At 63.7% G+C, this 57,011-nt stretch carries 52 protein-coding genes, 1 other RNA gene and 6 pseudogenes (1 of these 59 running past the window's edge); 35 read left to right on the forward strand and 24 right to left on the reverse strand.

Annotation, left to right across the window (positions count from 1 at the left end):
- The 4 genes from G4G28_RS19925 to G4G28_RS19940 form a co-directional block, all read left to right on the forward strand.
- Nucleotides 1-1,707: the 3' portion of a M3 family metallopeptidase gene (locus tag G4G28_RS19925; protein ID WP_182989609.1), read on the forward strand. The gene continues 381 nt to the left of window position 1, outside the view; only the last 1,707 of its 2,088 coding nucleotides appear in the window; its start codon lies beyond the left edge, outside the window; its stop codon occupies nt 1,705-1,707.
- A 95-nt stretch (nt 1,708-1,802) separates the two neighbouring features.
- On the forward strand, nt 1,803-2,228 hold the full coding sequence (locus G4G28_RS19930) for a DNA polymerase III subunit chi (protein ID WP_182989610.1): 426 nt from the start codon (nt 1,803-1,805) through the stop codon (nt 2,226-2,228).
- Nucleotides 2,225-2,938 (forward strand): hypothetical protein, encoded by a 714-nt coding sequence (locus G4G28_RS19935; protein WP_183107749.1) that lies wholly within the window; start codon nt 2,225-2,227, stop codon nt 2,936-2,938. The genes G4G28_RS19930 and G4G28_RS19935 overlap by 4 nt, the downstream gene beginning before the upstream one ends.
- A gap of 283 nt (nt 2,939-3,221) precedes the next feature.
- On the forward strand, nt 3,222-4,355 hold the full coding sequence (locus G4G28_RS19940) for a branched-chain amino acid ABC transporter substrate-binding protein (protein ID WP_182989612.1): 1,134 nt from the start codon (nt 3,222-3,224) through the stop codon (nt 4,353-4,355).
- A 98-nt stretch (nt 4,356-4,453) separates the two neighbouring features.
- Here G4G28_RS19940 and G4G28_RS19945 read toward each other — a convergent pair whose 3' ends face one another.
- Nucleotides 4,454-4,762, reverse strand: coding sequence for a c-type cytochrome (locus G4G28_RS19945; protein WP_182989613.1), 309 nt, complete (start codon nt 4,760-4,762; stop codon nt 4,454-4,456).
- Nucleotides 4,763-4,936: 174 nt separating this feature from the next.
- Here G4G28_RS19945 and G4G28_RS19950 point away from each other — a divergent pair, with 174 nt between their 5' ends.
- Together G4G28_RS19950 and G4G28_RS19955 are read left to right on the forward strand one after the other, a co-directional pair.
- Nucleotides 4,937-5,173: a TIGR04438 family Trp-rich protein gene (locus tag G4G28_RS19950; RefSeq protein WP_182989614.1), complete on the forward strand. Its 237-nt coding sequence runs from the start codon at nt 4,937-4,939 to the stop codon at nt 5,171-5,173.
- 192 nt (nt 5,174-5,365) lie between these two features.
- Nucleotides 5,366-6,562, forward strand: a complete 1,197-nt coding sequence (locus G4G28_RS19955; protein ID WP_182989615.1) for a PAS domain-containing sensor histidine kinase — start codon at nt 5,366-5,368, stop codon at nt 6,560-6,562.
- A gap of 25 nt (nt 6,563-6,587) precedes the next feature.
- Here G4G28_RS19955 and ilvD read toward each other — a convergent pair whose 3' ends face one another.
- Complete coding sequence (gene ilvD, locus G4G28_RS19960; protein WP_183107750.1) at nt 6,588-8,273, reverse strand: dihydroxy-acid dehydratase; 1,686 nt, start codon at nt 8,271-8,273, stop codon at nt 6,588-6,590.
- Between the two features lie 124 nt (nt 8,274-8,397).
- On the opposite strand from ilvD, the pseudogene G4G28_RS19965 reads away from it, so the two are divergent.
- Both G4G28_RS19965 and lgt read left to right on the forward strand, forming a co-directional pair.
- Nucleotides 8,398-9,284: pseudogene (locus G4G28_RS19965) on the forward strand (LysR family transcriptional regulator).
- Nucleotides 9,285-10,127 carry a prolipoprotein diacylglyceryl transferase gene (gene lgt, locus G4G28_RS19970; RefSeq protein ID WP_182989617.1) on the forward strand — a complete coding sequence of 281 codons (843 nt, stop codon included), beginning with the start codon at nt 9,285-9,287 and terminating at the stop codon, nt 10,125-10,127. It abuts the pseudogene before it with no gap.
- Between the two features lie 176 nt (nt 10,128-10,303).
- Here the strand turns inward: lgt and G4G28_RS19975 are convergent, their stop codons facing one another.
- The 9 genes from G4G28_RS19975 to G4G28_RS20015 form a co-directional block, all read right to left on the reverse strand.
- Nucleotides 10,304-11,104, reverse strand: a complete 801-nt coding sequence (locus G4G28_RS19975) for a sulfite exporter TauE/SafE family protein (protein WP_182989618.1) — start codon at nt 11,102-11,104, stop codon at nt 10,304-10,306.
- A gap of 875 nt (nt 11,105-11,979) precedes the next feature.
- Nucleotides 11,980-12,372 (reverse strand): ankyrin repeat domain-containing protein, encoded by a 393-nt coding sequence (locus G4G28_RS19980; protein WP_182989619.1) that lies wholly within the window; start codon nt 12,370-12,372, stop codon nt 11,980-11,982.
- 21 nt (nt 12,373-12,393) lie between these two features.
- A complete protein-coding gene (locus G4G28_RS19985) occupies nt 12,394-12,732 on the reverse strand; it encodes a rhodanese-like domain-containing protein (protein ID WP_182989620.1) in 339 nt (112 codons plus the stop codon).
- A gap of 10 nt (nt 12,733-12,742) precedes the next feature.
- Nucleotides 12,743-12,889: a hypothetical protein gene (locus tag G4G28_RS19990; RefSeq protein WP_183107751.1), complete on the reverse strand. Its 147-nt coding sequence runs from the start codon at nt 12,887-12,889 to the stop codon at nt 12,743-12,745.
- 249 nt (nt 12,890-13,138) lie between these two features.
- On the reverse strand, nt 13,139-13,453 hold the full coding sequence (locus G4G28_RS19995) for a metalloregulator ArsR/SmtB family transcription factor (protein WP_182989622.1): 315 nt from the start codon (nt 13,451-13,453) through the stop codon (nt 13,139-13,141).
- Between the two features lie 68 nt (nt 13,454-13,521).
- Nucleotides 13,522-13,989 (reverse strand): EVE domain-containing protein, encoded by a 468-nt coding sequence (locus tag G4G28_RS20000; RefSeq protein WP_182989623.1) that lies wholly within the window; start codon nt 13,987-13,989, stop codon nt 13,522-13,524.
- Between the two features lie 115 nt (nt 13,990-14,104).
- Nucleotides 14,105-14,285: non-coding RNA, 6S RNA (gene ssrS, locus G4G28_RS20005), on the reverse strand.
- A gap of 46 nt (nt 14,286-14,331) precedes the next feature.
- Entirely contained in the window at nt 14,332-14,643 is a 312-nt protein-coding gene (locus tag G4G28_RS20010; protein ID WP_182989624.1) for a cell division protein ZapA, read from the reverse strand.
- On the reverse strand, nt 14,640-14,894 hold the full coding sequence (locus G4G28_RS20015) for a hypothetical protein (protein ID WP_182989625.1): 255 nt from the start codon (nt 14,892-14,894) through the stop codon (nt 14,640-14,642). The genes G4G28_RS20010 and G4G28_RS20015 overlap by 4 nt, the downstream gene beginning before the upstream one ends.
- Nucleotides 14,895-15,362: 468 nt before the next feature.
- Here G4G28_RS20015 and G4G28_RS20020 point away from each other — a divergent pair, with 468 nt between their 5' ends.
- From G4G28_RS20020 to G4G28_RS20030, 3 genes are all read left to right on the forward strand, one after another.
- On the forward strand, nt 15,363-15,653 hold the full coding sequence (locus G4G28_RS20020) for a co-chaperone GroES (protein WP_182989626.1): 291 nt from the start codon (nt 15,363-15,365) through the stop codon (nt 15,651-15,653).
- Nucleotides 15,654-15,717: 64 nt separating this feature from the next.
- Nucleotides 15,718-17,364: a chaperonin GroEL gene (gene groL, locus G4G28_RS20025; RefSeq protein ID WP_182989627.1), complete on the forward strand. Its 1,647-nt coding sequence runs from the start codon at nt 15,718-15,720 to the stop codon at nt 17,362-17,364.
- Between the two features lie 98 nt (nt 17,365-17,462).
- Complete coding sequence (locus tag G4G28_RS20030; RefSeq protein ID WP_182989628.1) at nt 17,463-17,879, forward strand: hypothetical protein; 417 nt, start codon at nt 17,463-17,465, stop codon at nt 17,877-17,879.
- Nucleotides 17,880-18,062: 183 nt separating this feature from the next.
- Here the strand turns inward: G4G28_RS20030 and G4G28_RS20035 are convergent, their stop codons facing one another.
- Nucleotides 18,063-18,434: a DUF5329 domain-containing protein gene (locus G4G28_RS20035; RefSeq protein WP_182989629.1), complete on the reverse strand. Its 372-nt coding sequence runs from the start codon at nt 18,432-18,434 to the stop codon at nt 18,063-18,065.
- A gap of 169 nt (nt 18,435-18,603) precedes the next feature.
- Between G4G28_RS20035 and G4G28_RS20040 the strand changes: the two genes are divergently transcribed.
- The 5 genes and pseudogenes from G4G28_RS20040 to creD all read left to right on the forward strand — a co-directional run bounded on the left by G4G28_RS20040 (nt 18,604) and on the right by creD (nt 23,130).
- A complete protein-coding gene (locus G4G28_RS20040) occupies nt 18,604-18,942 on the forward strand; it encodes a hypothetical protein (RefSeq protein ID WP_182989630.1) in 339 nt (112 codons plus the stop codon).
- 58 nt (nt 18,943-19,000) lie between these two features.
- Complete coding sequence (locus G4G28_RS20045) at nt 19,001-19,474, forward strand: hypothetical protein (RefSeq protein WP_183107752.1); 474 nt, start codon at nt 19,001-19,003, stop codon at nt 19,472-19,474.
- An 80-nt stretch (nt 19,475-19,554) separates the two neighbouring features.
- Nucleotides 19,555-20,246, forward strand: a pseudogene (gene creB / locus G4G28_RS20050) (two-component system response regulator CreB).
- Nucleotides 20,243-21,661, forward strand: a complete 1,419-nt coding sequence (creC, locus tag G4G28_RS20055) for a two-component system sensor histidine kinase CreC (RefSeq protein ID WP_182989632.1) — start codon at nt 20,243-20,245, stop codon at nt 21,659-21,661. Before creB ends, creC begins: the two are co-directional and overlap by 4 nt.
- Before the next feature lie 104 nt (nt 21,662-21,765).
- On the forward strand, nt 21,766-23,130 hold the full coding sequence (gene creD, locus G4G28_RS20060) for a cell envelope integrity protein CreD (RefSeq protein WP_182989633.1): 1,365 nt from the start codon (nt 21,766-21,768) through the stop codon (nt 23,128-23,130).
- Nucleotides 23,131-23,206: 76 nt separating this feature from the next.
- On the opposite strand, the gene G4G28_RS20065 is transcribed toward creD, so the two are convergent.
- Entirely contained in the window at nt 23,207-23,911 is a 705-nt protein-coding gene (locus G4G28_RS20065; protein WP_182989634.1) for a hypothetical protein, read from the reverse strand.
- Between the two features lie 37 nt (nt 23,912-23,948).
- Nucleotides 23,949-24,569 carry a hypothetical protein gene (locus tag G4G28_RS20070; protein WP_182989635.1) on the reverse strand — a complete coding sequence of 207 codons (621 nt, stop codon included), beginning with the start codon at nt 24,567-24,569 and terminating at the stop codon, nt 23,949-23,951.
- Nucleotides 24,570-24,639: 70 nt separating this feature from the next.
- On the opposite strand from G4G28_RS20070, the gene G4G28_RS20075 reads away from it, so the two are divergent.
- Nucleotides 24,640-24,822 (forward strand): hypothetical protein, encoded by a 183-nt coding sequence (locus G4G28_RS20075; RefSeq protein WP_182989636.1) that lies wholly within the window; start codon nt 24,640-24,642, stop codon nt 24,820-24,822.
- 159 nt (nt 24,823-24,981) lie between these two features.
- Here G4G28_RS20075 and G4G28_RS20080 read toward each other — a convergent pair whose 3' ends face one another.
- On the reverse strand, nt 24,982-25,191 hold the full coding sequence (locus tag G4G28_RS20080) for a cold-shock protein (RefSeq protein ID WP_182989637.1): 210 nt from the start codon (nt 25,189-25,191) through the stop codon (nt 24,982-24,984).
- 315 nt (nt 25,192-25,506) lie between these two features.
- On the opposite strand from G4G28_RS20080, the gene G4G28_RS20085 reads away from it, so the two are divergent.
- A complete protein-coding gene (locus G4G28_RS20085; protein ID WP_182989638.1) occupies nt 25,507-26,712 on the forward strand; it encodes a sensor histidine kinase in 1,206 nt (401 codons plus the stop codon).
- Nucleotides 26,713-26,716: 4 nt separating this feature from the next.
- A complete protein-coding gene (locus G4G28_RS20090) occupies nt 26,717-27,103 on the forward strand; it encodes a response regulator (protein WP_229507736.1) in 387 nt (128 codons plus the stop codon).
- Between the two features lie 24 nt (nt 27,104-27,127).
- Here G4G28_RS20090 and G4G28_RS27640 read toward each other — a convergent pair.
- A pseudogene (locus G4G28_RS27640) lies at nt 27,128-29,006 on the reverse strand (glucokinase).
- A pseudogene (locus G4G28_RS20100) lies at nt 28,999-30,641 on the reverse strand (alpha-glucosidase family protein). Before G4G28_RS20100 ends, G4G28_RS27640 begins: the two co-directional pseudogenes overlap by 8 nt.
- Nucleotides 30,642-30,935: 294 nt before the next feature.
- On the opposite strand from G4G28_RS20100, the pseudogene G4G28_RS20105 reads away from it, so the two are divergent.
- The 16 genes and pseudogenes from G4G28_RS20105 (at nt 30,936) to G4G28_RS20175 (ending at nt 47,379) form a co-directional block, all read left to right on the forward strand.
- A pseudogene (locus G4G28_RS20105) lies at nt 30,936-32,508 on the forward strand (oligopeptide:H+ symporter).
- A 38-nt stretch (nt 32,509-32,546) separates the two neighbouring features.
- Nucleotides 32,547-32,951 (forward strand): hypothetical protein, encoded by a 405-nt coding sequence (locus tag G4G28_RS20110; protein WP_182989642.1) that lies wholly within the window; start codon nt 32,547-32,549, stop codon nt 32,949-32,951.
- Between the two features lie 33 nt (nt 32,952-32,984).
- Nucleotides 32,985-34,826: a hypothetical protein gene (locus tag G4G28_RS20115; protein ID WP_183107753.1), complete on the forward strand. Its 1,842-nt coding sequence runs from the start codon at nt 32,985-32,987 to the stop codon at nt 34,824-34,826.
- A gap of 64 nt (nt 34,827-34,890) precedes the next feature.
- The gene (locus tag G4G28_RS20120; RefSeq protein ID WP_182989646.1) at nt 34,891-35,076 is read left to right on the forward strand and encodes a hypothetical protein; all 186 of its coding nucleotides are present in this window, start codon (nt 34,891-34,893) and stop codon (nt 35,074-35,076) included.
- Between the two features lie 376 nt (nt 35,077-35,452).
- Nucleotides 35,453-37,996 (forward strand): alpha-1,6-glucosidase domain-containing protein, encoded by a 2,544-nt coding sequence (locus G4G28_RS20125; RefSeq protein WP_229507737.1) that lies wholly within the window; start codon nt 35,453-35,455, stop codon nt 37,994-37,996.
- Between the two features lie 89 nt (nt 37,997-38,085).
- Nucleotides 38,086-38,610: a demethoxyubiquinone hydroxylase family protein gene (locus tag G4G28_RS20130; protein ID WP_229507738.1), complete on the forward strand. Its 525-nt coding sequence runs from the start codon at nt 38,086-38,088 to the stop codon at nt 38,608-38,610.
- A gap of 87 nt (nt 38,611-38,697) precedes the next feature.
- Nucleotides 38,698-39,648, forward strand: a complete 951-nt coding sequence (locus G4G28_RS20135) for a hypothetical protein (RefSeq protein WP_182989648.1) — start codon at nt 38,698-38,700, stop codon at nt 39,646-39,648.
- Between the two features lie 333 nt (nt 39,649-39,981).
- Entirely contained in the window at nt 39,982-40,968 is a 987-nt protein-coding gene (locus G4G28_RS20140; protein WP_182989649.1) for a hypothetical protein, read from the forward strand.
- A complete protein-coding gene (locus tag G4G28_RS20145) occupies nt 40,961-41,563 on the forward strand; it encodes a TMEM175 family protein (RefSeq protein WP_182989650.1) in 603 nt (200 codons plus the stop codon). The genes G4G28_RS20140 and G4G28_RS20145 overlap by 8 nt, the downstream gene beginning before the upstream one ends.
- A gap of 205 nt (nt 41,564-41,768) precedes the next feature.
- A complete protein-coding gene (locus G4G28_RS20150; protein WP_229507739.1) occupies nt 41,769-43,802 on the forward strand; it encodes a sugar nucleotide-binding protein in 2,034 nt (677 codons plus the stop codon).
- Nucleotides 43,802-44,008: a hypothetical protein gene (locus G4G28_RS26830; protein WP_229507740.1), complete on the forward strand. Its 207-nt coding sequence runs from the start codon at nt 43,802-43,804 to the stop codon at nt 44,006-44,008. The genes G4G28_RS20150 and G4G28_RS26830 overlap by 1 nt, the downstream gene beginning before the upstream one ends.
- 194 nt (nt 44,009-44,202) lie before the next feature.
- Nucleotides 44,203-44,796, forward strand: coding sequence for a hypothetical protein (locus G4G28_RS20155; RefSeq protein ID WP_183107754.1), 594 nt, complete (start codon nt 44,203-44,205; stop codon nt 44,794-44,796).
- A 10-nt stretch (nt 44,797-44,806) separates the two neighbouring features.
- Nucleotides 44,807-45,985: a diguanylate cyclase gene (locus G4G28_RS20160; protein WP_183107755.1), complete on the forward strand. Its 1,179-nt coding sequence runs from the start codon at nt 44,807-44,809 to the stop codon at nt 45,983-45,985.
- Nucleotides 45,986-45,996: 11 nt separating this feature from the next.
- Nucleotides 45,997-46,254 carry a hypothetical protein gene (locus G4G28_RS20165; RefSeq protein WP_210283267.1) on the forward strand — a complete coding sequence of 86 codons (258 nt, stop codon included), beginning with the start codon at nt 45,997-45,999 and terminating at the stop codon, nt 46,252-46,254.
- 112 nt (nt 46,255-46,366) lie between these two features.
- Nucleotides 46,367-46,996, forward strand: coding sequence for a membrane protein insertase YidC (gene yidC, locus G4G28_RS20170; protein WP_182989653.1), 630 nt, complete (start codon nt 46,367-46,369; stop codon nt 46,994-46,996).
- Between the two features lie 41 nt (nt 46,997-47,037).
- Nucleotides 47,038-47,379, forward strand: coding sequence for a hypothetical protein (locus G4G28_RS20175; protein ID WP_182989654.1), 342 nt, complete (start codon nt 47,038-47,040; stop codon nt 47,377-47,379).
- 12 nt (nt 47,380-47,391) lie between these two features.
- On the opposite strand, the pseudogene G4G28_RS20180 reads toward G4G28_RS20175, so the two are convergent.
- The 7 genes and pseudogenes from G4G28_RS20180 to G4G28_RS20210 all read right to left on the reverse strand — a co-directional run bounded on the left by G4G28_RS20180 (nt 47,392) and on the right by G4G28_RS20210 (nt 56,858).
- Nucleotides 47,392-49,249, reverse strand: a pseudogene (locus G4G28_RS20180) (glucokinase).
- 81 nt (nt 49,250-49,330) lie between these two features.
- The gene (locus G4G28_RS20185) at nt 49,331-49,816 is read right to left on the reverse strand and encodes a hypothetical protein (RefSeq protein ID WP_182989656.1); all 486 of its coding nucleotides are present in this window, start codon (nt 49,814-49,816) and stop codon (nt 49,331-49,333) included.
- 53 nt (nt 49,817-49,869) lie between these two features.
- Entirely contained in the window at nt 49,870-50,721 is an 852-nt protein-coding gene (locus tag G4G28_RS20190; RefSeq protein ID WP_182989657.1) for a hypothetical protein, read from the reverse strand.
- 88 nt (nt 50,722-50,809) lie between these two features.
- Nucleotides 50,810-51,829 (reverse strand): alpha/beta fold hydrolase, encoded by a 1,020-nt coding sequence (locus G4G28_RS20195; protein WP_182989658.1) that lies wholly within the window; start codon nt 51,827-51,829, stop codon nt 50,810-50,812.
- 281 nt (nt 51,830-52,110) lie between these two features.
- Complete coding sequence (locus G4G28_RS20200; protein WP_182989659.1) at nt 52,111-53,775, reverse strand: alpha-amylase family glycosyl hydrolase; 1,665 nt, start codon at nt 53,773-53,775, stop codon at nt 52,111-52,113.
- A gap of 23 nt (nt 53,776-53,798) precedes the next feature.
- Nucleotides 53,799-55,442 carry an alpha-D-glucose phosphate-specific phosphoglucomutase gene (locus G4G28_RS20205; protein ID WP_182989660.1) on the reverse strand — a complete coding sequence of 548 codons (1,644 nt, stop codon included), beginning with the start codon at nt 55,440-55,442 and terminating at the stop codon, nt 53,799-53,801.
- Between the two features lie 93 nt (nt 55,443-55,535).
- Entirely contained in the window at nt 55,536-56,858 is a 1,323-nt protein-coding gene (locus G4G28_RS20210; RefSeq protein WP_182989661.1) for an MFS transporter, read from the reverse strand.
- Nucleotides 56,859-57,011 lie beyond the last annotated feature (153 nt).

Raw genomic sequence — 57,011 nt, forward strand, 5'->3', positions numbered from 1 at the left:
CCGGCACGCAAGCGCATCGTCGAGAACGCCCTGCGCGACTTCCGCCTGGGCGGCGCCGAGCTGCCGGACGACAAGAAGGAACGCTTCGGCGAAATCCAGGAGCAGCACGCCGCGATTTCCACCCGCTTCTCGCAGAACGTGCTCGACGCCACCAACGACTACAAGCTGGTAGTCGAAGACGAGGCTGACCTGGCCGGCATCCCGGACGACGTGAAAGCCGCCGCGCGCGCCGCCGCCGAGAAGGACGGCAAGACCGGCTACCAGTTCACCCTGCACTTCCCTTCCTACTTCCCGCTGCTGCAGTTCGCCGACAAGCGGTCCTTGCGCGAAACGATCTACCGCGCCAGCGCCACCAAGGCCTCCGAGATGGGCACCGTCTTTTCCGAACTGGAGAAATGGGACAACACGGCGAACATCGCCCAGCTGTTAGCACTGCGCAATGAAGAAGCCCGCCTGCTCGACTACCGCAATTTCGCCGAAGTGTCGCTGGTGCCGAAGATGGCCGAGAGTCCCGAGCATGTGATCGGTTTCCTGGAAGACCTGGCCAAGCGTGCCCGTCCGTTCGCCGAGAAAGACCTGGCGGAATTGCGTGCCTTTGCCAAGGACGAGCTCGGTATCGAGGACATGCAGGCCTGGGATGTCGCCTACGCTTCGGAAAAACTGCGCGAGAAGCGCTATGCCTTCTCGGCCCAGGAAGTGAAGGAATACTTCCCGGAGCACAAGGTGATCGAAGGCCTGTTCAAGGTCGTGCGCTCGCTGTTCTCGGTCGAGATCAAGCCGGACACCGCCCCGGTCTGGCATCCGGACGTGCGCTTTTACCGCATCGAACGCGACGGCGAGCTGGTCGGCCAGTTCTATTTCGACCTGTACGCCCGTGCCGGCAAGAATCAGGGTGCATGGATGGACGATGCGCGCGGACGCCGCCTGACGACCGGCGGCATCCTGCAAACCCCGATCGCCTACCTCACCTGCAATTTCACGCCGCCGGCATTGAAGGATGGGCAATTGCAGCCATCGCTGTTCACCCACGACGAAGTGACGACCCTGTTCCACGAGTTCGGCCACGGCCTGCACCACATGCTGACCGAAGTCGAGGAATTGTCGGTCTCGGGCATCTCGGGCGTGGAATGGGATGCGGTCGAGCTGCCGTCCCAGTTCATGGAAAACTTCTGCTGGGAATGGGACGTGCTGCAGGGCATGACGGCGCACGTGAAGACGGGCGAGCCGCTGCCGCGCGCGCTGTACGACAAGATGCTGGCGGCGAAAAACTTCCAGTCGGGCATGCAGACGCTGCGCCAGGTCGAGTTTTCCCTGATCGACATGCACCTGCATTACGATTTCGACCCGCAAGGCGACAAGACCGTGCAGGAGGTGATCGACGATGTGCGCAGCAAGTTCTCGGTGATGATCCCGCCGGCTTTCAACCGCTTCCAGCATTCCTTCGGCCACATCTTTGCTGGCGGCTATGCGGCCGGCTACTACAGCTACAAGTGGGCCGAGGTGCTGTCGGCGGACGCGTATGCGGCCTTCGAGGAAGCCCTGGAGGCCGGCGGCGGCGAGCACACGCTCGAGACCGGGCGCCGCTTCCAGCGCGAGATTTTGGCGGTGGGCGGCTCGCGTCCGGCGCTGGAATCCTTCAAAGCCTTCCGTGGCCGCGAACCGTCGATCGACGCCCTGCTGCGCCATAACGGGATGAACGCAGCCTGAGTCCTGGCGGGTGAACCATGGCGCCGGCGGAAAGTTCGCCGGCGCGTATCGATGCAGGTTGACCGGATGGCGGCGCGCCGTCGTACAATCTCGTCATGACCCGAGTCGACTTCCACACCAATATCCCCGACAAGCTGCAATACGCCTGCCGCCTGGCACGCAAGGCCTATGCGGCGCGCGCCAAGGTCGTGCTGCTGGCGGAAAACGCGGCCCAGGCCGCGGCGCTGAACGAGGCGCTCTGGACCCTGTCCGACACCGACTTCCTGCCGCACGTGCTGGCGAGCGACCCGCTGGCCGCGGAAACACCGATCGTCATCACCGACAACGAAGACGTGCCGCTGCCCCACCACGACATGCTGGTGAACCTCACCCAGCGTACCCCAAGCACCTTCGCCCAGTTCGCGCGCGTGTTCGAAATCATCTCCAGCGACGAGCAGGACGCCGCCGCCGGCCGCCAGCGCTACGTCGCCTACAAAAAGGGAGCCTATCCCCTGACCCACTTCGTCGCAGGACAATCATGAGCCAGAAGCCAGCCTTCGATAGCAGCATTCCCGTGTTGACTCAAGTTGTGCTGGAACCCCTCGACCCGGTGCCGGTCCTCGATGAGCGGATCGATCCCGTGCCTGTCCTCGACGACCGGATCGACCTTGCATCCTTGATGGCGCCCGCTGTCCCGGCAAGCACGGCGCCGGCTGCCGTGCCCACGGTGGAAGCGCCAGTGGAGCTGCTGGCGGAGCCGCTGGTAGAGCCCGTAGTGGAGCCGATAGTGGAGCCGATAGTGGAGCCGATAGTGGAGCCGCTGGTGGAGCCGCTGGTGGAGCCGGTAGTGGAGCGACTGGTAGAACCGGTAGTGGAGCCGCTGGGAGAGCAGCTGGCGGAGCCGCACATGGTATCCGTGGCGGATCCGGCAATCGCACCCGCGCCGGACTCGGGAACGCTGGCAGAGCTGTCCATGCCCCTGCCTGCGCCTCTACCCGAACCTGCGGCTGAGCTGCCTCAGGCGTCGCCGCCGGCGGCGCCGGCAGCCACCACTCAGCCCACCGACGCCGACTGGGATGCCATCGAAGAACGCATCGTCGCGCGCGTGGTGGCACAGCTGCAGCCCCAGCTCGATGCCGTCGTGCGCGGTGCGCTGGTCTCGGCTGCCGACCAGATCCATATCGGCTTGCGCCAGGCCGTCGAGCAGGTGGTGGCGCAGCAGGTGGCCGCCAACCAGTTCGGGCAAAAATAGCCGGAACAGGCGGCGCGCAGCCGTCCGCATCACGCATCGGCGGGCGCACCGGAAGGCCGCCGCGACTGCACTGCCCCTGCGTGCCTGGCTGCGCGCGCGGCAGTTTGCCATGCATGCCGCGTCGCCGCCGCGCACGAGCGGCCAGGCTGTGTCCCGCTGCCGACATCCGCATTTTTCTGCTTCTCCCCCTCCCTGATTTGTTGTACCTTTTGCTCTGCATAAATGACAGCAAGCGCTCGCTGGTGTGTTGTTGGGCGCTCCCCATCCCATTCCTGGAGAATGTATGCGCACCAAGCTGATTTCCCTCGCGCTCGCGATGCTGTTCGCGGCCCATGCCAGCGCCCAGCAAGTCGTCCGGATCGGCCATGTCGGCCCGGTCTCCGGCCCGAATTCGCACCTCGGCAAGGACAACGAGAACGCGGCCCGCATGGCCATCGACGAGCTCAATGCGAAAGGCTTCGCCATCAACGGCCAGAAGCTGACGCTGCAATTGCTCGCCGAGGACGACGGCTCCGATCCGAAACAGGGCACGGCAGTGGCGCAAAAGCTGGTCGACGCCAGGGTCAAGGGCATCGTCGGCCACCTCAATTCCGGCACTACTGTCCCGGCCTCGAAGATTTACCACGACGCAGGCATCGTGCAGATTTCGCCGGCGACCACCGCTACCCAGTACACCAAGCAGCGTTTCCCGGGGGCCTTCCGCGTGGTGGCGAATGATGCCAAGCTCGGCGGTACGCTGGGCAAGTATGCGATCGATACCCTGAAGGTGAAGAACATCGCCGTCATCGACGACCGCACCACCTACGGCCAGGGCGTCGCCACGGAATTCCTGAAGGGGGCCAAGGGCCAGGGCGTGCGCATCGTCGGCAAGGAATTCACCAGCGCCACCGCTTCCGACTTCACGGCGATCCTGACCTCGCTCCGCGCGAAAAAGCCGGACCTGATCTTCTTTGGCGGCATGGATTCCGTGGCCGGCCCGATGCTCAAGCAAATGAAGGCGCTCGGCATCGATACCCTGTTCATGGGCGGCGACGGCATCTGTACCGAAGCGCTGGGACGCCTGGCCGGTCCGGCGCTGGGAGAAGGCAAGGTCATCTGCGCCGAAGCGGGCGGTGTGAAAGGGGCAGAGCAGGAAAAGACGATGAGCGACTTCCGCGCCCGCTTCAAGCAAAAGACCGGGCAGGACGTGCAACTGTACGCGCCCTATGTGTACGACGCGGTGATGGTAATGGCGGCAGCGATGCAGGCGGCCAATTCTGCCGATCCGGCCAAGTATCTGCCGGAGCTGAAGAAGATCAAGTACCGCGGTGTGACCGGCGACATCCAGTTCGACGCGAATGGCGACATCAATAACGGCGCCCTCACCCTGTTCACCTTCCGGGGCGGCAAGCGCACCAGGATCGACGTGATTCGTTGAGACCCCGGTAGCCCGGCCGGTATGCGCGGCCGGCAAACAAAAAGCGCGCCTGGCTGACGCCGGCGCGCTTCTTCATGCGAGCGGTGCTTGCGTGCCGCTTATTTGGTCGCCAGCACCCATTTCACCAGGCTGCGCGCTTCGGCTTCGTTCACCTGCGAATTGGCCGGCATCGGGACCGGGCCCCAGGTACCGACGCCGCCTTTCATGACTTTCTGGACCAGCTTGTCTTCCGCGCCCTTCTGGCCGGCATACTTGGCAGCGACGTCCTTGTAGGCGGGACCGACCAACTTGTTCGCTACGGCGTGGCAAGCCATGCAATTCTTCGCCTTTGCCAGGTCGGCTTGCGCGAATGCGCTCGAGGATGCCAGGACCGACAACACAGCACACAAGATCAGGGACCGTTTCATCTAACTCTCCAGTAGTAATGATCCCATTCTACCCCGTTTCCGGGCGCTGACTGCCCACCGTCACACTCTGTAACGTCGCTTACGATTTGGTGTCGCGCCGTTTCCACCAAGTACAGGAATTTTTCCACGCAGAACTAAATTCTTTTGTAAGATGGCCGATTCTGGAGAAAACCCATGCCCCTGATCCTGTTGATTGCCGCCCTGGTCGCGCTGCGCTTCTTTGAAGTCTGGAAATTCGCCGAACTCTCCTGGTGGTGGATCGTCGGCCTGATGGTCTTTGCCTTCGTCTGGTTCGAATACATCGAACCCATGCTCGGCCTGGACAAGAAAAAAGACCATGACGAGGACGCCGCCCGGCGCAAGGCCCGCCTGGCCGAGACCTTCGGCGACAAGACCAGGAAGCGCAAATAGGCGCAGGCCTGGCGGCGCCTCCCATGCCGCCATTGCGTTCTTCCAGCAAAGAAATCAGCCACCGTTCAAACGGAAGCCGCCGCCTGGCGAATGCCGATATGATATCGACATCGAAAGCCAGGCCGGCGCATCCCGCCCTCCGTGCAGACCTGACTCGTCATCCATGCAAGGCGCAGGCGCGCGAGGACGGATATGAGCACCGGATCGACCACCCACTGGACCGACGACCAGGCAGCCGCGTTCTCGACGCTGATGCTGCGGGAGACGCGCCAGCATGGGGTCCTGTTCTACGACGACGACCTGCGCATCACCGGCTGGAATGCCGGCGCCCACCTCATTACCGGCTGGTGTGCCGCTGAGCTGATCGGCCAGTCGATCGGGATGCTGTTCGTTCCCGAAGACCGCGAGCGCAAGCTGCACGAGCACGAGGCAAACACCACGCGCACGGTCGGCGTCGCCGAAAACGAGCGCTGGCACATCCGCAAGGACGGGTCGCGTTTCTGGTCGAGCGGCATTTCGGTGCCGATGGCGCTGGAGGACGGTACCTCCGGCTTCGTCAAGGTATTCCGCGATGCCACCCACCTGCGCGCCCGCATGAAGTACCTCGAGAACGTGCTGCAGGAACACGCTGTCCAGCGCCACGAAAACAATGTCTTCATCGGCACCATCGCCCATGAGATGCGCAATCCGCTGTCGCCGCTGAAGACGGCGCTCGAGCTGATGAAGCGGCTGCCCGACGAAGACACCCGCTATGCGCAGCCGATCCGCATCATGGACCGGCAGGTCAATTTCCTCGAACGGCTGGTGGAAGACCTGGTCGACCTGACCCGCGTCCAGGCCGGCAAGATGAACATGCGCTACGAATGGGTGCGGCTGCAGGACTGCGTGCAGGAAGCCATCGACAGCTGCCGCCAGGCTGCCCTGCTCAAGGGAATGAAGCTGCACCAGGTGCTGCCGTCGGTGGCGATCGATATCGAGGTCGACCCCAGGCGCCTGCTGCAGGTGGTGGTCAACCTCCTCAACAACGCGATCAAGTACACCCCGCAAGGCGGCGATATCTGGGTCAGCGCCAATGCCGACCAGACCCACTTCCTGTGCTACGTGAAGGACAACGGCCAGGGCATCGCGCCCGACCTGCTGCCGCGCATCTTCGAGGTCTTCACCCAGGCCGACAACACGCGCGCCGAGCGCGGTACCGGGCTCGGCATCGGCCTGGCGGTGGTGCGCGAAATCGTCGCGCTGCACCAGGGCACGATCGAAGTGCGCAGCGAGGGCATAGGCAAGGGCAGCGAGTTCATCGTGCGTATCCCGCTGCACCAGCCGCATGGTTCGGAAAGCGAGCCGCTGCCCGCGCCTGGCGAGGCGGTGCCGGTACCGCCCCACCCTTGAGGCTGGACGCGGCCGGCGGTTCCGGTCAGCCCGTCACGGCGCCGCGGCTCGCACTCGAGGTCAGCGCCGCGAACTTCGCCAGCACCCCGCGCGTGTAGCGCGGCGCCGGCCGCGTCCAGGCGGCCCGGCGGCGCGCGATTTCTTCATCCGGCACGTTCAGCTGGATCAGCAAGGCATTCGCATCGATCGTCACCGAATCGCCCTCCTCCACCAGCGCGATCGTCCCGCCCTCGAAGGCTTCGGGCGACACGTGCCCGACCACCATGCCCCAGGTACCGCCCGAGAAACGCCCGTCGGTGATCAGGCCGACCGATTCGCCCAGGCCCTTGCCGATCAGGGCGCCCGTCGGTGCCAGCATTTCCGGCATGCCGGGCCCGCCCTTCGGGCCGAGGTAGCGCAGCACCAGCACGTCGCCGGCCTGGATGCGGTTGCCCAGGATGGCATCCATCGCCGTGTATTCGTCGTCGAAGACGCGCGCCGGGCCGGTGATGGCCGGGTTCTTCAGGCCGGTGATTTTCGCTACCGCGCCTTCTGGCGACAGGTTCCCTTTCAGGATGGCCAGGTGGCCCTGGGCGTACAGGGCGCGGTCGATGCTGCGGATGACGTCCTGGCCGGCGGGGGGGACGCTTGGCACGCCTTCCAGTTCCTCGGCCAGCGTGCGGCCGGTGATGGTGATGCAGTCGCCATGCAGGAGGCCTGCATCGAGCAGCAGCTTCATCACCTGCGGCACGCCGCCGGCCTTGTGCAGGTCGGTCGCGACATACTGGCCGGACGGTTTGAGGTTGCAGATCACGGGAACCTTGCGGCGCACGCGTTCGAAGTCTTCCAGCGTCCATTCGACGTCGGCGGCATGGGCAATGGCGAGATAGTGCAGCACGGCGTTGGTCGAGCCGCCGGTGGCCATGATCAGGGACACCGCGTTCTCGATCGATTCACGGGTGATGATGTCGCGCGGTTTGAGGTCGCGTTTGACGGCTTCCACCAGCACGCGCGCGGACTCGGCACACGAGCCCACCTTCTCGTCGTCCGGGTTGGCCATCGTCGACGAATACATCAGCGACATCCCGAGCGCCTCGAAAGACGAGGACATGGTGTTGGCCGTGTACATGCCGCCGCAGGACCCGGACGAGGGACAGGCGTTGCGCTCGATGCCGTCGAAGTCCTCCTGGCTCATGCGCCCGGCCGTGAATTCGCCGACCGCTTCGAAGGACGAGACGATGGTGAGGTCCTTGCCTTTCCAGTGGCCCGGCTTGATCGTGCCGCCGTACACGTAGATGCCCGGCACGTTCGCGCGCGCCAGCGCGATCATCCCGCCGGGCATGTTCTTGTCGCAGCCGCCGATGACGACCACGCCGTCCATCCATTGGCCATTCACGCAGGTCTCGATGCAGTCGGCGATGACTTCGCGCGAGATCAGCGAAAACTTCATGCCCTCGGTACCCATCGACATGCCGTCGGAAATGGTGGGCGTGCCGAACACCTGGGGATTGGCGCCGGCCTCCTTGACGGTAGCCACCGCGATGTCGGCCAGCTTCTGCAGGCCGGAATTGCAGGGCGTGATGGTCGAGTGGCCGTTGGCGACGCCGATCATCGGCTTGTCGAAGTCTTCCTTCTGGTAGCCCATCGCGTAGTACATCGAGCGGTTCGGGCTGCGGGCGACGCCCTCGGTGATGTTGCGCGATCGGCGGTTGTAGCGCGGCTGGTCGGCCATGGCGGACTCCTTATCAAGACGTTCCAGAATAGGTTGCGCGATTCGGTGCGTCAAATATAAGATTGGCACTGCTGTGATATGCACCGCATATCAATGAGCTCGATAACCAAGGAATCCCATATCGATGAACGTCGAATTGCGCCAGCTGCGCTATTTCGTCGCCGTCGCCGAAGAACTCCACTTCGGCCGTGCCGCGGCGCGCCTGCACATGACCCAGCCGCCGCTGTCGCAGGCGATTGCCCTGCTCGAGGAGCAGCTGGGCGCGCCGCTGTTCCTGCGCACGCGCCGGCAGGTGGAACTGACGCCGGCGGGAGCCGCCCTGCTGCCGGAAGCGCGCCGCCTGCTGGCCGGCGCGGCGGAACTCCGGAACTCGTGCGCCGCGCCGCCAGCGGCGAATCGGGCCGCCTGGCCCTCTCCTTCGTCACCCCGGCCGACTACAGCGTGCTGCCGCCGCTGCTGCGCGACTACCGCGCCGCCTTCCCCGGCGTACAGCTGGTGCTGCAGGAAGCGACCACCGACGTGCAGGTCGATGAACTGCTCCACGGACGCATCGACGCGGGCCTCGTGATCGCGCCCCTGCCTGAACCCGCACTGGCCGTGCTCGACACCCTGACGCTGCTGGAGGAACCGCTGGTGCTATGCGCACCGTCCGGCCTGCTGCCGGCAGGGAGCATCGCCGATCTGCGCGCCCTGCCGGCGCTACCCCTGGTGATTTTCCCGCGCAAGAGCGCCCCAGGCCTCTACGACGCCATCATCGAATGCTTCCATGCCGCCGGCATCACGCCCGTCATCGGCCAGGAAGCGATCCAGATGCAGACCATCGTCAGCCTGGTGTCGGGTAGCATGGGCTTGGCACTTGTGCCACAATCCGTGTCTAACCTGAAACGCCCTGGCGTCGACTACCACCCGCTCGCGAACCCGACGCCGCTCGTCGCCCTGGGCGTGTGCTGGCGCCGCGACAACGACTCTCCCGTCCTGCGCGGCTTTCTGGACTTACTGAGGAAAAGATAAATGCTGGTACACCCGAACCCGAACCCGATCGCGTTTTCCATCGGCCCCGTGGACATCCACTGGTACGGCCTGATGTACGTGGTCGCGTTCGCGCTGTTCCTGATGCTGGGACGCGTGCGCATCAAGCAGCCGCACATCGCCGCGCAGGGCTGGAAGGCGCAGGACCTGGACGACATGCTGTTCTACGGGATGCTCGGGGTCGTGATCGGCGGGCGCCTGGGCGAAGTGCTGTTCTACCAGCCCGCGCACTTCCTGGCCAATCCGCTCGAAATCTTCCAGACCTGGAAGGGCGGCATGTCCTTCCATGGCGGCTTCCTCGGCGTGATGATCGCGATGGCGCTGTGGGCAAGGAAGGCCAAGCGCAACCTGTTCGACGTGTACGACTTCATCGCGCCGATGGTCCCGCTCGGCTACGCCGCCGGCCGCCTGGGCAATTTCATCAACCACGAACTGCCGGGCCGCGTTGCCGACCCGAGCCTGCCCTGGGCCATGCTCTGGCCCGACGGCTCCGGCACGAGCTGGCTCGACGGCCTGCGCCACCCCTCGCCGCTGTACCAGATGATCGTCGACGGCATCCTGGTCTTCCTGATCCTGTGGCCCTTCGCCCGCAAGGCGCGCCCGCGCCTGGCCGTCGGCGCCCTGTTCACGCTGCTCTACGGCTGCGCGCGCACCTTCACCGAATTCTTCCGCGTGCCGGACTGGGAACGCGTGATTGCCGGCGTGCCGATCACCTCGGGCCAGGCGCTGTCGCTGCCGATGATCCTGGCGGGACTGGCGATGCTGGCCTGGGCGTATTCGCGTGAAAACCGTAGGGTGGGCGGCTCCACCGTCACGCAGGAATGACCTGCGGACTCGGGGCCGCCCACGCGTTCAACCAGCGTAAGCGCAGCCGCAGACCGCAGTTTCAAGCGGCGCCGACAAGCGGCGCCGACAAGCGGCGCGGTTCGGCGAGTGTGGATTGAACGCGTAGGCGGCGCATACGTCGCGCCGGTGCATACGCCACGGTCGAGCCGCCTACCCTACGCCGCTTTCCAGAACATATATGCCGCCAAGGCATACAGGATCACCGCAAACACCTTCTGCAACTGCCGCACCGGCATCCGGTGCGCTGTCCTTGCCCCCAGCGGCGCGAGCGTCACGCTGGCCGCGACGATGATCAACAAGGCCGGCACATAGATATAGCCCAGCGAATACTGCGGCAAGCCTGGCTCGCCCCAGCCATAGAACACGTTCGCCAGCGTTCCGGCCAGCGCGATCGGAAAGCCGAGTGCGGCGCTCGTGGCCACGGCATTGTGGATGCGCACGTTACACCAGGTCATGAAGGGCACGGAAATGAAGCCGCCGCCCGCCCCCACCAGCCCTGACAGGATGCCGATGACGCCGCCCATGGCGAACATGCCGGGCGCCGCAGGCAGTTCGCGCGCGGCCGCCGGCTTTTTACCGATCAGCATCTGCGTCGCCGAAAAAGCGACGAAGGCGCCAAAGAAGAAGGCGAGTACGGAAGTCGGCATCTGCTTGCCGATCCACGGCCCGACCGTCGAGCCGAGCACGATGCCGGGAGCGAGGAGGCGCACGACCGGCCACAGGACGGCGCCGTGCTTGTGGTGGGCGCGGACCGAGGACAGCGAGGTGAACATGATGGTGCCGAGCGAGGTGGCGATCGCCATGTGGACGACCAGTTCATCGGGGAAACCGCGCGCCGTGAAGATCATCGTGATGAAGGGCACCAGCACCATGCCGCCGCCGATGCCGAGCAGGCCCGCGGCGAAGCCACCGAAGCAGCCCATCGCCAGCAGGGCCAGGATCAGGAGCGGGTCCATGCGGCCTCCGCGCAAGCCAGCCTCGCACGCGCTCGCCTTGCGCAGGAACCCATGTCAGCGGCACGTGCCGCAGCAGACCTCCTTGAATCAGAAACCATTGCCGCCGTTACCTCGTAACAAAAACGGCAGGATACCAGACGGTGGCTGCCCAGCAGCCTGCTTGTGCTGTTCAAGCGTAGTCCGTCGGCTGACCTGAAAGCGACTAACAAACTTCTTGCTTGCCTTTGCAGCAACATCGTACACTGATCCATTCAGAGCGTCTGCTTTCGGCCTATTGTGTTGAAAAAGTCGGATGGCAACCTTTAAAGCGGATTTTCGGTAGTGTCGACAGTCCGAATGCCTCGCGTTCGTGCCAGGGTGATCGTTTTGGACAGTCGAGTTACCGATCCTTCGTTTCCAACCGACACTGGAGCCGAGTTTTTCAACACAATAGGCCACAAGCGGACATTACATACTCAGTCATAAGGGCATGGATCTATGAGCGCAACGGTTGCCAGTCTGAAGAGCGTTATGAGTGTTCGCTTGTCGATGTTGGACAGCGGATTGATAAGTCCACCTCCTGCCGTTGCCGATGCTACTCGCCTACTGGTGGCTAAACTCTGCCTGCTCGATCCTACTGAAAGAATTGAAGTTCGGGTGTCTAAGAATCCATTTCAAGCCCAATACATCAGGGCTAAGACGAATGAAATCCTTGCGAATTTTTCGGCTGACATCGATGACAGTGGTTCGTGAACGTCTGCAATGGGTTGAAAGCGGACGCTACAATACGTTCATCAGCTTTCCTTTTGCTACCCTGCATGCTCATCTGTTAGAGGCACACCAGGAGATTTTGTTAGGCCTTCCCCGTCTTTGTCCGACCCGTTCTTCCTGAGATATCAACGCTTTCTCTCTTTCGTTCCGGCCGCCTTTACAAGGAGACCCACAATGGCATCGGACGCTGATACATTTCTCGCGTAATCCACAACCTGTCGTTCATAACCATTAGGTATGCGCGGATCGGCACCTGCCTTCAGAAGAAATGACACTACTTCCGGGTTACCGCCCATTACCGCATTGAATAATGGCGTGGCACCTCGATCACCCCTGGCGTTGACATCCGCTCCGGCAGCGACAAGCACTTTGACAGCAGCGAAATCTCCCCAACTACACACCGTATGCAGCACCGTATCGTTCATGAAATTGCGTTGGTCAAACCGGGCAATCTCGATGCCATACCAGGCGCCTGTCTGGCCGCAGTGGCGATAGACCTCCTGAATCGTTTTGATCATGCGTGACGATGAAGCACCGGCTCAGCTCCCGCTGTCGACCGGCAGGCCGGCACTGACCCAGCCAGTGATCCCCGCCGCCATCACCTGGACGTTCGCATAACCGAGCTTTTCGGCACGGCGTGCCGCCTGCGGCGCCTTGCGGCACAGCGGATTGGAACAATAGAACACGAGCGGCGTGGCATGGTCTGGCGGTAGCAGCGCGGCGTCGAAATCCGGTGCCAGGTTGATCGCGCCCGGCACGCGCGCCCTCTGCCAGGATTGTGACGCGTTGACGTCGACCACCGTCATTCCATCCCGGCCCAGGCGAGCATGCAGCGCACGCGGAGCGATCCCTTTCAAACCCATCAGCATGGCAAACATGGCGGTCTCCTTAGCCGCGCGCGGCGTTGGTGCCAACACCCAGGCAGCGCAGGAAGGCGGCTGCCACCGCCACGGCAAGAATGCCCCCGCCAACCAGATGCATGATGTCGAAAGGCGCGAACAGCGCGGCCAGCATGTAGCCGAGGCCGCCCAGCACCAGGCTCCAGCCGGCGAAGCGGCGCGCGGCCTGTTCCCGCGCAGGGTCGCAGCGCAGCCTTGCCAGCGAGGTCAGCGATTTCGGAATGACGTTCGCGTGAGGCCACGACCACGGCGCCCAGCAGCACCCCGACCAGGCGCCGCGCCAGGTTGGCGCCGATGTAGTCCGGAGAGGCCCACATCAGTGCAGCCGAGGCTGCGAGAATGAAGGCGGCGGCCAGTAGCGCGCGCAGCAGGGGGGAAGCCGATGTCATGGATGCTCCTTGTTGGAACCGTCAGTGGAACGGCCGTCTTGCGGCCGCGTGACCTGCAAACCAAACGCCTGGGCAAAGCCCAGCAATGCTTCTTCGAGCACCGACAGTTTCAAGCGGTAGGTCACCGTCCTGCCCTGCTTTTCGGCGTCGATCAGCCCCGCATTCACGAGGACGGCAAAGTGCGCCGACATGGTGGGCTTCGACACGTCGAACATGTCGGCCAGCTCCCCTGCGCCAATGGGCCCCTGCTGCAATAGCTGGAGGACCCGGCGGCGGGTGGGATCGGACAAGGCTTTGAATACGTTGCTCATGTGACGATTATTAGCTAATCATCTAACTATCGTCAACAACTTTTGCGTGGGAGTTCGAACATGTCGTTTTAGCTTGGCGTGCGCAGCAGGCGCAGGATGGCGTGCCACTGGCCGGCAGTGACCGGCGAAATCGACAGGCGGCTGCCCTTTTGCAGCAGCACCATGTCTTCCAGCTCGGGCGCCAATCGCATCTCGGCCAGCGGAAGGTAGCGTCCCTTCTCCTGCGCCTGGACGTCGACCGAAATCCAGCGCGGCTGTTCGCGCGTGGCCCTCGGATCGAAATAATGACTGTTCGCGTCGAACTGGGTTTCGTCCGGATACGGGCCGCTCACGACCCGGGCGATGCCGGCCACGCCGGGCACCGCGCAGCTGGAGTGATAGAACAGGATGCCGTCGCCGACCTGCATGGCATCGCGTAGAAAATTCCGCGCCTGGTAATTGCGTACGCCGAACCAGGCCACCGTCTGCTGCGGCGCGGCGAGCACGTCGTCGAAACTGACTTCATCGGGCTCGGATTTCATCAACCAATAGCGCATCGGCGGCTGCTTTCGAAACAAGAAGTGGTAATGGGAACCGGGCACCCGCGCGAAAAAGCGTGCGCCCATAAAAAAACGGCTGCGAGGCATAAACGCCCGCAACCGCTTTCTGGAATATAGCCCCGCCTGTGCCGTTTTTTGCCGGCATCCCGAACCTGATGGCTCAAGGTGGTCGCAGTCAATCCAATTTCGGGTTCGTCGAACTAGCGACGCTCACGCCCATCGAACATATCCCGCAACCTATGCATGTAAATGGTTCAAGGAATATATGGCAATCTCGAACACCGCAGGGTGCCTCGCAGTTTACTCGCTTGAAGCCGTGTGTCAAACGAATTTGAGCGGTCAGGACAGATTTTGTTGCGGTGCCAGGGCGGCGTCGAGGACGGTGTGCATCGCTTCCAGTTTCTGCTTGACTTCGAGCATCGACATGTCCGACAGCGGGCCTTGCGGCGACTTGACCGACAGGAATTCGGCAGCGACGCTGAGGGCGGCCATGACGGCGATGCGGTCGTTGCCCTTGACCTTGCCCGAGTCGCGCAGCGCCGTCATCTTGCCGTCGAGGTAGCGCACGGCGTCGCGCAGCGTGGCCTGCTCGCCTTCCTTGCAGGCCAGGCGATACGGCTGGCCCATGATGGTGACGTCCAGGTAAATCATCGGGTGGCCTCGCTGTCGACGGGTTCGGCGTCTTCCGCAGTTTCCGCATCGTCTTCCTGCGGCGCGGGCAGCTGGGCGATCACGGCTTCCACGCGGCGCTGGGCTTCGCCCAGGCGCTCCACGAAGGCCATGTTCTCTTCGCTCAGCAGCTTGTTGGTCTGGCGCAGCACCGCGTTTTCACGGCGCAGCGAACCAACGAGCTCGGCGAGCCGCTCGATCTTGTCGGATAGGTCTTGGAATTCGGAAATCATTCGTAACTATAGGTCCGATCTGGTTGGACAGTCAACATCATAGCGTGCCGTGCGCCCGGCACGGCTGAGTTTGCGCCGCCTGCGGTGCGCCGAGGGTAAACACTGCAGCTGATTCGTTTGCTGCCAGCTGTTTTCTCGCGTTTTTTGATCTTCCTCAACTGCGTGCCAACGGTGCGGCAACGCGGCTGGCATCGGTGCTAGTCTCTGCGCCTTGTGCCTGCGCCATGGCGCGCAGCCGATACGCAGTCAACCCGTTTTCCTGCCCTGCGGCTTTGAGCGGACGCAATCTCGCCAACGTTAAATAAGCAACATGACATCTTGAAATGCCGCATAGTCGTCCCTATAATTAGCACTCGTTAGTAGAGAGTGCTAACAACTCTTTCAGCCGCGGCGCAGCACGATGCGAGCGCGTGGCGGCACCCAAACGAACAAATAGCTAGTCCAAACCACTGATTAAAGGAGTTTTGCATGAACCTTCGCCCTCTGCACGATCGCGTTATCGTCAAGCGTCTCGACCAGGAAACCAAGACTGCCTCGGGCCTGATCATCCCTGATGCAGCGGCTGAAAAGCCGGACCAGGGCGAGATCCTGGCTGTCGGTAACGGCAAGATCCTGGAGAACGGCCAAGTGCGTCCGCTGGAACTGAAAGTCGGCGACCGCGTCCTGTTCGCAAAATACGGCGCACAAACCGTGAAGGTCGACGGCCAGGAACTGCTGGTGATGCGCGAAGACGACATCATGGCCGTGCTGGACAAGTAATCCTCCCGAAAAAGAGCGCCCGCGGGCGTTCTGAATCAGTCAACGAATAATTGGAGAAATAAACATGGCAGCTAAAGAAGTAATTTTCGGCGACGCAGCGCGCGCCAAGATGGTTGAAGGCGTGAACATCCTCGCCAACGCAGTCAAAGTCACCCTGGGCCCGAAAGGCCGCAACGTCGTGCTCGAGCGCTCGTTCGGCTCGCCAACCGTGACCAAGGACGGTGTCTCGGTCGCCAAAGAGATCGAACTCAAAGACAAGCTCATGAACATGGGCGCGCAGATGGTCAAGGAAGTCGCCTCGAAAACCAGCGACAACGCCGGCGACGGCACCACCACCGCGACCGTGCTGGCACAAGCCATCGTGCGCGAAGGCATGAAGTTTGTTGCCGCCGGCATGAACCCGATGGACCTCAAGCGCGGCATCGACAAGGCAGTTGCCGCCACCGTCGAAGAGCTGGCAAAAATCGCCAAGCCATGCACCACCTCGAAAGAAATCGCGCAAGTCGGCGCCATTTCGGCCAACTCCGACTACTCGATCGGCGAGCGCATCGCTGAAGCGATGGAAAAAGTCGGCAAGGAAGGCGTCATCACCGTCGAAGACGGCAAGTCGCTGAACGACGAACTCGACATCGTCGAAGGCATGCAGTTCGACCGCGGCTACCTGTCGCCTTACTTCATCAACAATCCGGACAAGCAAGTCGCGATCCACGACAACCCGTTCGTGCTGCTGTGCGACAAGAAGATCTCGAACATCCGTGACCTGCTGCCGGTGCTCGAGCAAGTTGCCAAGGCCGGCCGTCCGCTGGTCATCATCGCCGAAGACATCGAAGGCGAAGCGCTGGCGACCCTGGTCGTCAACAACATCCGCGGCATCCTGAAGACCGTTGCCGTGAAGGCCCCTGGCTTTGGCGACCGTCGCAAGGCCATGCTGGAAGACATCGCTGTCCTGACCGGCGGCCAGGTCATCGCTGAAGAAGTCGGCCTGACCCTGGAAAAGGTCACCCTGGCAGAACTCGGCCAGGCCAAGCGCGTCGAAGTCGGCAAGGAAAACACCATCATCATCGACGGTGCCGGTTCGGCTGACAACATCGAAGCACGCGTCAAGATGGTGCGTGTCCAGATCGAAGAAGCGACCTCGGACTACGACCGCGAAAAGCTGCAAGAGCGCGTGGCCAAGCTGGCCGGCGGCGTTGCGGTGATCAAGGTTGGCGCTGCCACCGAAGTCGAAATGAAGGAAAAGAAAGCCCGCGTGGAAGACGCGCTGCACGCCACCCGCGCAGCCGTTGAAGAAGGCATCGTGCCAGGCGGCGGCGTCGCCCTGCTGCGTGCCCGCGCCAACCTGCAAGTCAAGGGCGACAACCCTGACCAGGAAGCCGGCATCAAGATCGTCCTGCGCGCAATGGAAGAGCCGCTGCGCATGATCGTCCAGAACGCTGGCGAAGAAGCATCGGTCGTCGTCTCGGCAGTTCTGGGCGGCACCGGCAACTACGGCTACAACGCCGCCAACGGCACCTACGGCGACATGGTCGAAATGGGCGTGCTGGACCCAGCCAAGGTCACCCGTTCGGCCCTGCAGAACGCAGCGTCGATCGCCGGCCTGATGCTCACCACCGACTGCATGGTTTCGGAAATCACCGAAGACAAGCCAGCCGGCGGCATGGGCGGCATGGGTGGCATGGGCGGCATGGGCGGTATGGACGGCATGATGTAATTGTCCTGGGCGCCGGTTCGCCGGCGCCTGCTGCGGCTGTACACTACAAGCCTGCAAGGTTCGCGCCTTGCAGGCTTTTTACTTTTCAAGGATTAACGATGGCGACTGTGTATGCGGAAGACCTGGAAGACGCCGTGCTGATGGTGTCGGAGCCCGGCACGACGGACGCGGCCTGGGTGTCGCTCGATACCGGGCAAGTGCACGTGCGCTCGGCGCTGGTGGAGACGCAGGCCCCCTTGCCGGGCAATATCGACTCATCCGAGCGCTACGTGCCGGTGCCGCATATGCGCACCCTGGCACTTGGACTCGAACTGGTGTTCGATTTCGCCGACGCGGCGATGGAGGACGATGCCGACCGTGTGCGCGAGATGTTCAGGCGCCCCGATGGGTATCGGGATTTCAGCACGCTGGTCGAGGAGCGCGGGCTGGAGGAGCGCTGGCATGATTTCCGTGAAGCGCAAACGCGGGCAGTGCTGGCGGCGTGGTGCGCGCAGCACGGGTTGGAGCTCGGTTAGTCCAGGTAGGTGGGGCTGTTGCCTGTTGGGCCGATGGTACTTTGCATCCGCGTGGGCACTCCGCGCCCACCCTACAGGATGCGCTACGTATCCGGTGTTCACGTGATCTCGCGGTCACCGTAGGGTGGGCGTCTCCAGCCCACGCCGGTTGTCGTTTCCGCAGCCCGCGTACGCCGAAGACTCCTATTTCCGCGCCCGGAACCGCGCCAGTTCCTCCTTCAAATACACCGCACTCGCCACCGGCTTGCCGTCGCCGCATTTCACCTGGTAAGGCCGGCCGCTGGTGCTGCTTTCGCTGGCCGCGCGCGCAATGAACGATTCGGCGTTCGTCACCATGTCGCGCTTGGCGAGGTAATCGTATTTCTGCTGCAGGTGTTCCCTTGCCTTTTCGCCCTCGTGCCAGCTGCCGTTGCGGCTGAACTGGCAGCCTGGCGTGGCCACGTAGTCGAGCAGGTGGTTGATTTCTGCCTGGGCGCGTGTGTCAGGCGCGGCTGCGGCGGCGGTGTGCAGGCCGGCCGCGAGCAGGATGGTGACGGCGAAACGGTATGCTTGCATCGGGATTCCTTGCTGCGCTGGTGAGTGGTCCGCCAAGTCTACCACCGCAGCTTGCCGAATCGCCTCGCACAGCTTGCAAATGCACCCGCTTGCCGCACTGCGCGCGCGACTTGACAGACACGGCCTCGGCACAAGCCTACCGTCCCTGCTCCCAACCCAGGGAGCGATCATGATCAAGGTGACCGGTTATGCGGCCAGACACTCGTTCAGCGGCCTGAAACCGTATGCATTCGAGCGCGAGGAAGCGGGCGCGCTCGAGCCAGTGGCGCCGGTCGACAACATGCAGATGGCGCTCAAGCGCCGCATGGTGGCAGGCTCGCTGATCGGCAAGCTGGCCGGGACCCAGGAGGTGCTGGATTTCTGCGCCGAGCACGACATTGGACCCGAGATCGAGATGATCCGCATCCAGGACATCGACGACGCCTGCAGCAAGGTCGAGAAAGGCGATGTGCGCTTTCGCTATGTCATCGACATGGCCTCGCCGAAGGAGGAAATCGACGCCGCCTGAGATTGCCCGTTGGCCACACATCGGCTAGTATGGGGCCACGTTTTCTGGAGGCTCCATCATGACCACATGCGGCGCACCGACCGCCCTCTTCCGCTTGCTGGCCGGCGCCCTGCTCGCTGCCGGCCTGCTTGCGGGCTGCAAGGACAAGGAAGCGCCCGCCTTGACGCCGGCACCGAAGCCGGCCGTGCAGCCGAAAGCCACGCCGCTCGTGACGCGCGACCAGGCCATCGCCTCCCTGCTGGCGCTGCCTGAAGTAAAGGCCTGGTCGCACGACATCGAAAAGCGCTCGCGCGGCAAGGCCCATGGCGCCATTCTCGAATACGACCCGGCCCCGCGCACCATCAACGGCAGGCAGTACTGGCAGCTCAGTTTTGTCGAGAACCACAAGGACAACGTGCACCGGCGCGAAAGCTTCCTGGTGGCCAAGAACAATGGCGAGATCCTCGTCGAGGATGTCGCCAGCGATGCGGTGATCTCGCTCGACGACTGGCGGCGCGGCATCCGGCGGGTGGAGGCGAAGTCGGCGGACTGATGCCGCGGCCGTGGCGGCGCTGGCGCTGATCGTAACGACGAGTAATTGACGCCCCACCGCCCAGCCACGATACTCCCGGCATGAAAACCATCCTGATCGCCGAAGACGAGCTGGCCATTGCCGACAGCATCGCCTATGCCCTGCGTACCGACGGCTTCGCGGCGCAGCACGTGGGCCTGGGCGAACAGGTGCTGGCCGCCATGCGTAGTGGCGCGCCAGCGCCTGCCCTGGTCGTGCTCGACGTCGGCCTGCCGGACATGAATGGCTTCGAGGTCTGCCGCCAGCTGCGCCAGTTCAGCGACGTTCCCGTCATCTTCCTGACCGCGCGCAGCGACGAAATCGACCGCATCGTCGGCCTGGAAATCGGTGCCGACGATTACGTCACCAAGCCGTTTTCGCCGCGCGAACTGGTGGCACGCATCCGGGTCGTGCTGCGCCGTCTTGCACCTGCCCGGGCACGACGCCGGCCGCGGCGCCCGCTCCGCCGCGCTTCGCCCTGCGCGCGGAAGAGGCGCGCATCCTGTACCGGGGCCAGGCGCTCGAACTGACCCGCTACGAATACCTGCTGCTCAAGGTGCTGATCGAACGGCCCGGCCACGTGCTCTCGCGGGCGCAGCTGATGGACCGGGTCTGGACCGACGCCACCGATACGCTCGAGCGCACGGTGGACGTCCACGTCAAGGCGCTGCGCGCCAAACTGCGCGCCATCGACCCGGACGACGACCCGATCCAGACCCACCGCGGCATGGGCTACAGCCTGGCATTCCGGTGAAGATCGGCCTGCGCATCCTGCTGGGCTACTTCCTGATCGTGGGACTGGCGGCCTGGTTCCTGCTCAACGTGTTCGTCGAGCAGGTCAAGCCGGGCGTGCGCTCGACCCAGGAAGACACGCTGGTCGATACCGCCTACCTGCTCGCCGCACTGGTGGAGGACGAGGTCCGCTCCGGCAAGCTGGAGGAGTCGCGCATGCTGGCGCGCATCCGGGCATTCTCCGGGCGCGACATCGACGTCAGGATCGATGGCCAGCAGAAGAAGGCGCTCGACTATCGCGTGTACATCACCGATGCCGCCGGCAGGGTCGTCTTCGATTCGACGGGACGCGACGTGGGCGCCGACTATTCGCGCTGGAACGACGTCTACCTGACCCTGCGCGGCCGCTATGGCGCGCGCAGCACGCGCGCGGTGCAGGGTGTTGACGCGAGCACCGTCATGCACGTGGCCGCGCCGATCCGCGCCGGCAAGCGGATCATCGGCGTGCTCACGGTGGCCAAGCCCAACTCGGCCGTGCAGCCTTTTGTCGAGCGCAGCCAGCGCACCATCCTGCAGCGCGGCGCCATCCTGCTGCTGTTGTCGCTGCTGATCGGCGTGGGCTTTGCCTGGTGGCTGATGCAGGCATTGGGCAAGCTGATGCGCTACGTCGTCGATGCCGAAGCGGGCAGGAAGGCGCCGCTGCCGGCGCTGGGCAAGAACGAATTCGGCACGCTGGCGCGGGCACTCGGTGCGATGCGCGAAAAGCTCGAGGGCAAGGAGTATGTCGAACAGCTGATGCACACGATGGCGCACGAATTGAAAAGTCCGATCGCGGCCATCCAGGGCTCGGCCGAGCTGCTGCAGGAAGACATGCCGCCCGCCGAACGCCGTCACTTCCTGAACAATATCCTGAACCAGAACGCGCGCCAGAAGCAGTTGATCGACAAGCTGCTCGACCTGGTCAGGGTCGAGAAACAGCAGCAGCTCAGTGCACCGGAGCAGATCGATGTGCAGGCCCTGTGCGCGCAGGTGGCGATGGACTTCGAGCGCAAGGCGGCAAAGGAAAACGTGCACCTGCTGCTCGCGGTCGGCAAGCACACCGTCACTGGCGACGCCCTGCTGCTGCGCCAGGCCCTGGGCAACCTGCTCGACAATGCCATCGATTTTTCTCCGCCTGAAGGAACCGTGTGGATCGCGGCGCGGGAGGGCGGCGGTGCGGTGGAGATCAGTGTTCGCGACAGTGGCGCCGGCATACCGGAATTTGCCCGCGACCGCCTGTTCGAGCGCTTCTATTCGCTGCCGCGCGCCGATGGCGCCAGGAGCACGGGCCTGGGCCTGCCCTTTGTCCGCGAAGTGGTCGCGCTGCACGGCGGCGAGGTCACGGTCGACAACGACAGCCGCGGCGGCGGCTGCGCACTGGTGCGCCTGCCGGCCTGATCGCCGCAGGCAAGCCTGCACGGCGCAGCGCGACTTCACACGAAACACATCGTCAGCACACACAGGCTTCCTACACTGGCGACACCATTTCATAAGGAGTCGTCGTGCAAAGAACACTGTTATTCAAGATCCTCACCATCGTTGGGCTCATCCTGCTCATCTGCGTGCCGCTGACCATGATCGAGAACATGATCGAGACCCGCAGCGCCTACCGGGCCGAGGCCGTCGAGAGCGTCGCCAGCAGTTCGGTGCGCGAGCAGACGGTCGTCGGCCCGGTCCTGGTCATCCAGTACACCGATGACTACGAAGAAAAGGTCGACACCGGCGATCCCGCGGGCAAGGCCGTCGTCAACCGTTCGGTGCAGCGCGAACACCTGGTCTTCCCGAACGATTTGCAAATCAACGGCAAGATCGACACCTTCAAGCGCAAGCGCGGCATCTTCAATGTGCTCTACTACAAGGGCGTGCACGAGATGGCGGGCGAATTCACGGTGCCGAATGAATCCGTGCTGCCGCGCGCCACGACGGGTTCGCGCATCACGGTCAACAGCGCCAAAATCGCCGTCGGCATCGACGACGTGCGCGGCGTGCAGCGCACCCCCAAGCTGAACTGGGACGGCACCGAGATTGGATTTCGCCAGGGTACGGGCCTGCGTTCCCTGCCCAGCGGCCTGCATGCGAACCTGGCGCGCATCTCGCTCGATTCGGCCGACAAGCCGATCCGCTTCCACTTCAGCCTGGCCCTGGACGGGACCGAGCAGCAGCACATCGTCCCGGTCGGGAACAACAACCGCCTGACCATCGCGTCGAACTGGCCGCACCCCGCATTCGGCGGACAGTTCCTGCCGATGCCGGAGGAACAGCCGCAGTCCAGCCCGGGCTTTCGCCGCAGCTGGAACATCTCGAACGTCTCGAACAATTCGCAGGCGCAGCTGGTCGAGCTGGAACGCGCGCCGCAGCGAAGGACCACGGCGCGAACGCGTCCGCATATCGACGCGGTCAGCATCGCCTTCATCGAACCGGTCGATGTCTACACGCTGTCGGCGCGCGCCACCAAGTACGGCCTGCTGTTCGTCGCACTGACCTTCGCCGCCTTCTTCATGTTCGAGATCCTGAAGACCCTGCCGATCCACCCGGTGCAGTACCTGCTGGTTGGCCTGGCGCTGGCGCTGTTCTTCCTGCTGCTCATCGCGCTGTCGGAGCACATCGCCTTCTGGCAGGCCTACCTGGTGGCCAGTGCGGCCTGCATCGTCCTGATCAGCTACTACCTGTCGGCCGTGCTCGCGGACTGGCGCCGCGGCGTGGGCTTCGCATGCGGCCTCACCGCCCTGTATGGTTCCCTGTACGGTTTGCTGGTATCCGAAAACAATGCGCTGGTGCTGGGCAGTCTGCTGCTGTTCGCCATCCTGGGTGCCATCATGGTCGCAACGCGCAAGGTCAACTGGTACCAGATCGGCCAGGCGGCGTAAGCGCAAACGGCGTCCTCGTGCAAGATCGGGCGCCGGCGCTGTTCCAGGCCGGCGCCTTGCCATACCGGTCCTGGATTCAGAAGGGGTAGAAGGTGATCACGCCCCAGGCACAGGCAAGCAGTACCGACAGCACCAGCAGGCGCAATGCCCCATTGGGCCGGAGGACGCCGACGTAGTTCAGCGCGATCGTGGTGACGTTCTTCTTGTGCTTGTTCAGCACATTCCACGAATTGAGCAGTTTCAGTGCGGCGAAGAGGCCGGTGCCTGTCGCAGTCGACAGCAGCACTACCCTGAACAGCGAAAAGACGTCGAGTTCGTTCAGCGTGATCTTCCGGTACACGACACCGATCGCGCCCATGGCGAGAGCGGCACCAATCGATACGGCGACATTGAAATACAGCGTCTTGCGGCTGCGGATTGCCGCGTCTTCCAGCTCGGCTTTCACCCGCTCGATCTTGTCGATCACAAGGGTCGATACCTCCTTCTTCGCCACCGCCAGGCGCTCATCGACCGTGCTCGCGATACGTTCGGCGGCATAATCGATCAGTGCCCGGATCTCGTCGCCGGTCATGCGGCGTTGATCGTGGATTTCCTGCGACAGGACCTTGATGTTGAGCTGCAGCTCGGCGCTCGCATCCCGCACGATCGTTCCGAGCTCACCGCTGGCCTGGCTGATCGCACCGCTGATCATCGGGCTCACATTATTGTCCACAACCTCGCCGATGGCGGTTTTCACTTGGTCGAGTTCGCTCGACCAGTCCGTCTTGATGAACGCTACCATGAATGCCGTCCTTGCCGGAATGTGCCCTCGATAGCGTTCATTTGGCCACCCTGTCGACCAGCACGTCGGTCAATTTCGCATGCGGGCCGACTCCGCCAACGTACATCTCCATTGCCGTCCTTGCCGCAACCGTTGCCTTGTCGATCAAATACTTGATGTTGTCGTCATTGACGCTCTTTGCCTCTTCTTTCGACTCGATGACGACATGCGGCTGGAATGCCGGTATCCCGTTGACGAGCAACTGGTATTGATACCCCGTCTGGGTCTCGTAGTCGTTCGTGAAGAAGCCTTCGTCCTTGACGATGCGAACATAGGGCCGGATCGACACGCTGAACAGTTTGGTTTGCATTTCGAACTCGCGTCGTGCGAACTCGCGCGCCTCGGCGGCTGCCTTGTCGCGCTCGGTCACGATCTCGGACTTGTGCGCCGACTCGAGCTTGATGCGCTCGACCAGGTAATCCTTTTCCCGATCCGAAAGACCGGCAGCATGCCCCTCGCTGAAGGACTCGCTTCTGGCCTGTTTCAGGGCCTCGTGATGGCGCAGCTCGAGCTGGTTCCTCTCGTCGAGAGCCGTACGCTCGGTCAGGTGGACGGCTTTTTCAAGGTCGCGCACGGTAGCGTCGAGTTTGGCGATGTCGCGCCGCGCGTTCGCGCTCATTTTCGTGTGAAGCGCGTAACTGAACAAGAATGCAAGAAAGGCCGAAGCGATGGCAATAAGGATGAGATCCATGGAGTCGAAGAGAAAAGGTGGTACCCGAAAGCTGAGCGAGTTGCATTTTAGCAATATCCAGCAATTGGGACAACAAGCTTTTCTGCCCTTCGGACATGATGTCGCCGGCTTGTTGCGACAGGCACGCATGCCGCCCTGCGCCGCCAGTGCCAATCAATCAATCAAACGTGCGTATATGTAACCGTAAAACAAAACGCCCGATGCAATGCACCGGGCGTTTTTTTTTAAACAGATTTACCGGGTAGCGAAAAAGGCCATTACCCTGCGAATCTGTCTAGCACCAGACAAGAACTCCGCCCACGCTATCTGCGTGGTGCGCGCCTTGTTTAGCTATGGCTATTTAAATGGGGCAGATATTTCCAGCTTTTTCGCCTTTTGGACCGGTCGAGCGCTCGAACGACACGCGCTGGTTTTCGGCCAGGCTCTTGAAGCCTTGCGACTGGATGTCCTGGAAGTGGGCGAACAAGTCCGCGCCGCCTGCGTCAGGGGTGATGAAGCCGAAGCCCTTGGCGTCATTGAACCATTTTACGGTGCCGGTTTGAGTAGTCATTTTACATTCCTTTAAATTTGCACGGGCAATAGCGCCCAGATTGCACATTCGACCAAATAGGGTGTACGGAGGAAATCAAACAGGACAGCCGAAAAGGCTAGACGGGAAAGAAAGACCAACAATCACAACGACTTGATGTAGTGCCTGAAGAAAGATACAGGGATTTTCCCGATTATCCTAATCATTTCGGATTTCATTTTACCGGGTGTGCATTTCGTGATTGGCCGATTATCGCCGAGAAATGCCTGTTAAGATGGGGAAACCCTGCTGGAGGCGGCTCGCCGAATCGGGGCATACCAGAGGTTTTAACAATACATGACGCAATATGCACTCAGTGAATTCATCCATGACAATATAGAATCGATTTTGCAGGCGTGGGAAGATTTTGCCCGTACCATCGAGCCTCCCGCGCTGACAATGGACGACACGGAATTGCGCGACCATGCCCGTCAAATGCTGCAGGCCTTCGCCAAAGACCTTGCAACCCCGCAAAGCGCGCACGAACGGGACGCCAAGGCGAAAGGCCTGGGCAAACGGGGGCCAGACGATACGGCAGCTGAAACGCATGCGGAAGCGCGACTGCTGTCCGGCTACACCGTCGTCCAGCTGGTATCCGAATACCGCGCCCTGCGCTCGAGCGTACTCACGCTCTGGACAGCCGATATCGGGATCACCAAAGCCTCCCATATGGTCGACGTCACGCGCTTCAACGAAGCGGTCGACCAGGCACTGGCCGAGTCGGTCGCACGGTACGAGTTCATGGTAAATCAGTCGCAGAACATGTTCCTCGCAATTCTGGGACACGACCTGCGCAATCCGCTCGGGACCGTGGTGACCGGTTCGAGCTTCCTGATGCAGGCCGTCGACATTCCGCCGAAATACGTGCTCGTGGCCACCCGCATGTTCAACAGCGCCAAACGCATGAGCAAGTTGATCAACGACCTGATCGATTTCACGCGCACCCACCTCGGCCCAGGCATCCCGATCCGCGTCAAGCAGGGCAACCTGGTGGCGGTATGCGCGGAAGTCACCGACGAGATGCGGACCTACCACCCCGAGCGCCAGATCGAGCTGGATATCCCGCCCAGGCTGGATGCCATTTTCGACGAGAGCCGTCTCGCCCAGGTGCTGTCCAACCTGATCGGCAACGCCATCCAGTACAGCGCACCGGACGTGCCGGTCACGGTTCGTGTGGAAGACCGCGGCGACAGCGTCTCGATCGCCGTCAACAACCAGGGCAGTCCGATTGCGGCGGACAAGATCGTGAGCGTGTTCGACCCGATGGTCCGCATCGCCGCCAACGTTGGTGCCAACGGTGCCGATGGCGGCTACATCGAGCGCACCAGCCTCGGTATCGGCCTGTATATTTCGCGCGAAATCGTCCATGCGCATGGCGGGCAGATCGTCGTCGCGTCGAACGCGCGCGACGGCACGACCTTCACCGTCATCATGCCGCTCGTGCCAGTCGGTTTCCGGTCGGCACAGGACGCGGCGAATGCACCCGATGCGTCCGCAGCCTGATCCCATGGGCGCCTTGCCTGAAGCCTTGCGCTGCAAGGTACTGGTGGTCGACGACGAGCGCGACGTGGCCGACCTGGCCGGCGCCCTGTTGCTCGCGCACGGATTCTCCGTGACGGTCGTCTATTCTGCGATGGCCGCCTTGCAGGCGATCGAACATGACAGGGAAATCGACGCTGTCTTTTCCGACGTCATGATGCCTGGAATGACCGGGTTGCAACTGGCGAGCGCACTCCGGAAGCTGCGCCCGCGGGTCAGGCTCACCCTGACTTCCGGCTACACGCCGCCTGAGCTGCTGGCTGATCGCGGGGTGCTCTACCACTTCGTGACCAAGCCCTACAACATCGAAACCGTCATTGAACTGCTCCTCAGCGAGCTGGCGCCCGTACCGTAGCTTGCGGTCGGGGTGCCGGCGAAATCAACTCCCCAGATGCGAAATGAGGAGCCGGCGCTGCTGGGCTGTGCCCTCCTGCGCACTGTCCTCCTTCCCATCGACCGACAGCCCCACCGCCATGATGTCGATGAACAGCAGCTGCAAAATGCGCGAGATCATCGACAGGAAGCTGGTGCTGTCCTCGGCGTGATCGACCGCCAGGCAGACGCTGGCCTTCTTCGCCAGGGGCGACTGGCTGTTGCCGATGGCGATGACGTCGGCGCCGTGGCCCCGTGCGATATCGACCGCCTGCAGCAGTTCCGGCAAGCGTCCCGAATTGGAGATCGCGATCACCACGTCGCCCGGCCCCAGCAGGTCGGCGGCGAGCGTGAACAGGTGCGAGTCGCCGTACAGCGCGGTGGGAATGCGGAAGCGGAAGAACTTGTGCTGGCCGTCGAGCGCCACCACGCGCGCATTGCCCATCGCGTAGAACTCGACGCGGCGCGCGCGGCCCACCAGGTCGATGGCGCGCTCGAGCTGGTGCACGTCCAGCCCGTCGCGGAATTTCAGGATCGCCGATACCGTGTTGTCGATCACCTTGGCCGACAGGTCGTGGGTGCTGTCGCCCGTGCGCACCTGGCTGTGGCGCACGGGAATGGCCCCGGTCAGGCTGCTGGCGAACTTCAGCTTGAAGTCGGCCAGGCCGAGAAAACCCAGCGAGCGGCAGAAGCGGATCACGGTCGGCTGGCTCACTTCCGCCACGCGCGCGATATCGGCGATCGGCTCGTTCAGCACCAGGCGCGGCTGCTCGAGCACGAGCGTGGCCACGCGCTGTTCGGCGGGGGTCAATTCATGCTGCAGGTGCTTGATGCGCTCCATCAGGGTGTTGGCCCCGCTGCGACCGCGCAGGTGTTCCGAGAGGATGGTCGCCACGCCATGGAAGGCGGGGTTCGGCGTCGTGATGACGTAAGTCGGGATGCTCGCCAGGTAGTCCGAGAAGCGCCCCTTGGCCTCGAAGCGGGCACGGAACGGCGACTGCGCGAACCACTCGCCAATGCGCGGCACGATGCCGCCGCCGATGAAGATGCCACCGAAGGCACCGAGCGTCACCGCCAGGTTGGCGGCCGCGCCCCCGAGCATGCCACTGAAGACGTCCAGCACCTCGAGACAGAGCGGGTCCTTGTCGTGGAGCGCACCCGCGATGATGTTTGCCGCCGAACGGGGTGACGCCCGTATCCCATTGCGCGCGGCCAGTGCGCGGTACATCAGCTCCATGCCCGGCCCCGAAATCAGGCGCTCGTTCGATACGTGCTGCCACTCGCGCCAGGCGAACTGCAGGATCGCGAACTCGCGCTCGTCGCTGGGGGCGAAGTTGACGTGGCCGCCTTCGCTGCCCAGGGTAACAAAGCCGTCGGCGGTTGGAATCAGGCCCGATACCCCGAGGCCGGTACCGGGACCGAGCACGCCGATCACCGCCCCCGCCGCCGGCTTGCCGCCGCCTACCCGCGCAGGTCGGCGGGGGTCAGCACCGGGATGGCCATTGCCAGCGCGGTGAAGTCGTTCACCACCAGCAGCGTGGACAAACCGAGTTCGCGCCGCAGCGCCTCGGTCGAGAATTCCCAGCACGGTTGGTCAGGCGTACCTGGTCGCCGTTGACCGGATTGGCGACCGCAAAGGCCGCGTGCTGCAGCGCCAGCCCGGGGCCGCCCGCCAGCGGCGCGCTCACGTGATGGGCCAGGTAGCTGCGCAGGAGCGGAACGATGCCGTCGAAATCCTCGCACCTGAGCACGGCCACGTCCCGGAATATGCCGGGTGCGGTCTGCAGCGCGAAGCGCGCGTGCGTCGCGCCGATATCGGCCAGCAGGCGCGGACCGTCGGCAAACGCGGTGCGTCCGAACTTTTCCGGCTCCTGCTGGCTACCCATCAGGCGGCGCTGCCCAGACGCCGAACCAGGCGCCGTAGGCCGGCAGCGTGACGCGTCCGCCCGCGGCCTCGCCCGGCAAGCCGTGGCCCGCCAGGTCCCGGGCACCCGCGCTCTCGGGCCAGTCGAAGCTGACCGGCGCGTTCGACAGGTTGAAGGCGGCCAGCACGGTCGGTTCGCCATCCGGGTGCGGCGCAGCGCCAGCACCGGTTCCGGCGCATCGAAGAAGGAGATGCCCCCGCGGGTCAGCTGCGGCAGGTTCCGGCGCCAATGGATGATGCGGCGCGCTGCATTCAGGCTCGAGGCAGGATCTGCCTCCTGCACCGAGGCGGCAGCGGTCAGGTGCGGCGCCGCCACCGGCAGCCAGGGCTGGCCGCTCGTGAAGCCCGCGTTCGGTGCTTCGTTCGTCCATGGCATCGGCGTGCGGCAGCCGTCGCGGCCCTTGAACTCGGGCCAGAAGGTGATGCCATAGGGGTCCTGCAGCAGCTCGTAGGGCACGTCCGCTTCCGGCAGCGCCAGCTCGTCGCCCTGGTACAGGCAAGGCGTGCCTTTCAGGGAAAGCTGCATCGCCAGCACCATCGCGGCAAAGGCGGCTGGCGCATCTTCGCCCTTCCAGCGCGTCACCACGCGGATCGCATCGTGGTTACCCACCGACCAGGAAGCCCAGCCCCCCTGGACACGCGCTTCGAACTGCTCGACCTGGGTGCGGATGTGGGCCGCCGTGAACTGCGGCGTGAGCAGGTTGAAGCTGTAGGCCATGTGCAGCTTGTCGCCGTCGGCCGTGTACTCGGCCATGCAGGCCAGCGCGTCGTCCGCTCCCACTTCGCCGATCGAGACGGCGCCGAATTCGTCCAGCAGCGCACGGACCTTCTGCAGGAAGGCGATGTTCTCGGGGCGCGTCTTGTCGTAGATGTGCGCCTGCATGCCGTAAGGGTTGACGTCGGTGACGGAAGCCGTGTCGCGCTGGGTGGCCGGCGGATTGCTGCGCAGCTGCAGGTCGTGGAAGTGGTAGTTGCAGGCGTCCATGCGCACGCCGTCGACGCCGCGCGCGAGCCAGAAGCGCAATGCTGCCAGGTGCGCCTGCTGCACTTCCGGATTGTGGAAGTTCAGCTGCGGCTGGCTGACGAGGAAGTTGTGCATGTAGTACTGCTTGCGGCGCGTGTCCCACTGCCAGGCGGAGCCGCCGAAGACCGACATCCAGTTGTTCGGCGGGTTGCCATCCGGTGCCGCATCGGCCCAGACATACCAGTCGGCCTTCGGATTGTCGCGGCTCGAGCGGCTTTCGACGAACCAGGGGTGGGCATCGGCCGTGTGCGCCATCACCTGGTCGATCATGATCTTCAGGCCGAGCGAGTGGGCTTTCGCGACCATCGCGTCGAAGTCGGCCAGGGTGCCGAACAGCGGGTCGACGTCGCAGTAGTCGGAAATGTCGTAGCCGAAGTCCTTCATCGGCGACTTGAAATAGGGAGAGAGCCAGACGATGTCCACGCCCAGGCCGGCGATGTAGTCGAGCTTCGCGGTGATGCCGGGGATGTCGCCGACGCCGTCGCCATTCGTGTCGAGATAGCTGCGCGGGTAGACCTGGTAGATGATGGCTTCGCGCCACCACTCATTGTTGTGCGTGGAAGTCTGGGTCATGGCAAGGATCCGGTGGAGTGATTTTTACGCAATATACAGCAGGTTTTTCGATTTTACAATCTGCGGCAAAACAGCCAAATACGCCATATTTCCTTTGTATTCAATCACTTATATGCAAACATCGTTTGCATTCGCAATGCATGAAGTAGCAAAACTACGCACCAGCACTGGTGGCGCCCGTCGAGCCGCCATTTTCCTGTTGCAAAGAACGAAACACCGTCATAGCATCCCGGGTTGATTCCTCTATCCGATGCCGCCATGAGCCAGCCGACCACACCTGCAACAAGCGGGCGCATGCCACGCCAGATCCCCTACATCATTGCCAACGAAGGCTGCGAGCGCTTCAGCTTCTATGGCATGCGCAACATCCTGACGCCCTTCCTGATCTCGACCCTGCTGCTGTTCCTGCCGGAGTCCGAGCGCACGGGCGAAGCCAAGCACGTGTTCCACACCTTCGTCATCGGTGTCTACTTCTTCCCGCTGCTGGGCGGCTGGCTGGCCGACCGCTTTTTCGGCAAGTACAACACCGTGTTCTGGCTCAGTCTCGTGTATTGCGCGGGCCATGCCTGCCTGGCCATTTTTGAAGACAATGTCCAGGGCTTCTATCTCGGCCTGGGCTTGATCGCGCTGGGCTCGGGCGGCATCAAGCCGCTGGTGGCGAGTTTTGTCGGCGACCAGTTCGACCAGACCAACAAGGGCAAAGCGAAGCTCGTCTTCGACGCCTTCTACTGGATCATCAACTTCGGCTCCTTCTTCGCGTCGCTGCTGATGCCGGTCTTCCTGCGCGACTACGGCCCGGCCGTCGCCTTCGGCATTCCCGGCATCCTGATGTTCATCGCCACCATGGTGCTCTGGAGCGGCAAGAAGAAATACGTGCACGTGCCGCCGAGCGCGGCCAGCCCGGATTCCTTCACCCGCGTGGCCCGTACCGCCCTGCTGGCACGCGCACCGGGGCAAAGCCGCCCGGGCCTGGCCGTGGCCGTGGTCGGCGTGCTCGGCGCGGTGGTATCGCTGGCGATGACGCCGCAATGGGGTTTTGTCATCGCCGCCTGCATGGCGCTCGTGCTGCTGCTTGCGTTCGGCGGCATCGGTACCGCCATGCAGCTCGATCGCGCGCGGCCACCACCCGGCCGAAGCCGTCGACGGCGTGCGCGCCGTGCTGCGCATCCTGATCGTGTTCGCCCTCGTCACGCCCTTCTGGTCGCTGTTCGACCAGAAGGCCTCGACCTGGGTGGTGCAGGCCAATTCGATGATCACCACCTTCTCCGTCTTCGGCCTGGAAGTCACGCTGCTGCCGGCCCAGATGCAGGCGCTGAACCCGATGCTGGTGATGCTGCTCATCCCCTTCAATAACCTGGTGCTGTTCCCGCTGCTGCAGAAAGTCGGCTTCACGCCGACGCCGCTGCGCCGCATGACAGCCGGGATCGCGTTCTCCGCCTTGTCCTGGCTCGTGATCGGCACCATCCAGGTATCGATGGACGCAGGCACGCCCACCTCGATGGCCTGGCAGATCCTGCCCTACGCGCTGCTGACGATGGGCGAAGTGCTGGTCTCGGCGACCGGCCTCGAATTCGCCTACAGCCAGGCGCCCGCGTCGATGAAGGGCGTGATCATGGCGCTCTGGTATCTGGCCGTCACGGTCGGCAACCTGTGGGTGCTGGTGGTGAACGCGGCGGTGAAGAACGATGCGGTGCTGGGCACGATTGCCAGTTCCGGCCTGGGCGTGATCGCCTTCCAGATGTATTTCTTTGCCGCCTTTGCGCTATTGGCGGCGCTGGCTTTCGGGCTGTACGCGAAGCGCTACCGGATGGTGGACTACTACCGCGGCACGGACGCGGCGAAAGCGCCGGCGACGGCGAAAGCCTGACAACGCAAGGCGCAGTGCTTGTCACGCACGGAGGCGATATGACGACCTTGTTTCCCATCCTGAAGCTCCTTTTCGTGGCGGTCCTGTTCGGCTTTCCTCTCTATCTCAACATTAAGAGGGCGCGGCGTGGGGACGACTTCAGCATCCGCCCCCTTGTCGACGAGCAGTTCCGGCAACTGGTCGTCGAGGCAGGCAATCCGGAGCTGTGCTTCGACGGCAGCCGTGCGCGCATCGTCGACGAGACGGAGGAAACCTTCCACGACAAGGGCAGCAACACGACGACGCTGCTGCGCATCCAGCGCTACGCGCGCAACGAGTACGGCGAGTACTTCTTCTTCATCTCGGACGGCAGGAGCAAGCCCTTCTTCAAGCACACCCCGCACCACATCGCGAAGATCGCGCTCAAGGACAATTACCGCGAGCCCTATCCCGACAGGCGCTGACGGCGGCATGCGCCACCGATAAACAAGGAAGACATGCCCGTCAACCACATTGCAGAACAATACCTGCACGCCTTCACCTCCGGCGGCGATTTTCCTGGCGGCCTGGCGTTTCGCAAGGCCCTCGGCCAGGCGAACCTCGACTTCACGCCCGACAGCCTGGGCCGGATCGACATGCTGCTGCGCCAGATGCGCACGCGGCTGCGGCCTGACTACACGCCCTTCATCAACAAGCAGGAGAACCAGACCTTCCTCTACCTGCTGTGCTTTTACGTGGGCGCCGTCGTCTGCCGCTATACCCGCGACGACTTCGCCTGGTACAGCTACGACGAACTGAAAGAGGCCGCGCCGCCGGAGTTCCTGGCGCAGATACCGGAAGCCTTCGCCACCTCCATGGTCTGCCTGCTGCGCGAAAACGGCGTCCTGCTTCCGCTCTCGCCGATCCTGGACCTGCTGTTCGACGAGGCGGGCGACGCCAGCGTGCTGGCCACGGCCGACAAGACGATGCGGCGCCTGGCGCATGCCGTCCGGCTCGAACGTCCGCAGTCTGCCGCGCCGCGCGACGACCCGCGTACCGCGGCCCTGCACGCCACCGCTGCCTGCGCCGGCTGGGCGGCGGGCTTCGCGACCTGGATGATCTGCGAGGGCGGCATCCTCGATACCACCCTGCTGCACCAGCTGCCCAACGGCAAACGCCAGGCCGTCACGCTGTTCGACTGCCCGTTCGAACAGGCCCGCGAGCGGCTCGAGCGCATGGAAGACAATGCGCAGGTATCGGTACTGGCCTACAAGGATGTCGTCGGCCTGCCGAGCGTTCGCCTGGACGCCATCGTGCTCGACGTGCGTAGTGCCGCTTCAAAGGCGCTGGCGCTCACGATTGCCGTGCCCTACCGCGCCGCCGGCGGGGACACCCCTTCGCCGTGTTCCGCCCCTGCATGCTGCACCCGCAAAGGCCCGGCCCGATGGCGCAGGCCGTCATCGCCGCCGGCTTTTCGAAGGCATCGACAGCTACCAGCCGGCTGGCCTGCTCGACAAGTACCTGGACACCACGGCGTGAAGCATCGCGCCGCCCATCTGTTCGATCGTCGCAGGACGAGAAAGGAAGGAATGAAGAAGAAGATACTGATTCCCGCCGCGCTGGCCCTGGCGCTGGCCGCCACGGTGGGCAGCGCGCAGCCGCCGGCGACTTCACCGGAGGCCACCCCGGCCACGGAAACGAACAGCGCGGACGAGGCGCCCGTGCAAACCGTGCAGGTGCGTGGCGTGCGCGATCCCGCACTCATGCCCTACGAAAAAGCCTACGATTTCCTGACGCGCCTGCGCAAGGCCGGCGACGGCAGGATGGATATGGTGATCCGCATCCTGTCGGCGCGCACGCAGCAGCCGATTCCGGACCTGGAAGTCTTCCTGCAGGGCGAAACCACGTATCGGAAACTGGCCCTTTCCCCCGAGGGCTTCCTCACCATGGTGCTGGACCCGGCCTACCTGAAGGACAAGGTCGCGATCCTGACTAACAAGCCCAAGGGGGCGATCGTCGTCGAATACTATTTCGTCCCGACGCTGCCGGCCGATGGGCTGCGCTTTGCCGACATCGGCGCCAGCATTGCCGCGGTCAAGCGGGCCCAGCGGGAAGTCCTGCCCTGGTACCTGCGCCCGTTCATGGGGACGATCAGGGAGGTGATGCTGTGCTACCCGCGCAAGGACCAGGAGCTGTTGGTCACGCAGGGCGAGACAGTGGTCCGGCCCGCCAATATCGAGCAGAAGAACATGCTCAGCAGAAACACCGTGTATTGCGCCGTTTTCAACGAGGCTGAAGCGCGCAAGGCGCCGGACAGCCTGGTGGCGGCACCCGCCAGCCCGATCGCCCTGTTTCGATGAGGCCGGGCGGCGCGCATGCAACACGGGTAAGACGCGAAAGGGAAATCAGGCGTAGAGTAGTCGCATGAGACCGCGCCGCGACTATGAAACCGCCAGATTGATCGACGAGTCGATCAAGCTCATGCAATCGCAGGGCACCTACCGCGCAGCGCGCATGCTGTGCGAAGCCGGCGTGCGCCTCGATACGGCCTATCGCGTGCTGCGCCGGCCCGAGCAGCGCCGCATCTATGGCGAGGCTATTCTGCACTGAGCCCCGGGACCGACACGTCGGTTACTTCCCCGAGTATCGGCGGCTGCAGCTCCGACCGTTCCTTCGGCCAAGTGCCAGTTCACCGCCGAGCTTGCCGCGTCGGCATCAGGGTCTAGTAGAATTACATCGGAATTGAGCAAATTTCCTCTGCTTGCCGCCTGTTGGCGAGCTCCGATGTAGCACAACTACGAGAACCTGCTGCCGATGATCCGATACGCCTGCCTTGCCCTGTCCGTCCTTGCAGGCTCCGCCTGCGCTGCCAGCGTGCCACTCTCGGCCTGCGACACGCCCTCGTTTACTACCCTGCTCCAGCCAGGCGGGCCGGCGAGCGGGGCGCGCGGTCTGGCTCGACCGGCGCCTGGCGCGCTGGCCGGGCATGGCGCGCGAAGGCCGCTTCCGCCTGTATCACTCGCCTGGCGGCACCATCGCCGCTACCACCGGGGCGCCGGTCCAGGGCGCGGCAGGGGCGATCGAGCTCGACCTGTTCACGGGCGAGGTGCCGGCCGTGGCCGCGCAGCGCTTCAGGCATGTCGAACCCGGCCCGGTGCTGGCCGTGCGCGAGGCCGACCTCGCGCGCCTGCCGCAACTGCACCGCGAACAGCTCGTGCTCGTGCGCGAAACAGCAAGTGGGATCGTCCTGGCCGCCACCCGCCTGCAAAGCGCAGGCGGCCTCGACGACCTGTACAGCGCCGCGCGCGACGTGCCCGCCTTGGGTGCCACCCCGACAGCGCGCGGCACCGCATTCAGGCTGTGGGCGCCGACCGCCCGGAACGTGGCCGTCTGCGTCTACGACACGGGCAGCAGCCGCGCGCGTGCCGTCCATCCGCTGGACGTCGACACTGCCAGCGGCGTCTGGAGCGTGCAGGTCCCGAAGGACCTATCAAGCCGCTACTACCGGTACGTCGTCGACGTGGTGGCCGATGGCGTCGGCCTCGTGCGCAACTTCGTCACCGACCCGTATTCGGTCAGCCTCACGACGGATTCGAAACGCAGCTATATCGCGGACCTTGCTTCGCCTGCCCTCAAGCCGCGCGGCTGGGATGCGCACCGCTCGCCCGATACCGTCAAGGCGCAGACCGACATGAGCGTCTACGAGCTGCACGTGCGCGATTTTTCGCGCGACGACCCCTCGGTGCCGCTGCATAAACGCGGCAAGTACGCGGCCTTTGGCGAGACCGCTTCGCACGGCATGCGCCACTTGCGGGCGCTGGCCCAGGCCGGGCTGACCGATATCCACCTGCTGCCCGTGTACGACATCGCCAGCGTGCCCGAGAAGGACTGCGTGGTCCCGCGAGCGCAGGGCGCGCCCGATAGCGGGGAGCAGCAGGCGCTGGTCATGAAGACGGCCCACGCGGACTGCTACAACTGGGGCTACGACCCCTACCACTACAACGCGCCCGAAGGCAGCTATGCCAGCGACGCGCAAGATGGCGCGCGCCGCATCGTCGAATTCCGCGAGATGGTGATGCACCTGCACCGCGCTGGCCTGCGCGTCGGGCTGGACGTGGTCTACAACCACACCTTCATCGCCGGCCAGAACGAGAAGTCGGTCCTGGACCGCATCGTGCCCGGCTACTACCACCGCCTCGACGAGAACGGCGCCATCGCCCGGTCGACCTGCTGCGACAACACCGCGACCGAAAACACCATGATGGCCCGGCTGATGATCGACTCGGCCGAACTGTGGGCGAAGCACTACCGCATCGATTCCTTCCGCTTCGACCTGATGGGCCACCAGCCGCGCGCGGCGATGGAGGAGTTGGGCGCGCGCGTCGACCGGGCAGCCGGCCGCCACGTCCAGCTGATCGGCGAAGGCTGGAACTTCGGCGAAGTGGCAAACGGCGCGCGCTTCGTGCAGGCTTCGCAATTGTCCCTGAACGGCAGCGGCATCGGCACCTTCAGCGACCGTGCCCGCGACGCCGCGCGCGGTGGCGGCGCCGGCGACGGCGGCGAGGCCGTCGTCAAGCAGCAGGGCTACATCAACGGCCTGGTCTACGACCCCAACGCCCTCGCCGGTACCCGTCCGCGCAGCGACCTGCTGCGCAGCGCCGACATGGTGCGCATCGGCCTGGCCGGCACGCTGCGCAGCTATCGGCTCACGACCTTCGACGACACCACGCGCAGGCTGGAAGACATCCCGTATGGCGACCAGCCGGCGGGCTACGCCAGCCAGCCAGGCGAAGTCGTGAACTACATCGAGAACCACGACAACCAGACGCTGTACGACGCCAATGCCCTGAAGCTGCCGCTGGCGACGTCGACGGCCGAGCGCGCGCGCGTGCAGGTGCTGGGCCTGGCGATCAACGCCTTCAGCCAGGGCGTCGCCTATTACCATGCGGGCGTCGACATCCTGCGTTCGAAGTCCCTGGACCGTAACAGCTTCAATTCCGGCGACGCCTTCAACCGCCTCGACTGGACCTACCGGACCAATCACTTCGGCAGCGGCCTGCCGCCGGCGCCGGACAATGCGAAAGACTGGCCGCTGTTCCAGCCGCTGCTGGTCAGCCCGGCGCTGCGGCCGACGCCTGCCGACATCGCCTTTACGCGCGACGCCTTCCGCGACCTGCTGAAGATCCGCGCCAGCTCGACGCTTTTCCGGATGCGCACGGCAAGCGAGGTGGCAGAGCGCCTGCGCTTCTTCAATGTGGGCTCGCAACAGGAACCGATCGTGATTGCCGCCCACCTCGACGGCCGCGGCTATCCGGGCGCGGGCTTTGCGGGCCTGCGCTACTTCATCAACGTCGACAAGACCGCGCATGTGGTGAGCGATCCGCAGGCCGTCGGCAAGCGCCTGCGCCTGCATCCGGTGCACCGCGCCAGCACGGCTGCCGACAAGCGCGCCGTGGATGCTGCATTCGACAGTGGCACGGGCGGCTTCCGCATTCCGGCGCGGACGGCGGTGGTATTTATCGAAGAGTGAAAGGCAGGTAGGATGGCGCATCGGCGGCGGCGCACCTCGCTCCGCCATGCCGAACCTGCCAGGAGCCAGCTTTGCACAGCACACATGCCTTGCGCGTCGACGCGGGACGGATCATGAAGGTTAACCACGCCGGCGAGCACGGCGCCGTGAACATCTACGCGGGGCAGCTCGCTGCGGCAGGCTGGCGCGCGCGTATTCTGGTCTCCGAACTGGCCGAATTCAAGTCCCACGAAGAGCGGCACCGCGCACTCTTCGCCAGCGAACTGGCGCGCCGCGACCTGCCGCGCTGCCGCAGCTACTGGCTGTGCGGCGTGGGCGGCTACCTGCTCGGTTTCGTCACCGGTTTGCTGGGCGTGCGCTCAATTGCGATCGCAACCGTGGCGGTGGCGCGCGTGGTGCTGCGGCACCTGGAGCAGCAGCTCCTGGCCATCGGCACCACCGATCCCCACGCCAGCGCCGCCATCTCGGCTATATTGCAGGAAGAGCAGCTCCATCATGACCATTCCGCAGCCCATGTCAGCGATTCCGGACTTCTTCATCGCATGCTAGGCGCGGTGATCTCGGGCGCGACGAAGTCGGTGATCTGGATAGGGATGCGGCTCGGTCGAACCTAAATCCAGCTTGATTGCACTTTTTTATCAAATGCAATCGTATGTTTATAATTTTTAGACTTTTTTTTACTTTGCAAGAAAGACTACTTCGTGACCGAATCGACGAAAACAGCAATTATCACAGCGGTGCTTACAGGCATTTTTACTGTCGTGGCTGGAGTCGCCACCTACTGGTTTACTACAAAAGAGCCGGAACTTTCATATTCGGTAGTAGGTGGTCCGGCTCTTTCAAACGCTAGTGGCTCAAAACGCATCTTCGTAGTCGAAGTAAGAAACGACGGCAAGAAAGAGGTTGCTCAGACTTTGATTCAAGTTAGTCTAAAGTTCGGTGAATTAAGCGAAGCGGCCTCGGAAGCAAGTCCTGGAGTTAAATTGGCCGAAGAGAAAACGCAACATCAGATCGATATAAGGGCAGACTTATTAAACCCTGGTGATGCTGTTAAGGTCTCGTTTTTGACAGCGCTCGCATCCCAAAACGGACAACCTACTGTAGTAGTACGAGCGCCTGGTGTAAAAGCAATTGCTGAAAGCTCAAAATCGAACAACCCTTTAGACATTGCATTGCTACCGCTGATTCTAGGCACACTTGCTGCTGTTCTTAGTACATTTCTGATGGCTGCACGTATTGGGTTTCTCGGGAGGTTAGTTGGTTTTGCTGGGCCATCACTAGATCAATCTGAGATATCCGCAAACATTTGTGCTGCATGTGGTCTACATGACGAAGCTAACCGATTAAGGTTTGGGGGGCCAGAGATTTCGTACCGAGGAACTGCGGATTTTCTTTTGCAACAAGCTCTTTCTGTAGAAGAGCCACGTCGAAAAAAGTATGACATGGCCTTGCGCGGCCTACTGCTGTTTGCCGACACCACACCCAATACGCAATACACCATCCGTTACGCAATTGAGTTTTTGGCAGGATCCCCAATTTCAGACGCTGATTTTGAAGAATTGAAAAACAAAAAGACCCGCGAAGGCGAGGACCCGGTAGTTTGGCGCCAGAGATTAGTAACTTTTGTCAGTGAGGCGAATTCAGAGAATTAAATACATGCAACTTCGGTGTAGATTATAATAATCTATATTTTCTGCACTCGTTAAAATGAGAGAATTCGACTGCAAATTCTCAGCGACGGCATGATCGCTACCATTATCACGATCACAGTTGCTGGGACCGGATTTTCGCACGACCCCAATTTCCGGGTCTTAAGCCCGCTATGACCCGTTTTCATGAGCTACGCACTCAGCTTCGTCTGCTCCTGCATCTGCATCTACTGGGACACGCCCCAGTAAAAATATTGCTTATACGGTTCGATCTAATAATTCTGTTTCTGACGCCCCGGTTAATAGACTCATACAAACTGCCAAATAAAACAACCTATGCAATTCAACCCAATCTCAATAGTTTTGACATTAGTTGGCGGCTTATTATTAGCGGCCCTTCTTGGCTGGATTCGTCGCCCCCGACTTACAGTATTTGTTCCAAGAACATTCTCTTATAATCAACTTAGTGACAAAGGACACCTTGTTGAGGTCACGGTATTCAATCGTGGATTCAAAACTGAAGAGAGTATTGATGTAACGCTTAATCCATCACTAAAGTACGAGTTACTTGGCGCCAATAGCCCCGATGCGACTGTTGATAGAAATCGCCTCAAAATGACACGCATCGCTCCTTCAGATGAAATTACAATGCTCTTAGTTGTTGAAAACGGTGTTTTTAAACCAGATGATATTACTCAAACTGTTTCCAAAGAAACTAAAGGAGTTACCGTTGCGAAGCTTGAGGATGTTCCGCCAACCGCAATGCAACGAGTGTTTTTAGTAGGCGTGTTTATAGTCCTTCCTGCTGTGTGCTATCTCGGGTACGTGGCGATCAATAACGCTTTCACCGCTCCTGAGCCAACAGCAGTTGCCGCAGCGCCCATAAAAACAATTGGCTGGACCATACCTTCGTTCTATCAGAAAGATGACAATCTTCTTTATAAGTCACTGGAGTCAGGGAAGTTATCCGTTGAGCTTGGAACACTAAGTGCAAAAGGTGATATCGTATCGGTTCCGTTTCAATTACGAAACGATACGAATGCAGTATACAACGCAACCTTGCAAGCTTTTACAAGCACAACCGATAAGCGCACCCCGCGTTACGAACAGCTAATTAGTAATGTAATCGTTTTCCCGGGAGGTAAGACTGAAAAACATATTAATGTAGCCATTCCTATAACCGCTACTGGTAACGAGAGGATTATTTTTATAACTGTTTTCTTAGAGGATACCAACGGAGAAACCTTGAAACTTAATCAAAATTACATAGCACCAGATAAGATTAATCAAGAACCGGCATCGGCAAAAAGAAAGAATGGGTAAAAACCGACTAGAAGCCTTCAGCGACGGCGTCATCGCCATCATCATCACGATCATGGTGCTGGAACTGAAAGTCCCGCACGATCCCGACTTCCGGGCCTTGCTCCCGCTGTGGCCCGTCTTCATGAGCTATGTGCTCAGCTTCATCTACGTCGGCATCTACTGGAACAACCACCATCACCTTTTGCACGCGGTGCATGAAGTGAGCGGCGGCGTGTTGTGGGCGAACCTGCATCTGCTGTTCTGGCTCTCGCTGATTCCTTTCGTCAGCGCCTGGATGGGCGAGAACCACTTCGAGATGGCGCCCACCCTCGCCTACGGCGTCGTGCTGTTCATGTGCGCCGTTGCCTATTCCCTGCTGGCGCGGCGACTGACCTCGAACCATCCAAAGAACGCGACGCTCGCCCGCGCCATCGGCGACGACCGCAAGGGGCGCCTGTCGATCCTGCTGTACGTGGCCGGGGTGGTGCTGTCGTGGTTTTCGCCACCGCTGGGCTTTGCCGTGTATGCGGGAGTAGCTGTCATGTGGCTGATTCCGGACCGCCGCATCGAAGCGACCGTCATCGACGAAATCGAGCACGAAGAAGCCTCCAGGTAATCGCATACTGCATGTAGGAGTGCATGGAGCGCGGGCAGTGCAGGTGCCGACAGCGCTGCGGCATGCGCTCCGACAGACCACACCGATGCGGCGTGCCGGCCTGAAGAAATGTCGAAATGTGTCGCCGCTAAGTGCGCCATTTCACAGACTGCGTTTGCCGGGCCTGCCTAAGCTTGTCCTTTGGATTTAGCTACGGGCCCCTATCATGACGCATCAACCTTCACATCACCGCGACCAGCCGGTCGCACTCTGGGGCGGACTCGAATGCACCGTCAACCGCGTGCAGGACCAGTATTTCAGCCAGATGGACCGCAATGGCCACGCCGGCCGCCTGCCCGATATCGAGCGCTTCGCCTCGCTCGGGGTCAGCGCGATCCGCTATCCGGTGCTGTGGGAGCGCACCGCGCCTGGCGACCTGAATGACGCCGACTGGAGCTGGTCCGACGCGCGCCTGCCGGCGCTGCAGGAACTGGGCGTGACCCCGATCGTCGGCCTGCTGCACCACGGCAGCGGTCCGCGCCATACCAGCCTCGTATCGCCCGACTTTCCCGACAAGCTGGCCGCCTACGCCGGCGCCGTCGCCGCGCGCTACCCCTGGGTCGAGTACTACACCCCGGTCAACGAACCGCTGACCACCGCGCGCTTCAGCGGCCTGTATGGCGTCTGGTACCCCCATGGCAAGGATGACCTGACTTTTGTACAGGCCCTGCTCAACGAGTGCCGCGGCACCGTGCTGGCAATGCGCGCCATTCGCGCGGTCAATCCGCAGGCGAAGCTGGTGCAGACCGACGACATCTGCAAGAACTACGGCACCGAGCCGATGACGGGGCTGGTGAACTTCTTCAACGAGCGCCGCTGGCTGACCTGGGACCTGCTGTGCGGGCTGGTCGACCAGCAGCACGCGCTGTGGGACTACCTGGCCGGCACCGGCATCGACCAGGAGCAGTTGCTCTGGTTCCGCGACAACCCCTGCCCGCCCGACGTCATCGGCGTGAACTACTACGCCACCAGCGAGCGCTGGCTCGATCACCGCGCCGGCCGCTATCCCGAGCACTATCACCACGATTACCAGGGCCAGGCCTACGCCGACATCGAAACGCCGCGCGTGCTGGCCACGCCGACGCCCGGCATCGGCCCCTTGCTGCGCGAAGTATGGGAGCGCTATGGCCTGCCCGTTGCCGTCACCGAGGCGCACATCGACGCCAACCGCGAAGACCAATTGCGCTGGCTGCTCGAGATCTGGGACGCGGCGCAGCAGGAACGGATGAACGGCGCCGACATCCGCGCCGTCACCGTCTGGGCACTGCTCGGGTCCTACGACTGGAACTGCCTGGTCACCGAGTGCCGCGGCTACTATGAACCGGGGCCCTTCGACGTGCGCGGTCCGGAGCCGCGCGCCACCGCGGTGGCCGAGATGATGCGCGAACTGGCCAGCGGCCGTCCGCTGTCGAATCCGGTGCTGCAGGGCGAAGGCTGGTGGCGCCGTCCCGAACGCCTGCTGGTGAAACCCATCGGCACCCCGGCGGCGCTGGCCGACATGACGCGGTTGCTGCGCTTCGGGCGCGACAAGGTCGTCCAGCCGATCCTGATCACCGGCGCCACAGGCACGCTGGGCGGCGCCTTCGCGCGCATGTGCGAGCGCCGCAACCTGGCCTACCGCATCGTCACACGCGCCGAAATGGACGTCACCGATCCGGCCTCGGTGCAAGCTGCCATCGCCCGCTACCGGCCATGGGCCATCATCAACGCCGCCGGTTATGTGAAGGTCGACCAGGCCGAGGTCGACGCCCTGCGCTGCCGGCGCGAAAACACGCTGGCGCCGACCATCCTGGCGCTGGCCTGCGTGCGCAACGAGCTGCGCTTCGTGACCTTCTCGAGCGACCTGGTATTTGACGGCCGGTCCGACCGGCCCTATGTCGAATCGGACCGGGTGGCGCCACTCGGCGTGTATGGCCGCAGCAAGGCAGAGGCCGAAGAGCGCGTCATGGCGACCGACCCGGATGCGCTCGTGATCCGCACCAGCGCCTTCTTCGGACCGTGGGACGGCTACAATTTCGTGACGCGGGCACTCGACGCTTTGAGCGCGGGACGCCCCTTCACGGCCGCCGGCGACACGACCGTCTCGCCCACCTACGTGCCCGACCTGGTCCACACCTGCCTTGACCTGCTGATCGACAAGGAGAAGGGCATCCGCCACCTGACCAGCGGCAGCGCCGTGACCGGGCGGAACTGGCACTGATGGCGGCGGCAGCGGCCGGTGTCGATACCAAGCGCTTCGAGGAGCGGCCGGCTGCGGCGCAGGGCACGCATCCGATCCGGCCCGTGTACAGCGCGCTGGGCACCGAACGCGGCCTCTTGATGCCTCCCTTGGGGGACGCGCTGGTACGCTATGCCGCGCTGCGCGCCGACCCCACGCAATACATCGCGGCGCGCAGCAACCAGTAACATGGACGACGCACCGGCAGCGTAGCGCCGCACCATGCGGCCGGTGCGCCCGCATGTACGGCACGGGTTATCGATTGCAGGAAGGAGGCAAGCACGCGACAACGAGGCATATTAATCGATGCAACACGCATGGGCTCGGGTAGAATGCATTTGGGCAAGTGTATTCCCTGCTGATCGGTTTCTTCGAAAAGAACATGCTTTCAACGACTTACGCCACTGCTTGTGTACGCCTGCCACGCTTTCGCCAGGTGCTGATTGCCTCCCTGCTCTTGTGCGGGAGCGGGGTCGCCGCCGCGGCGGACACCTTGAATACCGCGCTCGACGACCTCGACCAGCACGGCTACCCCTCGCCGCTGCTGGCGATCGAGCGCCTGCGCTCGGTCGCGGACCGTCCCGGTCCCGAGGCGCCCATCGCGCAGCAGATGCGCTACCACGCCACGCTGGGAATGATTGCCGTGCATGGCGGGGACAAGAAGGAACTCGACGCCACGGTCGCGGAGATGGGGCGACTGGCGGCAAGCGGGCGCTGCCAACCCTGCGGCGAGTACGGGCTCATCTTCCAGGCGGCCCAGCTGGAATTGAACCGGGACCGCAACGCAATCAAACCCTTGCTCGACACGCTGGCCAAGCTGCCAGCCGCAAGCGACCTGCGGCTGGAGTCGGCGCGCCCGGCATGCTCGCGCGTGGGCGGGCGCTGCTCGACGAGAACGATGCGGCGCTCGACCTGGGCATGCGGGCCGTCGAGACCGCGGGCCGCGCCGGGCAGCCGGCGGCCGAGGCACGCCTGATGACGGCCTCATGCGCGCCCACTTTGGACGCGGCGACATGGCAAGCGCCCTGCGCGTCACCGAGGAGACCTACGCGCTCGCAAAAAGCATCGGCTTTCGCTACCTCATGGCGCAGACGCGCATCAACCAGAGCTACATCTACGGCACCCTCGGACCACCCGAGAAGGAGCACCAGGCGCTGCTCGATGTGCTGCGCCTGACCAGGAACACGCGCGGCACCGAAGAGGTCGAGCAGACGGCGCAATCGAATCTGTCGGCCTATCACATCCATCGCGGCCAGTACCCGGAGGCGATCCGCTACACCCTCGCCGCCGAACAGCTGGCCCGCCGCATGGGCGACGACATCGGCGTGGGCTTTGCGGTGAGTAACCGCGGCAGTGCCGTGGCCCGCAGCGGCCGCGTCGACGAAGGCATGGCGCTGATGAAGCAGGGAATCGCCATGGTCGAGAAGGCGGGCGGGCGCCGCGAGATACTCGACCTGCTGTCCGAACAGGTCAATGTGCTGGAAGCGGCCGGCCGCGACCGCGAGGCCCTGGCCACGCTGCGCCGTGTGGTCAAGCTCTCTGGCGACATCACCACCGCCGAGCGCGAAAAGGCCGTGCTCGAACTGCAGGAAAAATTCTCCACCGAGCGCAAGAGCCGCGAAATCGAACGGTTGTCGCTGTCGAACGCCCGCGCCAGCGCCGAACTGGCCGCGCATGCATGGAAGCAGCGCATGTGGGCCGCGTTCGCGGTGGTACTGCTGCTGTCGGCGGCGCTGCTGGCGCAGTGGGTGCGCACGACGCGGCGGCGCAACCAGGCGCTGGTGGTCGACAACGCGGCGCTGGTCTCGCAGTCGATCCACGATCCGCTCACCGGCGCATTCAACCGCCGCCATTTCGAACAGCTGATGGCGCAGCAGGAAGCAACGGTGCACGGCCGCTCGCGCGACCGCAGCTACCAGGCCGCCGTGGGCCTGGTCCTGCTCGACGTCGACCACTTCAAGCGCATCAACGACACCCATGGCCACGCCGCCGGCGACGAGGTGCTGAAGGTGGTGGCCGAGCGCCTGCGCGGCCTGGTCCGCGAACAGGATGCGGTGGTGCGCTGGGGCGGCGAGGAATTCGTCCTCGTCCTGCCGGGTACCCCGGCCGACGGGCTGCCGGTCGTCGCCGCCAAGGCACTCAACGCCCGGGCCGCGAACCGGTGATGCACGAGGGCGTGGCGATTTCCCTGCGCGCCAGCGCCGGCACCATCGCCTGGCCAGCATGGCCGGGCCAGGACTGGGCCGACGCGCTGCACATCGCCGACCTGGCGCTGTACCAGTCGAAGTCGGGCGGGCGCAACCGCGCGACCTGCTTCATGGGCCTGCGCGAGGGTGCGGACCTGGGCCGCGTACATGCCGACCTGGCGGCGGCCGCGGCGGCGGGCGACGTCGAGCTGCTGCACGGTGGCGGGTCCGGCCTGACACGGCGATGATATCGAACTTCGAAAAAACCGAAGAAACACATCGATAAAGATAGGTTTTCCATAAGAAAACTCTCGGTAGAATTGCTGGCATGAGTGCTTTGTCAACTACCGAGAGAAAAAAATGAACGAAACCCTGGCGGCAATCATGGCCCACCTGGCCCAGCTCTTCGACGGCAACATGGGCTGGGCGATCCTGGCGCTGGCGCTGGCCGTGCGCCTGGCCCTGCTCCCGCTGACCCTGCACCTGTCGCGCAAGATGCTGGCCAACCGCCAGAAGATGAAAGCCCTGCAGCCGCAGGTCGACGCGATCAAACAGCGCCTGGCTGGCGATCCAAAGGCGATGTTCGTGGCGATATCCACACTCTACGAGGCAAACGGCGCGAAGATGGTGGACGGTTCCAGCATCCTCGGCGGGCTGGTCCAGCTGCCGGTGTTCGGCCTGCTCTACAAGGCGATCGGCCAGGCCAGTGCCGGTTCCTTCCTGTGGATCAGGAGCCTGGCCTCGCCCGACGTGGCGCTCACCGCGGTCGTGCTCGTGCTGACCGCAGTGTCTGCCTGCTTGTTCCCCTCCGAGACGGCGGGCGCGGCCACCTTCATGATCGTCGTCCAGGTAGTCATCACCGCCTTCATCCTGTGGAAGCTGTCGGCCGGTTTGGGGCTGTACTGGGTGGCCTCGGCCGCGGTGAACGCGGTGCAGGCCTTCGTGCTGCGATTCGATGCGCGCCGCCTGGCCGCCGCCACGGTTCGCTGAACACGGACCGTCGGCGCAGATCGATCGGGTATAGTCGGGCCATGCCCGACAAGGAAAAATATCCCGGCACGCCGGACGGCCGTTACTTCGTGGTCAGGGGCCGTCTCTGGCGCAGCAGCAATCCGCACCTGGACCCGGAAGAGCGGCAGGCCTGGGTCAAGCGGCTGATGGATGCGCGCCGCCAGGTTGGCGCCGCACTCAAATCTGGCGATACCGCAGCCGAAAGCCACGCGCGGGCGCAGGTCGACGAAGCCAAGCACGCGCTGGGCGAACGGGGCCCGGTGTGGTGGACCGACGGCGCGCCCGACTACAACCGGCGCATGGCGGCCAATACGCCTTATGCCGATTGGTACGCGGCGCTGGCGCCGCCTGACGAGAAGTAGCCGCCGCGCCGTTCAGACGTCCAGGTGCGAAATGAGCAGCTTCCTCGCCTCGATGTCGCCGTCCTGCCCGGCACCGAGCGAAATCCCGACCGCCATGATGTCGATCAGCAGCAGCTGCAGGATGCGCGAGATCATCGACAGGAAGGTCGTGCTGTCCTCGGTGTGGTCCACCGCCAGGCACACGTGCGCCTTCTTCGCCAGCGCCGACTTGCTGCTGGTGATGGCAATCACGCTGGCGCCGGCGGCGCGCGCGGCGTCCACCGCCGACAGCAGTTCCGGCGCCTGCCCTGCCGTCGAAATGGCGATCACGACGTCGTTCGGCTGCAGCAGTTCGGCCGCGAGCTGGAACAGGTGGGCGTCGCCGTGGGCCGTGGTCGGAATCCGAAAACGGAAGAACTTGTGCTGGCCGTCGAGCGCCACCACGCGCGCATTCCCCATCGCATAGAACTCGACCTTGTTGGCACCCCGCAGCAGCGCGATTGCCCGGTCGATCGCATGCACATCGAGCCCGTCGCGGAATTTCAGGATCGCCGACACGGTGTTGTCGATCACCTTCGCCGACAGGTCGTGGGTGCTGTCGCTCATGCGCACCTGGCTGTGGCGCACGGGGATCGAGCCGGTCAGGCTGCCGGCGAATTTCAGCTTGAATTCGGCCAGGCCCTGGAAGCCGAGCGAGCGGCAGAAGCGGATGACGGTCGGCTGGCTGACGTCGGCCAGGCGCGCGATCTCGGCGATCGGCTCGGACAGCACCTTGCGCGGATGCTCCAGCACGAGTGCGGCCACGCGCTGCTCGGCCGGCGACAATTCGTGCTGCAGGTGCTGCACGCGCTCCATCAAGGTATTGGCGCCGCTGCGTCCGCGCAGGTGTTCGGACAAAATCGTCGACACGCCGCGCAGGGCGGGGTTCGGCGTCATGATGACGTAGGTTGGAATTTGCGCCAGGTAGTCGGTGAAACGTCCCTTGGCCTCGAAGCGCGCGCGGAAGGGCGAGGTAGCGAACCATTGCGCAATGCGCGGCACGATGCCGCCGCCAATGAAGATGCCGCCAAAGGCGCCCAGCGTCACGGCCAGGTTGGCCGCGGCGCCGCCGAGCATGCCGGCGAAGCACTCGAGCACTTCCGGGCACAGGGGATCCTGCTGTTCGAGCGCGCAGCTGACGATCTCGGCGGCGCTGCGCGCGGGGGCCGAATTTGCCACATTCGCGCCATTTCTTTCGGCCAGCGCGCGGTACACCAGCTCCATGCCGGGGCCGGAGAGGATGCGCTCGTTCGACACGTGCGGCCACTCGCGCCAGGCGTACTGCAGGATGGCGAATTCGCGTTCGTCGGCGGGGGCGAAGTTGACGTGGCCGCCCTCGCTGCCGAGGGTGATGAAACCGTCGGCGGTCGGGATCACGCCCGAGACGCCCAGGCCGGTACCGGCGCCGAGCACGCCCGCCACCGCATGCGGGGCCGGCTTGCCGCCGCCGATCTGCAGCACGTCGTTTGCGCCCAGGCCGGCAGCGCCATCGCCAATGCCGTGAAGTCGTTGACGATCAGGAGCGTCGACCAGCCCATCGCACGGCGCACTTCGTCGGTCGAGAACTGCCAGTCGCGGTTGGTCATGCGTACCAGGTCGCCGCTGATCGGGTTGGCCATCGCAAAGGCCGCGTGCGAGATGCGCTCGTTGCCGTGCTGCGCCAGGTAAGTGTTCAGCAGCGGGACGATGCCGCTGTAGTCTTCGCAGCGCAGCACCGCGGTCTGGCGCAGCACGCCGGGCGCCGTCTCGAGCGCGAGGCGGGCGTGGTGGCGCCGATGTCGGCCAGCAGGCGCGGGCCGTCGGCGTAGGAGGCACGGCTGGGTTTCTGTTCGATTTCTGGTTCGGTGATCATCGCGATGCTCGACGGCTGGGATACCTGGGACGCGCGTAGCATAGCATTGTTTGATTGCTACGAAGGGGGCTGGGCTGCTTTTCAGGCGCCTGCGCCGTGCACGCCGGCCTTCTGCCTGCGCCGTTGCCGCAGGCGCTGCGCAAGCGTCACGCAGTTCGACAGGAGAAGAACCGCCCAGCACAGCACCGCGAGGATGCCTCCGAAGAGCGGACGGCTGGCAAACACGAATACCCATCCGAACAGGACATAGCCGGTAAACGGCGACGCGGCCACATGCACCAGCGCCCGCCCCGATTGCCGGAGCTTCCAGGATGCCAGGGGCAGGAAGAACACCGATGCGACAATGGCGATGCCTTGCAGGCCCTTGGCGAGCTCGCCCTTCCCGACATCCTGCACGTACGCCTGCACGAGTTCATAGGCACGCAGCTCGGTATGCCGCGTGACCTCCACAGGTTTGCCTCCCTCATCGAATTTCGTATCGCACTGGGAAAGCGGCAGCACGAAGCACACCGCCAGCAGGATGGAAGCAAGGCGCCGCAGGAAGGTCATTCGCTGCGCGAGCTGCATGGAAGCTCCGTATGGTTGTCCGAAGTGTTGCCCGTCCCGGCAGGACAGCCGCCTTACTGCTTTGCCTCGCAGGAGTGGGTGGACTCGCGTTCGTTCAGGCCCATCACGCCGGTGAGCTTGCCGGCGCCGTCGAACGACAGGCTGATATTGTGCTTGTCCGGCAGGCCCACGCCCAGCGACACCGAGCGGCCGGCATCGTCGAAGCCGTAGGTCTCGAAGAGGGCATCCTTGACGGCATACGAGGCGTCGCCGATCCTGAGCACGCCGTCGCTGAATTCGACCTCGGTATCGCGCCGTACCAGCAGGTTTTTGGTATCGACGCAGCTGACGGTCTGCTTCTTGCCGAGCGCCAGGGCGGCAAGCACCTGGTACAGGGGCTGGGCACTGAGCTTGTCGGTGCCGGCGACTTCGCTGCACATGATCCCGAGGTCGTCGCGCTCGAGGTTGACCGCACCCTTGCCGCCATCGCGGCTGGACAGCACTGTGAGCATGCCGCCCTTTTGTTCGTCCACCGAGAACAGCGCCATGGCGGTGTACTGGCCTTTGGCATCGCGCTGGCGCGACAGCATCGTCTTCTTCGACTCGCGGAAGTCCACTTCCAGGCCATTCGACGAGGCCTTGCCGTCGGCGCCCACTTTCACGCTGGCCTCCATCTTGCGCGCATCGGGCTTGCGCATGCAGGCGCCGCTGTAGTCGCCGGCAACCAGCGGGCCGACCACCTTCCAGTAATCCATCACGGGTGGCGGTGGCGGCGGCGCTTCTTCAGACTGGGCGCCGGCGTCGTCCTGGGCAACGGCCTCGGCCTGGGTGTGCGTGTCGTCGGCAGCGTCGTCCTTGTTCCTGCTGCAGGCGGAGAGGAGCAGGCATAAGCTCAGGACGGACAGCAGGGCGATGCGAGGTTTCATGGGGCCTCCAGATGATGGGCCCCGTACGCTAGCACGAAACTTATGTTTTTTTCAACTGCCAGTTGAAAACCCAAGGTGACCGGGTTTCCTATTTTTGCGCGGCCAGCCCTTTCAGCAGCGCCACATGGAAGGCCTTCGGGTCCTGCATCTGCGGCGCATGGCCCATGTCCGGGAAGGTCACCAGGGTCGAGCGCGGGATCGCTTTCGCGGTCTTCTTCGCCAGCTCCGCATAGTTACCCAGCTTGCGGCGCAGGCTTTCCGGCGCCGCGTCCTTGCCGATCGCAGTGGTGTCCTTCAGGCCGATCAGCAGCAGCGTCGGCATGGACAACAGCGGGAACTCGTACACCACCGGCTGGGTATAGATCATGTCGTAGATGAGCGCCGAATTCCAGGCAACGAGCTCCTTGCGCGGCCCGCGATACATCCCGGCCAGCATCTGCACCCAGGGCTCGTATTCCGGCTTCCACTGATTGACGTAATAGGTCGCCTTCTCGTAGTTGCGGATCTTCTCGGCCGTGGTCTGCAGCTCGCGCGCATACCACTTGTCGACACCGAGCGACGGCACGCCCAGCGCCTTCCAGTCTTCCAGCCCGATCGGATTGACCAGCACCAGGGCCTCGGTCTCGCGCGGGAACAGCAGGCCATAACGTACCGCGAGCATGCCGCCGGTCGAGTGGCCCATGACGGTGGCGTTCGTCACGCCGATCGACGCGAGCAGGGCGTGCGTGTTGTCGGCCAGCTGCTGGAAGCTGTACTGGTAATGCTGCGGTTTGCTCGATTTACAAAAGCCGATCTGGTCCGGCACCACCACGCGGTAGCCTGCGCCGCTGAGTGCCTTCATGCTCGTCTCCCAGGTTGCGCCGCAAAAGTTCTTGCCATGCAGGAGGACGACGGTGCGGCCGTTGGCCTTGCCCTGCGGCGCGATATCCATGTAGGCCATGTGCAGCTTCACGCCCTGCGACGTGAAGTTGAACTGCCTCACCGGTGCGGGGTAGGCGAAACCCTCGAGCTCGGAGCCGTAGAAAGGTTCGTCGGCGGCGTGGGCGCTGAGGAAAGCCAGCGACAGGGCGAGGCTGGCGGCGATGCGAGGCAGGCGATGGGAAGTCATGGCGGTTCGGGTCGGGTTGGCGGACAGATCGAGTCTAGCCCAGAACCCGATGCGGCGATGCCCGTAGGGTGTGCGGCTCCACCCGGCCTTGTGACTATCGGCGGCCTGAACGCCGCCCACGCGTTCAACCAGCGTAAGAAACCTCGCGTCGTTCGATGGCGCGTCAATGCATACGTGATTTGAACGCGTGGGGTGAGGCGGGCTAAATGCCCGCGTTACGCGCAGCAGGCGCTCAAGCCGCGTGTGTTCACATCGTCGGGTGGAGCCGCACACCCTACGCCCTATTCCTGCCCGATCAGCACCACCTTGTTGCGCGACTCGAACTGCACCTTGCCGCCCTTGACGATGGCGCGCGTGCCCGAATACCAGTCGCGCACGGTCTGGCCGTCCATGAAGACGCCCGTCACCGGCACCGCGACCGGTTTATCAAGCGGCAGGTCCAGCGCGACGACCACGCGGTCGACCACGCCATTCTTTTCATAGGTGCGCTTGAAGGTGTAGGGATAGTGCTGGAGCATGCGGTGCACGCCGGCGCCCACGGCCGGATGCGCCTGGCGGAAGCGCGCCAGCCTGGCCCAGTGTTCGCGCACGTCGCGCACGCGGTTCAGTCCGCGCTGGGCGTTCGATGCCAGTTCGTCCCAGTTCATGAACGAGCGCAGCGTGGCGTCGCCCTCGGCGCCCTCCACTTTCAACAGGCGCGCGGTCTCGTCGCCGTAGTAGACCTGGGCGGCGCCCGGCGCCAGCAGCAGCTTGTTGGCCGTCTCGTAGGGGCGCTCGCGCATGGCGTCATAGGGCTTGTCGTCGTCGTGCGAACTGACGTAGTTCAGCACCGAATAACCCTTCATCGGTCCTTGCAGGGCCTGGGAATAATCGCTGAACAGCTTTTCGTAGGGCTCGGCGGCGTCGGTCTTCATGCCGAAGTTGATCATGCTGTCGAAGCCCTGGGCCGGGTAGTCCACCTTTGTTCCGCCCAGGTCGAACGCGCGGCCGTGCTTGATGCTGTAGTTGTAGACCTCGGAGGTCATGTAGAAGGGCGTGTCGCCCAGCTTCTTGTCCGGGTTTGCCCGCTTCCAGTCCTCGAAGGCGGCGCTCGCGACCTTCTTCAGGTCTTTCCACACGCCCGGTTCGGTATGCTTGACGGTGTCGGCGCGGAAGCCGTCGAAGCCGTATTTGCGTACCCAGTCGGCATGCCACTTCATCAGGTAGTAGCGCGGCGCGCGCGGGTAGCCGGTGCGCTTGAAGAAGGCGTCGAGCTCTTTCACCTCGCGCTCGTAGCGCCCTTCCCGCTTCCATTTCTCCGTCAGGTGCGGCGGCAGCGCCACGGGGTCGTTGCGGTCGGTGCGGATGTCGGGCAGGTTCTTCACCAGTGTGCATTCGATGGTCGTGCGCGCGTCCTTGTAGGTGCAGGCCGGGCTCGTACGTACCCATTCCGCCGGCCACACCGGATCGAGATCGGTCACCGGTCCCGTGTGGTTCATCACCACGTCGAGCAGCACGCGAATGCCGTGCGCATGCGCGGTGTCGACCAGGGTTTTCAGCTCGTCCTCGGTGCCGAGATTGGCATCGACCGCCGTGAAGTCGCGCGCCCAGTAGCCATGGAAGCCATAGCTTTTACCGGTGCCTTCGTCGGTGCCGGCATGGATCTGCTCGACGGGCGGCGTGATCCAGATGGCGGTCACGCCCAGCTCGTCGAAATACCCTTCCTTGATTTTCGCCGTGATGCCGGCGAAATCGCCTCCCATGAAACCACGCAGTTTTGCCGCATCGTTCTTGCGTCCATAGGCCAGGTCGTTGGCCGGGTTGCCGTTGTTGAAGCGGTCCGTCAGGAGGAAGTAGACGGTCGCGTTCTCCCATGTGAAGGGTTTGCTCGGCGCCGACCACGGTGCGGCGGCGTGGGCCGAGCCAAGGCCCAGCAGCAGGGAGACGGCAAGTGCGGGTAGTTTCATGCAGGGTTCCTGTAGGTTGAAAATCAGGTGATCACGCTCGGCAGCGCGCGGCCGGTGCGCTGGCGCAGTTCGGAGACGCCGTCGGCAATCGCGATCAGGCTTGACAAGGCTTGCTGGGTGTCGAGGTCGTGGCGGCCCGGATCGGCCTCGTAGCGCTCGAGGTAGACACGAATGGTGGCGCCTTCCGTGCCCGTGCCGGACAGGCGGAACACGATGCGCGAACCATCCGTCATGACGATGCGCACACCCTGGCGCGAAGCGATCGACTTGTCGACCGGGTCGGTGTAGACGAAATCGTCGGCCAGTGCCACGCGGTACGCATCTGCCCCCTCTCCAAGGGTCTGGCCGGCCAGCTTCGGCAGCTTCTCGCGCAGCGCCGTCATCATGGCGTCGGCGGCCATGGCGTCGACCGCCTCGTAGTCATGGCGCGAATAATAATTGCGACCGAAGCGCGCCCAGTGCTCGCTGACGAGCTGGCCGACCGACTTGCCGCTGGCGGCGATGATGTTCAGCCAGAACAGCACGGCCCACAGGCCGTCCTTTTCGCGCACGTGGTCGGACCCTGTGCCATAACTCTCTTCACCGCACAGGGTGACCATGCCGGCGTCCATCAGGTTGCCGAAGTACTTCCAGCCGGTCGGGGTCTCGAAGCAGGAAATGCCGAGCGCCTCCGCCACGCGGTCGGCGGCGGTCGATGTCGGCATCGAACGGGCGATGCCCTTGATGCCGCCGGCATAGCCCGGCGCCAGCGTCGCGTTGGCAGCGATGATGGCCAGGCTGTCCGAAGGCGTCACGGCCAGGTTGCGGCCCACGATCATGTTGCGGTCGCCGTCGCCGTCCGACGCGGCGCCGAAGTCGGGCGCATCCGGGCCGTTCATCAGGGCGATCAGTTCGGCGGCGTTGACGGGGTTCGGGTCCGGATGGTGTCCGCCGAAGTCTTCGAGCGGTTCGGCATTGATGACGGTGCCAGCGGGGGCACCGAGCATGCCTTCGATAATGGCCTTCGCATACGGGCCGGAGACGGCGCTCATGCCGTCGAAGCGCATCGTGAAACCGCGCTGGAACAGTGCCCGGATGGCGTCGAAGTCGAACAGGCGCCCCATCAGTTCCGCGTAGTCGGCCACCGGATCGATGACCTCGACCGCCATGCCTTCCAGCTGGGTGCTGCCGATGTCGTCGAGGTTGACGGGCGGCGCGTCGCTGATGCGGCAGGAGGTCAAGCCCTGGGTCTGGGCGAAGATCGCTTCGGTGATTTTCTCCGGCGCCGGGCCGCCGTTGCCGATGTTGTACTTGATGCCGAAGTCGCCGTCCGGGCCGCCGGGGTTATGGCTGGCCGAGAGCACGATGCCGCCAAAGGCCTTGTGCTTGCGGATCACGCAGCTGACCGCGGGCGTCGACAGGATGCCGCCGCGCCCGACCAGCACGCGCGCCACGCCATGGGCGGCGGCCATGTGCAGGATGGTCTGGATGGCATTGCGGTTGAAGTAGCGGCCGTCGCCGCCGACGACCAGGGTCTGGCCGGACAAGTCGCCCAGGGTCAGGAAAATCGCTTCGACAAAATTCTCGAGGTAGCCCGGTTGCTGGAATTCGGTCACCTTCTTGCGCAGGCCCGAGGTGCCCGGGCGTTGTCCCGTGAATGGCGTGGTCGCCACGGTCTGGATGGTCATGCTCCGCTCCTGTTTGTGTATTCGTCGTTGATGCGTTTATTAACAAAACGTTACGATACGACAGGAGCGGAAATGGTGGCGCGCAGGCGCGGTTTAATTGCGTGCCTTGTCCGTCACGGCCAGCGTCAGTACGGCGGCAACGAGCATGCAGCCGCCACCGAGCGCCAGCGTCAGCACCGTGTGGCCGTCGAAGAAGGCGCGCGTGACGAAACCGAGCAGCAGGCCGCTGACGATCTGCGGGATCACCACGAAGAAGTTGAACAGGCCCATGAAGTAACCCATGCGCTTGGCCGGCAGCGAGCCCGCCAGGATCGCGTACGGCATGGTGAGGATGCTCGCCCAGGCGATGCCGACGCCGATCATCGGCAGCATCAGCATGTCGCGCTCGTGGATCAGGGCGATGCTCGCCAGGCTGATGCCGCCGATGGCGAGGCAGGTGAAGTGCACCGTCTTGCGGCTGGTCGCACGGGCAAAGACCGGCAGGATGAAGGCGGCCAGCGCGGAGACGCCGCTGTACACCGCGAACATGATGCCGACGTGGTTGCCGGCCGCCTGGTAGGCCGCCGACTGGGCGTCGCGCGTGCCCCAGACGGTATCGGCAATCGCGCTGCCGGTATAGATCCACATGGCGAAGAGCGCGATCCAGGTGAAGAACTGGACAAAGGCCAGCTGCACCATCGTTTTCGGCATCCTGGCAAAACCGCCGACGATTTCGGCCAGCGCCACGCCGACATTGCGTGCCTGCTGGCGCTCGTGCTGAAAGCTGTCCAGGTCGGGCGGCGGCAGTTCGTCGGCGGTGAACACGGTCCAGCTGACGGCCGTCATGAACACCACGGCACCGGCGTAGAAGGAGTAGCGCACGGTGTCGGGAATCATGCCGTCCACCGGCACGTTCGAGACACCGAGCTCGGTGAAGATCGTCGGCAGCAGCGAGGCGATCACCGCGCCACAGCCGATGAAGAAGGTCTGCATCGCGTAGCCGGCCGTCTGCTGCGAGGCGTCGAGCTTGTCGCCGACGAAGGCGCGGAAGGGCTCCATCGAGACGTTGATCGCCGCGTCCATCATCCACAGTACGGCCACGGCCATCCACAGCGCCGAGGAATTCGGCATCAGGAACAGGGCGATGGCGGCCAGCAGCGCGCCGATGAAGAAGAAGGGACGGCGCCGGCCCCACTTCGGGTGCCAGGTGTTGTCGCTCATGTAGCCGATCACCGGCTGCACCAGCAGGCCCGTGACCGGCGCGGCCAGCCAGAACAGGGCCAGGTCGTCGGGATTGGCGCCCAGGGTCGAAAAGATGCGGCTGGTATTGGCGTTCTGCAGGGCGAAGCCGAACTGGATGCCGAAGAAGCCGAAGCTCATGTTCCACAGCTGCCAGAACGACAGGCGTGGCTTGAGCGCGTTGGTATGCATGTCCATCTGTGTCCCCAAGCGGCCCGGCGCAGGTAGCCGGGCTCTCTGTATATGGCGAACGCTCCATTGATTGTCCTGCCGGCGCGGATGCCGTGCGGGAAGTGTCTGGGAGCGTCCCCGTCCGGTAGGCCAGGAGGACGGGCTAATGCAGGTCTATTT

The sequence above is a fragment of the Massilia sp. Dwa41.01b genome, from assembly GCF_014171775.1.
Classification (GTDB): domain Bacteria; phylum Pseudomonadota; class Gammaproteobacteria; order Burkholderiales; family Burkholderiaceae_D; genus Telluria.

Coding starts and splice junctions, on each gene's coding strand:
- G4G28_RS19940 (WP_182989612.1), top strand. CDS start 3,222: ATGCGCACCAAGCTGATTTCCCTCGCGCTCGCGATGCTGTTCGCGGCC.
- G4G28_RS19945 (WP_182989613.1), bottom strand. CDS start 4,762: ATGAAACGGTCCCTGATCTTGTGTGCTGTGTTGTCGGTCCTGGCATCC.
- G4G28_RS20030 (WP_182989628.1), top strand. CDS start 17,463: ATGGCGACTGTGTATGCGGAAGACCTGGAAGACGCCGTGCTGATGGTG.
- G4G28_RS20150 (WP_229507739.1), top strand. CDS start 41,769: ATGACGCATCAACCTTCACATCACCGCGACCAGCCGGTCGCACTCTGG.
- G4G28_RS19985 (WP_182989620.1), bottom strand. CDS start 12,732: ATGTTTGCCATGCTGATGGGTTTGAAAGGGATCGCTCCGCGTGCGCTG.
- G4G28_RS20200 (WP_182989659.1), bottom strand. CDS start 53,775: ATGAAACTACCCGCACTTGCCGTCTCCCTGCTGCTGGGCCTTGGCTCG.
- G4G28_RS20115 (WP_183107753.1), top strand. CDS start 32,985: ATGCCCGTCAACCACATTGCAGAACAATACCTGCACGCCTTCACCTCC.
- G4G28_RS20210 (WP_182989661.1), bottom strand. CDS start 56,858: ATGGACATGCATACCAACGCGCTCAAGCCACGCCTGTCGTTCTGGCAG.
- G4G28_RS20145 (WP_182989650.1), top strand. CDS start 40,961: ATGGGTAAAAACCGACTAGAAGCCTTCAGCGACGGCGTCATCGCCATC.
- G4G28_RS19975 (WP_182989618.1), bottom strand. CDS start 11,104: ATGGACCCGCTCCTGATCCTGGCCCTGCTGGCGATGGGCTGCTTCGGT.
- G4G28_RS20075 (WP_182989636.1), top strand. CDS start 24,640: ATGGAGTCGAAGAGAAAAGGTGGTACCCGAAAGCTGAGCGAGTTGCAT.
- G4G28_RS20035 (WP_182989629.1), bottom strand. CDS start 18,434: ATGCAAGCATACCGTTTCGCCGTCACCATCCTGCTCGCGGCCGGCCTG.
- G4G28_RS19980 (WP_182989619.1), bottom strand. CDS start 12,372: ATGATCAAAACGATTCAGGAGGTCTATCGCCACTGCGGCCAGACAGGC.
- G4G28_RS20125 (WP_229507737.1), top strand. CDS start 35,453: ATGGCGCGCGAAGGCCGCTTCCGCCTGTATCACTCGCCTGGCGGCACC.
- G4G28_RS19935 (WP_183107749.1), top strand. CDS start 2,225: ATGAGCCAGAAGCCAGCCTTCGATAGCAGCATTCCCGTGTTGACTCAA.
- G4G28_RS20110 (WP_182989642.1), top strand. CDS start 32,547: ATGACGACCTTGTTTCCCATCCTGAAGCTCCTTTTCGTGGCGGTCCTG.
- G4G28_RS19950 (WP_182989614.1), top strand. CDS start 4,937: ATGCCCCTGATCCTGTTGATTGCCGCCCTGGTCGCGCTGCGCTTCTTT.
- lgt (WP_182989617.1), top strand. CDS start 9,285: ATGCTGGTACACCCGAACCCGAACCCGATCGCGTTTTCCATCGGCCCC.
- G4G28_RS20020 (WP_182989626.1), top strand. CDS start 15,363: ATGAACCTTCGCCCTCTGCACGATCGCGTTATCGTCAAGCGTCTCGAC.
- yidC (WP_182989653.1), top strand. CDS start 46,367: ATGAACGAAACCCTGGCGGCAATCATGGCCCACCTGGCCCAGCTCTTC.
- ilvD (WP_183107750.1), bottom strand. CDS start 8,273: ATGGCCGACCAGCCGCGCTACAACCGCCGATCGCGCAACATCACCGAG.
- G4G28_RS20000 (WP_182989623.1), bottom strand. CDS start 13,989: ATGCGCTATTGGTTGATGAAATCCGAGCCCGATGAAGTCAGTTTCGAC.
- G4G28_RS20185 (WP_182989656.1), bottom strand. CDS start 49,816: ATGCAGCTCGCGCAGCGAATGACCTTCCTGCGGCGCCTTGCTTCCATC.
- G4G28_RS19955 (WP_182989615.1), top strand. CDS start 5,366: ATGAGCACCGGATCGACCACCCACTGGACCGACGACCAGGCAGCCGCG.
- G4G28_RS20070 (WP_182989635.1), bottom strand. CDS start 24,569: ATGAGCGCGAACGCGCGGCGCGACATCGCCAAACTCGACGCTACCGTG.
- G4G28_RS20010 (WP_182989624.1), bottom strand. CDS start 14,643: ATGATTTACCTGGACGTCACCATCATGGGCCAGCCGTATCGCCTGGCC.
- groL (WP_182989627.1), top strand. CDS start 15,718: ATGGCAGCTAAAGAAGTAATTTTCGGCGACGCAGCGCGCGCCAAGATG.
- G4G28_RS20140 (WP_182989649.1), top strand. CDS start 39,982: ATGCAATTCAACCCAATCTCAATAGTTTTGACATTAGTTGGCGGCTTA.
- G4G28_RS20120 (WP_182989646.1), top strand. CDS start 34,891: ATGAGACCGCGCCGCGACTATGAAACCGCCAGATTGATCGACGAGTCG.
- G4G28_RS20080 (WP_182989637.1), bottom strand. CDS start 25,191: ATGACTACTCAAACCGGCACCGTAAAATGGTTCAATGACGCCAAGGGC.
- G4G28_RS20015 (WP_182989625.1), bottom strand. CDS start 14,894: ATGATTTCCGAATTCCAAGACCTATCCGACAAGATCGAGCGGCTCGCC.
- G4G28_RS20205 (WP_182989660.1), bottom strand. CDS start 55,442: ATGACCATCCAGACCGTGGCGACCACGCCATTCACGGGACAACGCCCG.
- G4G28_RS20160 (WP_183107755.1), top strand. CDS start 44,807: ATGCGCGCCCACTTTGGACGCGGCGACATGGCAAGCGCCCTGCGCGTC.
- G4G28_RS19995 (WP_182989622.1), bottom strand. CDS start 13,453: ATGAGCAACGTATTCAAAGCCTTGTCCGATCCCACCCGCCGCCGGGTC.
- G4G28_RS20175 (WP_182989654.1), top strand. CDS start 47,038: ATGCCCGACAAGGAAAAATATCCCGGCACGCCGGACGGCCGTTACTTC.
- G4G28_RS20195 (WP_182989658.1), bottom strand. CDS start 51,829: ATGACTTCCCATCGCCTGCCTCGCATCGCCGCCAGCCTCGCCCTGTCG.
- G4G28_RS20155 (WP_183107754.1), top strand. CDS start 44,203: ATGCTTTCAACGACTTACGCCACTGCTTGTGTACGCCTGCCACGCTTT.
- G4G28_RS26830 (WP_229507740.1), top strand. CDS start 43,802: ATGGCGGCGGCAGCGGCCGGTGTCGATACCAAGCGCTTCGAGGAGCGG.
- G4G28_RS20085 (WP_182989638.1), top strand. CDS start 25,507: ATGACGCAATATGCACTCAGTGAATTCATCCATGACAATATAGAATCG.
- G4G28_RS20040 (WP_182989630.1), top strand. CDS start 18,604: ATGATCAAGGTGACCGGTTATGCGGCCAGACACTCGTTCAGCGGCCTG.
- G4G28_RS20190 (WP_182989657.1), bottom strand. CDS start 50,721: ATGAAACCTCGCATCGCCCTGCTGTCCGTCCTGAGCTTATGCCTGCTC.
- G4G28_RS19930 (WP_182989610.1), top strand. CDS start 1,803: ATGACCCGAGTCGACTTCCACACCAATATCCCCGACAAGCTGCAATAC.
- G4G28_RS20045 (WP_183107752.1), top strand. CDS start 19,001: ATGACCACATGCGGCGCACCGACCGCCCTCTTCCGCTTGCTGGCCGGC.
- G4G28_RS20090 (WP_229507736.1), top strand. CDS start 26,717: ATGGGCGCCTTGCCTGAAGCCTTGCGCTGCAAGGTACTGGTGGTCGAC.
- G4G28_RS20065 (WP_182989634.1), bottom strand. CDS start 23,911: ATGGTAGCGTTCATCAAGACGGACTGGTCGAGCGAACTCGACCAAGTG.